Raw genomic sequence first — 57,671 nt, forward strand, 5'->3', positions numbered from 1 at the left:
TCGTCGAGCAGGCGGCGCAGACGCCAGATCTGCACGTCGATGCCGCGATCGCTGATGCCGCTGGCGGTGCCGTACATCAGTTCCACGATGCGCTCGCGCGACAGCACCTCCAGCGGATGCATCAGCAGCAACTTGAGCAGCGCGAACTCGGTATCGCTGATCGCCATCTGCTCGCCGGCGCGCGCCAGCGCGCGCTGGCGAAAGTTGACGCGGAAGGGCCCGAAGGCGATGCCCTCGCGGTCTTCCGGCGCGGCGGCCGGGCGCGCCAGCTTGCGGCGCAGCACGGCATTGATGCGCGCCAGCAGTTCGCGCGGCGAAAACGGCTTGCCGAGATAATCGTCGGCGCCGATCTCCAGCCCGACGATGCGGTCGATCTCGTCGCTGCGCGCGGTCAGCAGGATCACGGGAATATCGTCGTTCTTGGCACGCAGGTTGCGCAGCGCTGTCAGGCCGTCCACCTTCGGCATCATCAGGTCGAGCACGATCAGGGCCGGCCGCTCGCGCTCCAGGCGCGCCTGCAAACCTTCGCCATCGTGCAGCACGGACACGGCGAAACCCTGCTGGCTTAAATACTCGCGCAGCAGGTCGCGGAGTTCGGGATCGTCGTCGACGACCAGGATCTGGGTAGGCTGATTGACTCGCATAGGCAGATGATAGCTAGGCTGGGCGCGGCAATCCGGGCGAATTGTTTCAGGGCATTACACCCGAGCCGCTGGTAATGGTCTGTAAGAATGGATGCCGGCGTTGAAACACGAGGAGCATCAAGGCGCATTATGCTTCGCTTATGTTTGCCGTTGCCGGCGGTCGCCGGACTAAACGGACCCGCCCCGATGCCGCCCGGCCACTACAAGCCGCGTGCTGCCTGCGGCACGTGCCGATGGCATTACGGCATACTGCTGCCTCTCTTACTCCGAATTTGTTCGAACGCGCTCTCTTTTTCGCGTCGCTCCCAGGATCCGGTCATGGCCAAACCCGAAGAACATCAACAGGCTAAGCTGCCACCGCCGCCCAAGGCTGCCTCACGCCGCCGCAAACTGATCGCCGCCGCGCTGATCCTGCTACTGGCCGGCGGCGGCTGGTACTGGTACCAGCACCGTACCCCCGCCGCCAGCGCCCCTGGCGCGCCCGGCGCAGCCGGTGGTCCCGGTGGCCCGGGCGGCCGCGGCGGTCCTGGTGGCCCCGGTGGCCCCGGTGGCCAACGCTCGCCGGTGGTGGTCAGCACCGTGGCCCAACGCAATATGGATGTCATCCTCAACGGCCTGGGCAACGTCACGCCGGTGGCCAATGTGACCGTGCGGGCCCAGGTGTCGGGTCCGCTGCTCAAGGTGCTGTTCAAGGAGGGCCAGATGGTCAAGGCCGGCGATGTGCTTGCGGAGATCGACCCGCGCCCGTTCCAGGCCACGCTGGACCAGGCCGTGGGCACGCTGGCGCGCGACCGCGCCCTGCTGGAAAACGCCCGCCTGGACCAGAAGCGCTACCGCACCCTGCTTGGACAGGACTCGATCTCCAGCCAGCAGGTCGACACCCAGGACGCGCTGGTGCGCCAGTACGAAGGCGTGGTCAAGACCGACCAGGCCAACGTGGACAGCGCCCGCCTGCAACTGGGCTACACCCGCATCGTGGCGCCGGCTTCGGGCCGCATCGGCCTGCGGCAGGTCGATCCGGGCAATATCGTCAGCACCAGCGACACCAACGGCATCGCCCTGATCACCCAGATCCAGCCGATCGCCGTGCTCTACACCATCCCCGAAGACAACCTGCCTTCGGTACTCAAGCGCCTGCATGCCGGCGAGACCATTCCGGTCCAGGCCTGGGACCGCCAGGCGCGCAACCGCCTGGCCGAGGGCACACTGCTGACCACCGACAACCAGATCGACACCACCACCGGCACGGTCAAGCTCAAGGCGATCTTCCAGAATACCGACGGCCTGCTGTTCCCTAACCAGTTCGTCAACATGCGCACGCGCGTGGACACCATCGAGGATGCCACCGTGGTACCGGTGGCGGCCATCCAGCGCGGCCAGCAAGGTACCTTCGTGTATGTGGTGGACGAGAGCAGCAAGGTCAAGGTCCAGGTGGTCACGCTGGGGCCGTCGGACGGCGAGCGTACCGTCGTGACCAAGGGCGTGCAGCCCGGCCAGCGCGTGGTGATCGACGGCGCGGACCGGCTCAAGGAAGGCATGACGGTGGAAACCGTGGACCCGGCAGCGCGCGCTGCCGCGCTGGTGCCGGCCAGCGCGCCGCGCGGGCGCGGACGCCGCCGCGACGGCGGCTCGGGTGGTGCCAGCGGCAGCGGGGCTTCGGGCGCGGCGGGTGCCTCCGGCGCCCATGCCGAAGGACGGCGCCACCGCGACGGCGCAAGCGCCCCGGTTCCCGGCGGYGATGGCGCCCCGGCGGGCGCGGCGCCCCAGCGGCCGCAGTAAGGACTCAGCATGAACCCCTCACGCCTCTTCATCGAGCGGCCGGTCGCCACCGCGTTGCTGATGGTCGCCATCCTGCTGTCCGGTCTGGTGGCCTTCAGGCTGCTGCCGCTGTCGGCGCTGCCGGAGGTCGATTACCCGACCATCCAGGTCACCACGCTCTACCCGGGCGCCAGCCCGGACGTAATGACGTCGTCGATCACGGCCCCGCTGGAGCGCCAGTTCGGCCAGATGCCGGGCCTCAAGCAGATGTCGTCGTCGTCCTCGGGCGGCGCCTCGGTGATCACGCTGCAATTCGACCTGACGCTGTCGCTGGACGTGGCCGAGCAAGAAGTCCAGGCGGCCATCAACGCCGGCGGCAACCTGCTGCCGGCGGACCTGCCGATGCCGCCGGTCTACAGCAAGGTCAACCCGGCCGACGCGCCGATCATGACCCTGGCCATGACCTCGGACACCATGCCGCTGCCCAAGCTGCAGGACATGGTGGATACGCGCGTGGCGCAGAAGATTTCGCAGTTGCAGGGGGTGGGGCTGGTCAGCATCAGCGGCGGGCAGCGCCCGGCGGTGCGTATCCAGGCCAACCCGACCGCGCTGGCCGCGCTCGGCATGTCGATCGATGACCTGCGCACGGCCATCGGCAGCGCCAACGTCAACGGCGCCAAGGGCAGCTTCGACGGCCCCGCGCGCGCCTCCACCATCGACGCCAACGACCAGCTCAAGTCCGCCGACGAGTACCGCCAGATCATCGTGGGCTACCAGAACGGCGCGCCGATCCGCATCACCGACGTGGCCAATATCGTCGACGGCCCCGAGAACAGCCGGCTGGCGGCGTGGGCCAACGACAAGCCGGCCATCGTGCTGAGCATCCAGCGCCAGCCCGGCGCCAACGTGATCGAGGTGGTGGACCGCATCAAGGGGCTGCTGCCGCAATTGCAGAGCTCGCTGCCGGCCTCGGTCAAGGTGCAGCTGCTGACCGACCGCACCACCACCATCCGCGCCTCGGTGCGCGACGTGGAGTTTGAACTGCTGCTGGCGGTCGCGCTGGTGGTGATGGTGATCTTCGTCTTCCTGCGCAACGTGCCGGCCACCATCATCCCTGGCGTGGCGGTGCCGCTGTCGCTGGTGGGCACCTTCGGGGTGATGTACCTGGCGGGCTTCTCGATCAACAACCTGACGCTGATGGCGCTGACCATCGCCACCGGCTTCGTGGTGGACGATGCGATCGTGATGATCGAGAACATCATGCGCTACATCGAGAAGGGCGATTCGCCCATGGAGGCGGCCCTCAAGGGGTCCAGGCAGATTGGCTTCACCATCATCTCGCTGACCTTCTCGCTGGTGGCCGTGCTGATCCCGCTGCTGTTCATGGGCGACGTGGTGGGGCGGCTGTTCCGCGAATTCGCCATCACGCTGGCGGTATCGATCCTGATCTCGGCGGTGGTCTCGCTGACGCTCACGCCGATGATGTGCGCGCGCCTGCTGCACCATGTGCCCGAAGAGAAACTCTCGCGGTTCCACCGGGCCACCGGGCGCTTCTTCGACAACGTGATCGCCAGCTACGGGCGCGCCCTGGACTGGGTGCTGGACCGCCAGCAACTCACGCTGCTGGTCGCCGTCGGCACGCTGGTGCTGACCGTGCTGCTGTACATGCTGGTGCCCAAGGGCTTCTTCCCGGTGCAGGACACCGGCGTGATCCAGGGCATTACCGAGGCTTCCCAGACTACGTCCTTCCCCGCCATGGCGCTGAAACAGCAGGCGGTGGCGAAAGTGGTGCTGGAAGATCCCGCGGTGGAAAGCCTGTCCTCCTTCATCGGCGTGGACGGCACCAACACCACGCTCAACGCCGGGCGCCTCTTGATCAACCTGAAGCCCAAGGACCAGCGCCGCGATTCCATCGAGGACGTGACGCGCCGGCTGCAGGCCGCGGTCGACAAGCTCGGCGGCGTCTCGCTCTACACCCAGCCGGTGCAGGACCTGACCATCGAGGACCGCGTGTCCCGCACCCAGTACCAGTTCACCGTGCAGGATCCGGACCCCGTCACGCTGGCCACCTGGGTGCCCAGGCTGGTGGAGCGCCTGAAACAGGAGCCCGAACTGCGTGACGTGGCCAGCGACCAGCAGAACAACGGCCTGCGCGCCTACGTGGATATCGACCGCGACGCCGCGGCGCGCTTCGGCATCACCACCGCGGTGATCGACAGCGCGCTGTACAGCGCATTCGGCCAGCGGCTGGTGTCGACCATCTTCACCCAGTCGAGCCAGTACCGTGTGGTGCTGGAAGCCATGCCCGAGTTCCGCACCGATCCGCGGTCGCTGGCGGAACTGCGCCTGCCCTCGTCCTCGGGCGGGCAAGTGCCGCTTGGCGCGTTCGCGCGCATCAGCGAGCGCACCGGCCCGCTGGTGATCAACCATCAGGGCCAGTTCCCCTCCGCCACCATTTCGTTCAATCTGTCGCCCGGCGAATCGCTCGGCGCGGCAGTGGACAAGATCACCAAGGTGGAGCACGAAATCGGCCTGCCGATCTCCATGCAGACCGAATTCCAGGGCGCGGCGCTGGCATTCCGTGCCTCGTTGTCCAACACGCTGTGGCTGATCCTGGCGGCGGTGATCACGATGTACATCGTGCTGGGCGTGCTCTACGAGAGCACCATCCATCCGGTGACCATCCTCTCCACCCTGCCCTCGGCCGGCGTGGGCGCGCTGCTGGCGCTGCTGGTCTCGGGCCAGGACCTGGGCATCATCGCGATCATCGGCATCATCCTGCTGATCGGTATCGTCAAGAAGAACGCCATCATGATGATCGACTTCGCGCTGGASGCSGAGCGCGAGGGTGGCATGGCGCCGCGCGAGGCGATCYTCCAGGCCTGCCTGCTGCGTTTCCGCCCGATCCTGATGACCACCATGGCGGCATTGCTGGCCGCGCTGCCGCTGATGCTCGGCACCGGCATCGGGTCCGAGCTGCGCCGCCCGCTGGGCATCACCATGGTGGGCGGCTTGCTGGTCAGCCAGGTGCTGACGCTGTTCACCACGCCGGTGATCTACCTGGCGTTCGACAGCCTGGCAATGCGCCTCAAGGACTGGCGCCGGCGCCGTTATGGCGACACCGGCGATGGCGACCAGACCGGCGGCCCCGCCCCCGAGCCGAGGCCGTGATGAACCTGTCGGCTACCTTTATCCATCGGCCGGTCGCCACCGCGCTGCTGACCATCGGCATCCTGCTGGCGGGGCTGGCGGCGCTGCGGCTGCTGCCGGTGTCGCCGCTGCCGCAGGTGGACTTCCCCACCATCTCGGTGTCCGCCTCGCTGCCCGGCGCCAGCCCCGAGACCATGGCCGCCACCGTGGCCACGCCGCTGGAGCGCGCGCTGGGCGCCATCGCCGGCGTCACCGAGATCACCTCCAGCAGCTCGCTGGGCTCGACCCGCGTCACGCTGCAGTTCGAGCTGTCACGCGATATCGACGGCGCCGCGCGCGACGTGCAGGCTGCCATCAACGCCTCGCGCGCCACGCTGCCCACCAGCCTGCCGAGCAACCCGACCTACCGCAAGGTCAACCCGGCCGACGCGCCGATCATGATCATCGCGCTGACCTCGCCCACCATGACGCGCGGCCAGCTCTACGATGCGGCCTCGACCATCCTGGCGCAGAAGATGTCGCAGATCGAGGGCGTCGGGCAAGTCACCATCGGCGGCTCTTCGCTGCCGGCGGTGCGGGTGGAGCTCAACCCCACCGCGCTCAACAAATACGGCATCTCGCTGGAGGATGTGCGCAACACCATCAGCGCCACCAACGCCAACCGTCCGCTCGGCTCGCTGGAAAACGCCACCACCAACTGGCAGGTCTACGCCAACGACCAGGCCATGAAGGCGGCGGACTATATGCCGCTGATCGTGCGCTACGCCACGCCGGGCACGTTTTCCTCGGCCTCGGCGGGCGCGCTGATCGCCAGCACCGCCAACGCCACCGCGGGCGGCGGCGTCAGCACCAAGACCGTCAACGGCGTCACCACCACCACGCTGACCACCAGCAGCGGCACCACCACCATCAGCACCGGCGCCACCGGCGGCAACGGCAGCAGCAGCGGCCCGAACGCCTTCGCCGTGCCGGTGCGGCTGTCTGACGTGGCCAGGGTGACCGATTCGGTGCAGGACGTGCGCAACGCCGGCTCCGCCAACGGCCAGCCCTCGGTGCTGCTGGTGCTCAACCGTTCCCCCGGCGCCAACATCATCGAGACCGTGGACCGGGTCAACGAGGTGCTGCCGTCGCTGCAGCAGATGATTCCGTCCGCCATCAAGATGGAAGTGATGATGGACCGCACCCCCACCATCCGCGGTTCGCTGCGCGAGGTGGAGCACACGCTGATGATCTCGGTGGCGCTGGTGATCATGGTGGTGTTCCTGTTCTTGCGCAATGCGCGCGCCACGCTGATTCCCAGCGTGGCGGTGCCGGTGTCGCTGATCGGCACCTTCTCGGTGATGTACCTGGCCGGCTTCTCGCTCAACAACCTGTCGCTGATGGCGCTGACCATCGCCACCGGTTTCGTGGTCGATGACGCCATCGTGGTGCTGGAGAATATCTCGCGGCATATCGAGGAGGGCATGAAGCCGCTCGAAGCCGCGCTCAGGGGGTCGCGCGAGGTAGGCTTCACCGTGCTGTCGATGAGCCTGTCGCTGATCGCGGTGTTTATCCCGCTGCTGATGATGGGCGGCATCGTCGGACGCCTGTTCCAGGAGTTCGCCATCACCTTGTCGGTGGCGATCCTGGTATCGCTGGTGGTCTCGCTGACCGCCACGCCGATGATGTGCGCGCGCCTGCTCAAGCCGGTGAAGCCGGAACAGCAGGGCCGCTTCTACCGCGCCAGCGAACGCGTGTTCACCTGGATGCACGACCTGTACGCGCGCACCCTGGCCGTGTCGCTGCGCCACAGCGTGCTGGTGTGGCTGGTGTTGCTGGCCACCATCGGCCTCAATGTCTGGCTCTACACGATCGTGCCCAAGGGCTTCTTCCCGCAGCAGGACACCGGGCGCCTGATCGGCTTTATACGGGCCGACCAGGCCACCTCGTTCCAGGCCATGCGGCCCAAGCTCGATAACTTCATCAAGATCGTGCAGTCCGACCCGGCGGTGGTCAACGTGACGGGCTTCACCGGCGGTTCGCAGCGCAATACCGGCCAGATGTTCGTCACGCTCAAGCCGATTTCGGAGCGCGACTCGGCCGACGCCATCGTGGCCCGGCTGCGCGTCAAGCTGGCCAAGGAGCCCGGTGCCAGCCTGTTCCTGACCTCGGTGCAGGACATCCGCATCGGCGGCCGGCAAAGCAGTTCGGCTTACCAGTTCACGCTGCAGTCGGACGATCTCGACGTGCTGCGCGAGTGGGAGCCCAAGGTGCGCGCGGCCATCTCCAACCTCAAGGGGCTGGAGGATGTCGATACCGACACCAACGACAAGGGCCTGCAGACCTCGGTCATCATCGACCGCGACACCGCTTCGAAGCTCGGCGTCACCGCGCAGCAGATCGATGCCGTGCTCAACGACGCCTTCGGCCAGCGCCTGGTGTCCACCATCTACCACCCGCTCAACCAGTACCGGGTGGTGATGGAACTCAGCCCCGAGTATCTGCAGGGCCCGCATGCGCTCAACGATATCTATGTAGTCACCGGCGGCGGCAAGCAGGTGCCGCTGTCGGCCTTCGCGCGGTTCGCGCCCACCAGCACGCCGCTGGGCGTCAACCACCAGGGCCAGTTCGCCGCCTCCACCATTTCCTTCAACCTTGCCGAGGGCGTCTCGCTGTCGCAGGCCACCGACATGGTCAAGGCGGAGATGGCGCGCATCGGCGTGCCGGAGACGCTGCAGGCCAACTTCCAGGGCAGCGCCAAGGCCTTCCAGGACTCGCTCAAGAGCCAGCCGCTGCTGATCCTGGCCGCGCTGATCACCATCTACATCGTGCTCGGCATGCTGTACGAGAGTTACGTGCATCCGCTCACCATCCTGTCCACCCTGCCATCGGCGGGCGTCGGCGCGCTGCTGGCGCTGCTGGCCTCGGGCACGGACTTCAGCATCATCGCGCTGATCGGCGTGATCCTGCTGATCGGCATCGTCAAGAAGAACGCCATCATGATGATCGACTTCGCCATCGATGCCGAGCGGCGCGAGGGCCTGTCGCCGCGCGATGCCATCTACCGCGCCTGCCTGCTGCGCTTCCGCCCCATCCTGATGACCACGATGGCTGCCTTGCTGGGCGCCATCCCGCTGGCGATCGGCCGCGGCGACGGCGCCGAACTGCGCGCGCCGCTGGGCATCTCCATCGTCGGCGGGCTGGTGGTCAGCCAGTTGCTCACGCTGTACACGACGCCCGTGGTCTACCTGACGCTGGACCGCTGGCGCCTGAAGGTGAAAGCCTGGCGCCAGCGCCGTTCGGCCGTGCCCCCGGCCACGGCCAGCCTCGAACCCTGAATGCGATCCATGAACGCTCTTCTCCGCCTCCCTACCCTTTCCTTCCCGGCGACCGCGATGACGGTGGCGTGCGCCCTGCTGCTGGCCGGCTGCGCCGTGGGGCCCGACTACAAGCGCCCCGATGCGCCGTCCACGCCGACCTTCAAGGAGGCACCGGCCGACGCCTCGCAGTGGGGCGAGTGGAAGCCGGCCGAACCGCAGGACACCAGCGAGCGCAGCAACTGGTGGGCGGTGTTCGCCGATCCGGAGCTCGACAAGCTGATGGCACAGGTGCAGGTCGCCAACCAGAACATCAAGGCATCCGAGGCGCAGTACCGGCAAGCGCTGGCGGCGCTGGAATCGGCGCGCGCGGGCTACTTCCCGACCGTGAACGCATCGGCCGGACTCGACCGCACGCGCGGCAGCAACGGCCAGGTCGCCAACGGGCAGAGGGCCACGCTGTCGGCAAGCTGGGAAATCGATGTGTGGGGCCGTGTGCGCAGGCAGGTGGAAAGCAGCGAAGCCAGCGCGCAGGCCAGCCAGTCCGACCTGGCTTCGACATTGCTGTCGACCCAGTCCACGCTGGCGCAGAGCTATTTCCTGCTGCGCATCGCCGACCAGCAGAAGGCCTTGCTGGACCGCACGGTGACCGACTACGAGAAATCACTGCAGCTGGTACGCAACCAGTACGCAGCCGGCACCGCCCAGCGCTCCGACGTGCTGCAATCCGAGACCCAGCTCAAGAGCGCGCAGGCGCAGCAGATCGATATCCAGATCACGCGCGCGCAGCTGGAGCACGCCATCGCCATCCTGACAGGCAAGCCGCCGGCGGACCTCGCCATCACGCCGCAGGACTACGCCTCCGCCGTGCCGCGCGTGCCCATCGCGGTGCCGTCGGCGCTGCTGGAACGCCGGCCCGATATCGGCGCGGCCGAGCGCCGCATGGCCGCTGCCAATGCGCAGATCGGGGTGGCCCAGGCGGCTTATTACCCGACGCTGACGCTATCCGCCACCGGCGGTCTATCCGCCAGCACGCTGGCGCGCTGGCTGGCGCTGCCGGACCGCGTGTGGTCGATCGGCCCCGCGCTGGCCGGCACGCTGTTCGACGGTGGCCTGCGCAGCGCCGCCAAGGCGCAGGCGGTTGCCGCTTACGACCAGAGCGTGGCCAATTACCGCCAGACGGTGCTCTCCGCCTTCCAGGAGGTCGAGGATGGCCTCGCGGCCGCGCGCCTGCTGGAGCAGGAATCCGTGGTGCAGAACGACGCGCTGCGTTCGGCGCGCGACGCGCTGGCCCTCGTCAACAACCGCTACCGCGCCGGCACCGCGAGCCTGCTGGATGTGCTGACGGCGCAAACCACCGCCTACACCGCGGAGCGCACCGCGCTGACCATCGTAGGCCGCCAGTACACGACCAGCGCGGTGCTGATCAAGGCGCTGGGCGGCGGGTGGCATATCGAGACGGACAATGCGTCGAACGCGGCGCCGGCTATGCCAGGTACCGTGCCAGCCGCACCGGCCCCTGGCGGCATGCCACCGCCCGCCGGAACGCAAGGCGCCGCGCCGGCACCGGCAATCGCACCGGCGCGCTCCGCCGCCAGCGTGGCCGCGCGGCGGTAGCCGTCGCTGGCATCCGGTGGCGTTGCGCCGCCCTATGCCGGCGGAAAACGCACCCGCACCAGCAGGCCATTGCCGCCCTCGCCCTCCAGCAGCGCCAGCGTGGCGCCGTGCGCGGCGGCAATGTCGCGCACGATGGTGAGACCGAGCCCGGAGCCGCCCGGGTTCGCCTCCCCCGCGGCGCTCAAACCGGCGGCCTTGCCGCGATAGAACGGCTCCAGTACCGCCGCGCGTTCCTGCAACGGAATGCCCGGGCCATCGTCTTCCACCTCCAGCACCACCGCTTCGCCAGCGCGATGGACGCGCGCCGTGGCGACGCCGTCCGATGGCGTGTAGCGCAGCGCGTTGTCGACCAGGTTGGTGACCAGTTCGTGCAGCAGGTCGGTGCCAAGCACCGGCAGCGCGCCCTCGCCCTCGAAACCCAGGTCGATGCGCCGCGCGCGGGCGGCGGGCGTGAGTTCGAGGCAGACTTCCCTCACCAGCGCCGCCAGGTCCAGCACGCGCGGTGTCTCCGCGCCGCCGTGCGCGGCGCGCGCCATCGACAGCAGGCGGTCGGCCAGCGCGGCCATGCGCGCGGTGCTGTCGGCCAGGCCCTGCGCGATGCGCCGCTGCTCGGCGGGATCGTGCTCACGCGCCGCCAGTTGCGCCTGCGTGTGCAGCACCGCGAGCGGCGTGCGCAACTGATGTGCCGCGTCGGCGATAAAGCGGCGCTGCGCGGCCAGCACCTGCTCCAGCCGCGCCATATAGCCGTTCATCGCCTCCACCAGCGGCGCCGTTTCGCGCGGCGCGCTATCGAGCGGCAGCGGCGTGGTGGCGCCGGGCTGGCGCTGCGCCACCTCGGCGCGCAGCGCATCGAGCGGCGCCAGCGCGCGCCGCGTGAACAGCCAGATCACGAGCACCACCGCCAGCACCAGCATCAACTGGCCCCACAGCACATCGAACAGGATGTTGCGCGTCAGCGCCTGGCGCGAGTCGAGGGTCTCGCCAACTTCGATCAACGCCATGCCGCCGTGCGTGCCGCTCGCGTCCATCACCGGCTGGCGCAGCGCGGCGATGCGGATCGGCTGGCCGCGGTAAGTGCGGTCGTAGAAACTCACCAGCGCGGGATAGAGCCTGGTGCGGGGCTGGCTGGCATCGAACGGCGGCAGGTCGTCGTAGCCCGAGACGAACTCGCCATGCACCCCGCTCACGCGATAGAACATGGTGGCGTTCATACCCACCTCGAAGGTATCGAGCGAGATATAGGGCACGTCCACGCGCACGCCTTCGGGTGTCAGCGTGATGCGCTCGGAGATATTGCGCGCGGAGGCCAGCAGCGTGCGGTCGTAGGCCAGGTCGGCTGACGCCAGCGCATTCGAATACGCCACCACGCCGTACACCGCCTGCAGCACCAGCATGGGCGGTATCAGCCACCACAGCAGGCGCGCGCGCAGGCTGGCGGGACGCCTGCGCGGCTCAGCCAACGCTGGGCTCCAGCACGTAGCCCAGCCCACGCAAGGTCACGATGGCCGCGCCGGAGCCTTCGAGCTTGCGGCGCAGGCGATGCACATAGACCTCGATCACATCGGGCTGGGTCTCGTCGGCCAGCGTGAAGATGCTGGCGTAGATCCGGTCCTTGCTGACGGTCTTGCCTGGCGGCGTCATCAGGATCTCCAGCACCGCGTGCTCGCGCGGCGTCAGCGCGAGCGGCACGCCGCCCACCTGGAAATGGCGCGACACCGTATCGAAGCCCAGGCCGCCGCAAACCACCAGCGGCGCCTCGGTCTGGCGCGCGCGGCGCAGCAGGGCCTTCACGCGCGCCTCGAACTCGGCGAGATCGAAGGGCTTGGCCATGTAGTCGTCGGCGCCCAGGTCCAGGCCCTTGACCCGGTCGCCCACTTCGCCGCGCGCGGTCAGGATCATCACCGGCACGCGGCAGCCGCGGCCGCGCAGGCGGGCGAGCAGGTCGAGGCCGTCGCGGTCGGGCAGCGTGAGGTCCAGCAGCACCAGCGCGTAGTCGCTGCCGGCACCGGTGCCGCCCGCGTGCGTGCTGAACAGGAGGGATTCGGCGCTGGCCGCGTCGGCGGCGCGCTCCACGGTGAAATGCAGGGCGCGCAGCGCCTGCATCACCCAGGTGGCCAGTTCGTCGTGGTCTTCGACCAGCAGTACTCTCATGGAAGGTTCTTCTCCTGCGCTTCTGGCACTCCGTTATGCCTGATTTTCTCACCGGCAGCCAGCGGATTTGCCCGGGATTTCCCGGTAAGCTGTCTGCCGCGTTGTCGTTCTATCCCGTCGTCCGGCCCCATCCCAGGAGAATCCATGAGCATCGTCCCGGCCGCCCTGCGTCTCGCTTGCGCCGCGCTCGCCCTCGGGGCGGTTTGCGCGCATGCGTCCCCCACGCCGGAGTGCATCGTGCCCGCCAAGCCCGGCGGCGGCTTCGACCTGACCTGCAAGCTGGCGCAGCGAGCGCTGCTGGAAGCCGGACTGACCGAGCAACCGATGCGGCTGGTCTACGTGCCGGGTGGCATCGGCGCCGTGGCCTACAACAGCATCGTGGCGCAGCGCCCCGCCGAGCCCGATACGATCGTCGCCTTCTCCGGCGGCTCGCTGCTGGCGCTGGCCGAGGGCAAGTTCGGCAAGTATGGCGTGGCCGACGTGCGCTGGGTCGGCGCGCTCGGCACCGACTACGGCATGATCGCGGTGCGCGCCGATTCGCCTTACAAGACCTTGAAGGACCTGGTGGCCGCGCTGAAGTCGGACCCCGACCAGGTACTGTTCGGTGCCGGTGGCACCATCGGCAACCAGGACTGGATGAAGGCCGCGCTGGTGGCCAGGCAGGCCGGCGTTGGCTACAAGCGCATGCGCTTCGTGGGCTTCGAAGGTGGCGGCGAGGCCTTCACGGCACTGCTGGGCGGGCACGTGCAAGCGGTGTCGGGCGACGTCTCCGAAGCCGCGATGCAACTCGGCGCAGGCGGGATCCGCATCCTCGCCGTGCTGGCCGAGCGGCGCCTGCCGGGCAGGCTTGCCAGCGTGCCGACGGCGCGCGAGCAAGGCTACGACATCACCTGGCCCATCCTGCGCGGCTTCTACATGGGCCCGAAGGTCGCGCAGGCCGACTACCAGCGCTGGGCTGGCCGCTTCGAGCGCCTGCAGGCAAGCCCGGCATTCGCCCGGCTGCGCGCGGAGCAAGGCTTGTTCCCCGCCGATCTGGGCGGCGCGGCGTCGCTTGACGCCTATGTGAAGGACACCGTGCAACGCTACGGCACGCTGGCGAAGGAGTTCGGCCTGGTCCGCTAGGCGGCGGCGTGCGCGAGCCTCCGGAGTAGCGGCCCTATGCCGGCCGCTTCTCCGGACGCGGCAGCGGCTGCTTGCTCACCCGTTCCTTGAGCCACGTAGCGGCCTTGCCGAGCGGCCGCTGCTTGTGCCACACCAGCTCCATCGCCACCGGCCAGTCCTGGTCGTCGAACTCCAGCACCGGCGACACCAGTTGCGCCGCGGCCGGCGAATTGGCCGCCACGTGCCAGGGCACGAAGGCCCAGCCCAGCCGGCGCTTGACCAGTTCGACGATGACCCACTGGCTCTCCACCCACCAGACTTCGGCGGCCACGCGCAGCCGCATTTTTTCCTCGCTATCGCTGCGGGTCGCCACCATCAGTTGCCGGTAGCGTTTCAGTTCCTCCCAGCCCACGCGCTGGTCCGCGAGCGCGTGGTCGGGCGCGCAGATGATCTGCATCGGCACCCAACCCAGCGCACGGAAGCCCAGCTCCGGCGGCAACACCTCCTGGCGCCACATCAGGCCCAGGTCGGCGGAACCGGCCAGCACCAGCCGGCTGACATCCTCCATCAAGGGAAACAGCAGCTCCAGTTCCACCGCCGGGAAGCGCGCCGAGAACTCTTCGAGCAGCACGCCCAGGGTTTCCTCCGGATACAGCTCATCCACCGCCAGCACCAGGCGGCTCTCGACGCCTTCGCCCAGGCTCTTGGCCACACCGCGGAAATGCTCGCAACGCTCCAGGATCACCCGTGCTTCGGCCAGCAGGCGTTCGCCCGCGGCGGTCAGGGTCGGATAGCGGCCGGCACGGTCGAACAGTTGATTGCCGAGATCGATTTCCAGGTTGGCCACGGCCGCGCTGACCACCGACTGCGCCTTGCCCAGGCGGCGCGCGGCGGCGGAAAAAGAACCGCACTCGGCGGCGGCCGCGAAGGCCTGCAATTGTTCCAGGGAAAGGCTCATGGGATTCCTGATGGCGCGATGCCGTCACAACCATCGTTTTTAGCGATGGATACCAACTTGGCTATGCCACGATTATAGATAGAATGGCCTGCATTGACGCCAGACAGGAAGTATCATGCGCAGCACCAAGGACAGAATCCGCCACACCATCGGCTTTGAACTGATCGGCCTGCTGATCTTCGCGCCGGTGGGCAGCTGGCTATTTGGCTTCGCCCTGCACCAGATGGGCATCATTGCGGTGGTGGCATCGGTGATCGCCGCCGGCTGGAATTATCTTTACAACCTGCTGTTCGACAAGGCCATGCTCCGGTTCACCGGACAATTGCGCAAGCCGGTGGCCGTGCGCGTGCTGCATGCCATCCTGTTCGAACTGGGCCTGCTGGTGGTGTTCCTGCCGATGGTGGCCTGGTACCTGGACATGAGCTTGCTCGATGCCTTCATCATGGATATCGCGGTGGCGGCGTTCTACGTGGTTTATGCCTTCATCTACAACTGGGCGTACGACGCCGTGTTCCCCGTTGGCGCTGGCGCCCGGACCAGCACGAAAACAAAGGCTGTCGGGGAATCCGCCTGAGCGGCGCCCCTCCGAAAGCAAAAAGCGGATGCCACCGGCATCCGCTTTTTGCTTTGTAACGGCCTGGAACGTATGCCGGCCGGCAGCTTGTCCTGCTCACTTCCGGTCGGGGGTCGCCACATTACCGACCACGCCACCCAGGGCCGCGCCACCGATGGTGGCCGCCGGCCCGCCGATCAGGGCCGCACCGGCGACGCCGCCGACGCCTGCGCCAATGGCCGTATTGCGCTGCTTGGGAGTCATGTCGGCACAGCCCGCCACGCTAAGCAGGGTGGCAAGCAGGAGAGACAGGGTCACGGTACGCATGATGGGGCTCCTTGATGGATTGGCTTTGCGCCTGGCAATGCACCCATGCATTGCGGCAGTTGCTTTCAGTATGGATGCCGGGTAAGTCACGCGCGACCGGCAAGGGGCCTAACCTCTTGTCAGAGGAATCCCACAAGCTTCCACACAGGCTTGCCCCGGCATGCCCGGTATTGCGGGTTTCTCCCCACGTTTCAGAGCTTGATGCGATCATCCATTTAGTTATACTACATAACAATATTGCTGCTTGCCGCCGACCCTGCATGAGGGACCCACGCGGCGCGGGCAATCCATAACAAGCTGTGGAGACAACATCATGAAGATCGCGATAGCCGGCGGCGGCATCGGCGGCCTGACGCTGGCACTGCTTTGCCACCGGCACGGCATCGAGGCCGAGGTCTGGGAAGCCAGCGAAACGCTGCGCCCGCTCGGCGTGGGCATCAACCTGCTGCCGCACGCCGTGCGCGAGCTGGCGGAACTGGGGCTGCTCGATGCGCTGGCCGAACTGGCGGTGCAGACCTCATCACTGTCTTACTACAACAAGCTGGGCCAGCGCATCTGGCACGAGCCGCGCGGGCGCGCGGCGGGCTACGACCTGCCCCAGTTTTCCGTTCATCGCGGCGAATTCCAGATGCTGCTCTACCGCACGGCGGTGGAACGCCTGGGCGCCGATCGCGTGCACACCGGGCATACTTTCGAATCGGTGGTGAGCACCGGTGCGCGCGCCGGCGAGCCGGTGGCGTTCACGCTGTGCCGTCGCAGCGACAACGCCGAAGTCACGGCCCGGGCCGATGTGCTGGTGGGCGCCGACGGCATCCACTCCGCGGTGCGCCGCCACTTCTATCCGCAGGGCGACGCGCCGCGCTTCTCGCGCCGCACGCTGTGGCGTGCCGTCACCGAAGCGCCGCCGTACCTGGACGGCAGCTCGATGTTCATGGCGGGCCACCAGGACCAGAAGTTCGTGGCCTACCCGATCTCCGAACCGCTGCGCCGCCAGGGGCGCTCGCTGGTCAACTGGATCGCCGAGCTGCGCGTGCCCGACCACGTCTCGGACACACCACCGCGCAGCGACTGGAACAAGCAGGTCGACAAGTCCGTGTTCAGCGCGGCCTTTGCGAACTGGCGCTGGAACTGGATCGATATTCCCGCGCTGATCGACGGCGCCGAAGCCATCTACGAATTCCCCATGGTCGACAAGGACCCGCTGCCGCGCTGGACCTTCGACCGGGTGACGCTGCTGGGCGACGCCGCCCACCCGATGTACCCGATCGGCTCCAACGGCAGCGCCCAGGCCATCCTGGATGCGCGCTACCTGATGGACAGCCTGCTGGCCAACGGCGCGCCGCGCGATGCGTCCGGCGCCGGCTACGCACTGCGCGAGTACGAGGCGGAGCGGCTGCCGCGCACCGCCGCCATCGTCCTGCGCAACCGCCTGAACGGGCCCGAGCAGGTCATGCAGCTGGCCGAGCAGCGCGCGCCGCAAGGCTTCAGCGATATCGACGCCGTGATACCGCGCGCGGAGCTCGAAGCCATCGCATTGCGCTACAAGCAGCTCGCCGGCTTCGACCGGCAGTCGCTGCAGGCACCTGCGCGCTAGCCCACTGCTTCGCCCCTCGCATTACGCCCAACGACCGGCCCCGAGAAGCCGGCGTTATCACAAGGAAAAAAGGAGACATCGTGCCGCGCCCCAGCCCTATCCGCCCCGCTACCGCTGCCCGCCTCGCGCTGGCCGTGGCCGTAACCCTTGCCGCCGCGCCCGCGCTGGCCGACGTGACTGTCGGTGTCAGCATCTCGTCGACAGGCCCCTCGGCTTCGCTCGGCATCCCGCAGAAGAACAGCATGCCGCTGCTGCCGGAGACCATCGGCGGCGAGAAGATCCGCTACGTGGTGCTGGACGACGGCTCCGACCCCACCCAGGCCACCAAGGTGGCGCGGCGCTTTGTCAGCGAAGACAAGGTCGACATCATCCTCGGTTCGTCGGCGGTGGCGCCGTCGATCGCGATCGCCGAAGTCGCCGACGAGAGCCAGACCGTGCAGCTGGCATTCTCGCCCATCGAACTCAAGCCCGGCCGTGGCGAATGGACCTATCGGCTGGCGCAGCCGGTCAGGCTGATGGCCGAAGCCGTGGCGGAAGCGGCGCACGCCAGGGGCGTCAAGACCATCGCCTTCATCGGCTTTGCCGACGCCTACGGCGAGACCTGGCTCAAGGAGTTCACCGCCGCCGCCACCGCGCGCGGCATCCGCCTCGTCGCCACCGAACGCTATGCGCGCTCGGATGCCAGCGTGACCGCGCAAACGCTCAAGCTGATCGCCGCCCATCCCGACGCGGTGCTGATCGCGGGCGCCGGCACCGGCGCCGCCCTGCCGCACACCACGTTGCGCGAGCGCGGCTACGCGGGCCCGGTCTACCACACGCACGGCGCCGCCACCAAGGACCTGATCCGCATCGGCGGCAAAGCCGTGAACGGCTCCATCCTCCCGGCCGGGCCGGTGATCGTGGCCGAACAACTGGCGGACAACRCCGCGGTGAAAAAGCCAGGGCTGGACTATGTGGGCCGCTATGAAAAGCAGTACGGTCCCGAGAGCCGCACCCAGTTCGGCGCGCACCCCTACGATGCCGGCCTGGTGCTGCAGCGCATCGTGCCGGTGGCGCTCAAGCAGGCGAAGTCGGGCACGCCGGAATTCCGCAAGGCACTCAAGACGGCGCTGGAGACCGAGCGCAATATCGTGGTCTCGCACGGGGTGCTGAACTACACGGCGCAGGACCATTTCGGCTTCGACACGCGTGGCCGCGTGCTGCTGACCATCGACAACGGCAACTGGAAGCTGCTGAAATGACCACGCCCCTGGTTAGCGACGCGCTGCCCGCCCCCACGCTGGAACATGTGGCCGACTTCAGCTTCCGGCTGGCGCCGGCCACCGAGGTGGGCGCGAGCGCGCTGGGCAACCGCCGGGTGATCCCCATCCTGGACGGCGCGGTCAGCGGGCCGCGCCTGCAAGGGCGCATCCTGCCCGGCGGCGCTGACTTCCAGCTGGTACGGCATGACACGGGCAACGGCATCGCCGTGGCCGATATCGAAGCGCGCTACGTGCTGGAGACCACCGACGGCGCGCGCATCTACATCGTCAACGCCGGCTTGCGCAGCGGCCCCGGCGAGCTGATCGCGCGGCTCGGCGCCGGCGAGCTCATCGATCCGCGCCTGATTTACTTCCGCACGGCGCCGCGCTTCGAAACGGCATCGCCCGGTTACGACTGGCTCATGCAGCACCTGTTCGTCGCCACCGGCGCCCGCTATCCCGACCGGGTGGAAATGCGGTATTTTCGCGTCATCTGATCCCGTTTCATTCGACCGACGCCAAGGCATCATGACCACAGCAAAGGCGCGCCCGCGCCGCAGCCGCGACGCCCCCGATCCCGCCGGCGCCAGCCAGGCGGYCGACACCATCGGCGGCTTCGACCCACATATCCCCAACATCGACTACGGCGTGCTGGACAGCCTGGTCGGCTACGCCATCCGCCGCGCGCAGATCCGCATCTACGAGGACTTCGTCCAGTCGCTGGCGCAGTGGCACATCACGCCGCCGCGTTTCTCCGCGCTGGTGATCATCTCGCGCAACCCGCATCTCAAGCTGACCGAACTGGCCAGCATCCTGGGCATCGCGCGCTCCGGTGCGGTGCTGCTGGTCGATGCGCTGGAAGACATGAAGCTGGTTGCACGCCGTCCCGCGCCGCACGACCGCCGGGCCTACAGCCTGGTCCTGACGCCAGCGGGCCGCCGCACGCTGGAGGCCGCCACCACTGCGGTGTGCGCGCATGATGCGCGCGTCGCGGCCGCGTTATCGGCGCAGGAGCAGGATACGCTGCGCGCGCTGCTCGGCAAGCTGGCGCCGCCCTGTCCCGCCTGCATGGCCCAGCCGGCACCACCCGCGAGCCTCACGGAAATCTGAACTTCGCGTCATCCGCGCTCATGCCCATGCGTTAACATGGGCACCATGCCGAAACGCCCTTCCCCATTCCTTCACCGCCTGTTGCCGCTTTGCGCCGCCGGGCTGCTATGCATCGGCGGCCTGCCCGCCGCCACAGCCAAGGCCACCGTCCACAAGGCCAAAGCCTCCCACGCCGCTAACACGCCGACAGAACAGGCGGAGCCGCGATCGGGCCTGCCGGCCAGCGTGACGGGCGCGCTCAAGCGCGCACACGTGCCAGCCTCGGCCGCCAGCTTTTATGTGATCAAGGTCGGCGCGCAGGCGCCCCGCGCAAGCTGGAACGCACAGACGCCAATGAACCCGGCCTCGACCATGAAACTGGTCACCACCTTTGCCGGCCTGCAGTTGCTCGGCCCCGGCTATCGGTGGCAAACCTCGCTCTACGCCGACGGCCAGCCAGGCGCCGACGGCACCATCAACGGCAACGTCTACCTGCGCGGCCAGGGCGATCCCAAGCTGGTGCCGGAAGAAATGGCCAAGCTGGTCGCCAAGGCCCGCGCCGCGGGCGCCACCACCATCAATGGCGACCTGGTGCTGGACCGCAGCTACTTCGACTCCGCCATCGACAACGGCGCCACCATCGACGGCGAGACCCAGCGCGCCTACAACGTCAGCCCCGACGCGCTGCTGTATGCCTTCAAGACGCTGTCGTTCACCATCACGCCCGACCCGGCCAGCCAGTCGGTAGCGGTATCGGTCACGCCCGCGCTGGCGCAGCTCAAGCTGGACAACCGCCTGGCGCTGTCCAACGGAAAATGCGGTGACTGGTCGGCACGCGCCCGGCCCTCCGTCACGCAACAGCCCGACGGCACCGTGCTGGCTTCCTTCGACGGCAGCTACGCCGCCGACTGTGGCGAACACGTCGTTAATATCGCCACCCTCTCGCACAACGAATTCACCTGGGGCGGCTTCGTCGCCGAATGGCAATTCGCCGGCGGCCGCTTCACCCACCAGCCGGCGCTGCGCATGGGCCGCCCCCCGCGCGGCGCCTTCCTGCTCGCACGCCACTACGGCCAGCCGCTCTCCGATATCGTGCGCGACATCAACAAGTTCTCGAACAACGTGATGGCCCGCCAGCTCTATCTGACCATCGGCGCCGAGATGGATCGCAGCGGGCCTGCCAGCACCGCGCGCTCGGAGAAAGTGGTGCAACGCTGGCTGGCACGCCAGGGGCTGACCATGCCGGACCTGGTACTGGACAACGGTTCAGGGCTTTCGCGCGAAGAACGGATCAGCGCGTACGATATGTCGCGGTTGTTGCAGCAGGCGCTTGCCAGCGAGGTTGGGCCGGTGTTGATCGATTCGCTGCCCATACTTGGGGTGGACGGCACGTTGCGTAACCGGCTGACTAAGGCCGGCGCGGCCGGCAATGCGTATATGAAGACGGGGACGTTGAATGATGTGCGGGCGCTGGCGGGGTATGTGGATGCCCTGAACGGGGATCGGTATGTGGTGGTGAGTTATATCAACCATGCGAATGCAGCGCAGGCGCGGGATGCGCATGATGCGTTGTTGCAGTGGGTTTATCAGGGGGCGCCTTAAATTAAGGTTTTTTAGGGCGGGTGGCTTTGGCGGTGGGTGGTGTGAGCTGCAAAACCGTTGGTTTTTGATTGCTGGGTTGGGGGTGGTTTTGGCGGTGTTGGTTGTTGCACCCAACAGCGTACGACATCCCCCTGCGGGGGACGCCGGTCACTCTTGGGTCACGCAGCAGCAGCCCGCTGCAACCGATCCCTAACCCCATCCCACTCACACCCATCCGGCAAGACCTCAAACACCAGTCTCGAATACCCCTCCCGATCCAACCTCCGCAACAACCGATAAAGCTCTCGAGCATAAGCCTCGGCGTCGGCAGGCGCCTGCACCCAAACGCACCGCGGATCGGCAACCGCCTCGCCCCCCACCCATGCCACTTTGGCATCAGCAGGCAAATCCGCCAACTGGGCCGGCAAATCCGCAGCGGAAGACAACGCCAGCGAAGTATGCGGCGCATAGTGCGCCTTAAGCGTCCCCGAAGCCCGCGGCGCAGTGGCATCCGGCGGCAAGGGCGTCACGCCCAGGACCTGCGCCATCATCGCCGCCGTAATCGCGCCAGGTCGCAGCAATACGGGGCCAATGCCCTGCTCCAGCCGCGATAGATCCACGATGGTCGATTCGATGCCAACCTCCACCCCATCGCCTTCGAGCACAAAGACGGCGTCGCCAAACTCATCCCGCACATGCTGCGCGGTGGTCGGGCTGACCTGGCCGAACTTGTTTGCCGACGGCGCGGCAATGCCTCCTCGCCCGCGCTTGAAGCGTGCCAGCAGCGCCTGCGCGACGGGATGCGAGGGGCAACGCAGGCCGATGCTGTCCTGCCCGCCGGCCACCGCTGCCGGTATATGACTGGCGCGCTTGAGGATCAGCGTGAGCGGGCCAGGCCAGAAGGCGTCGATCAGTTGCTGCGCGGCCGGCGGCACGTCGTCGACCCAGTAGCTGATATCGCCGCCGTCCACCACGTGCACGATGATCGGATGGTTGGACGGCCGGCCCTTGGCCGCGTAGATGCGGGYGATGGCCTGGGGGTTTTCCGCGTCGGCGCCGAGGCCGTAGACCGTCTCGGTGGGAAAGGCGACCAGCTCGCCGGCTTCCAGCAGTTGGACCGCTTGGTCAAGTTCGGCGGACGTGGGCATGCGCGACATCGGGGATCTCTGGGGTGGGCGTTACTACGAAACTACAAAACTACGAAGCTACAAGACTACGAAAGCGGGAGAACCCGCCGGGCACGCCGACAGCGCACCCGACCGGGCAAGCCTTCACGACTCGATGTGCAGCGCCTTCAAGGCAGCGTCGAACGCGCGGCCCGCATCGGTGGCTTCGCCGCCCACGCAGTTCACATGGCCCATCTTGCGCGAGGGGCGCGCATCGTTCTTGCCGTACAGGTGCAGCTTGGCACCGGACTGCGCCACGACTTCGTCCCAGGCCGGCGTGCGCTCCAGACCGAACTCGAACCACACATCGCCCAGCAGGTTGAGCATCTTGCCCGCCGAATGCTGGCGCGTGCTGCCCAGCGGCAGGCGGGCCATGGCGCGCACCTGCTGCTCGAACTGGCTGGTTTCGCAGGCGTCCATGGTGATATGGCCCGAGTTGTGCGGGCGCGGCGCCATTTCGTTGGCAACCAGCGAGCCGTCCGTCAGCACGAAGAACTCGATGCACAGCACGCCCACATAGCCCATCTCGGTGGCGATGGTGGCGGCGGCTGCGCGGGCCCGCGCGGCGATCTCGTCGGAAACGCTCGTGGCGGGCATCACGGTGGAGAACAGGATGCCGTCGCGGTGCACGTTTTCGGCCAGCGGCCAGGTGGCGGTGCTGCCGTCGGCGGCACGCGCGGCCAGCACCGAGACCTCGTAGGCCAGCGGCAGCATCTTCTCCAGCACGCAGGGCACATGCTGCATGGCGCGCCAGGCAGCACGCACGTCCTCGCGGCTCTTGACGCGGGCCTGGCCCTTGCCGTCGTAGCCCATGCGCGCGGTCTTCAGGATGCCCGGCAGCAGGTCTTCGGGCAACTGGTCGACGTCGGCGTCGTGCTGGATCACCCAGTGCGGCGCGGTGGGCACGCCAGTGCGCTCGGCGCAGGAGGCGAAGAACTTCTTCTCGCCGATGCGGTTCTGCGCGATCGACACGCAGTAGCCGCGCGGCGCCACGAAGGCGCCCAGTTGTTCGAGCCGGTCCAGCGAGAGCGACGGCACGTTCTCGAATTCGGTGCTCACCGCCGGGCACAGTCTGGCCATCTCGGCCAGCGCGGCTTCGTCGGTGTAGGCCGCGCAGATATGCTTCTCGGCGATGGTGCCGGCCGGGCTGTCCTGGTCCGGATCGAGCACGCAGACCTTGTAGCCCATCGCCTGGGCGGCATGGGTGAACATGCGGCCGAGCTGGCCGCCGCCCAGCATGCCGAGCCAGGCGCCGGGCAGCACCGGCGCGCTGGGGTTGTCGATGCCGAACTCGGCACGCGACTCCGGCGTGTGGGCTTCGACCAGGTGGGGATGGATATCGGTGGGCATTGCGCGTCTTTCCGGATTCGGGGCTTAAGTTAGTCGGCTGGTCTGGTGTTGCTTGCGTGTTATACCGGCAGCGTCATCGCGCGCGCAGCTTCGGTCTGCCTGGCACGGAATGCTTCCAGCGCCGCGGCCAGCGCGTCGTCGGTGGTGGCCAGCRTGGCGATGGCGTGCAGCGCGGCGTTGGCGGCGCCAGCCTCGCCGATGGCGAAGGTGGCGACGGGCACGCCCTTGGGCATCTGCACGATCGACAGCAACGAGTCCTCGCCGCGCAGGTAGCGCGACGGCACGGGCACGCCGAATACCGGCACGATGGTCTTGGCGGCGATCATGCCGGGCAGGTGCGCGGCACCGCCGGCACCGGCGATGATGGCGCGCAGGCCACGTTCACGCGCCGTGGCGGCGTACTCGAACATATCGTCGGCCATGCGGTGGGCGGATACCACGCGCGCTTCGAAGGCCACGCCGAAATCCTTCAGCATGGCGACCGCGTTCTGCATCACGTCCCAGTCGGAACTGCTGCCCATCACAACGCCGACCAGCGGCTTGGCTGTATTGCTCACGTTAAATCCTTAAACATCGTCTGGCGCCTGGTGGCGCCAGTCCTCGCCATCCGGCAATGATTACTGCAGTTCCTCGCCGGTCAGGCGCGTCAGCGCCTCGCGGTACTTGGCGGCGGTCTTCTCGATCACGTCGGCCGGCAGCGCCGGTGCCGGCGCGGTCTTGGGCCACGGCTTGCCGTCGATACGCACCGATTCCAGCCAGTCGCGCACGAACTGCTTGTCGAAGGACGGCGGGTTGGTGCCGACCTGGTAGGAATCCGCCGGCCAGAAGCGGGAGGAATCCGCGGTCAGCACTTCGTCCATCAGCGTCAGCGTGCCGTTCTCGTCCAGGCCGAACTCGAACTTGGTGTCGGCAATGATAATGCCGCGCGTGGCGGCATAGTCGGCCGCTTCCTTGTACAGGCGGATCGAGATGTCACGCATCTGGCGGGCCAGGTCGGCGCCGATGCGGGCTTCGGTTTCGGCGAAGGAGATGTTCTCGTCGTGCTCGCCCATCTCGGCCTTGGCGGCCGGGGTGAAGATCGGCTCGGGCAGCTTCTGCGCGTTCTGCAGGCCGGCGGGCAGTTCGATGCCGCAGACGCTGCCGGTAGCCTGGTAATCCTTCCATCCGCTGCCGGCCAGGTAGCCGCGCACCACCGCTTCCACCAGGATCGGCTTGAGGCGCTTGACCACCACGGCGCGGCCTTGCACCTGCTCGACCTCGGCCGGGCTCACGACGCTCTCGGCGGAGACATCGGTCTCGTGGTTCGGCACGATGTGGGCCAGCTTCTTGAACCAGAAGTTGGCCATCTGGTTGAGCACGCGGCCCTTGGCCGGGATCGGCTCGCCCAGGATGACGTCGAAGGCCGACAGGCGGTCGGTGGTGACGATCAGCAGCTTGTCGTCGCCGACGGCGTAGTTGTCGCGGACCTTGCCGTGACCGAGCAGCGGCAGCGAAGTGATGGAGGACTGATAGAGAGCGTTCGACATGGTGGTTCCGATAGGAGGCACTAACAGAATGATCCAGCATGATCCCGAGTGATCCTGCGCATCATTTTGTTAGCGCCTCTCGGGCCCCGGCAACATGCGCCGGGGCCTGAAAAGCGTCGTCCCCGCGCCTCTCCTTGTTACGGGATCAGGGCGGGGACGGCACGGGGTTCAGCTTACTGCACGACCTGGGCGAGTTCGCCCGACTTGTACTTCTGCGCGACGGCGTCCAGCGAGACCGGCTTGATCTTGGATGCCTGGCCTTCGCAGCCGAAGGCGATGTAGCGTGCCTTGCAAACCAGCTTGGCGGCTTCGCGGGCCGGCTTCAGGTACTCGCGCGGATCGAACTTGCTGGGGTTCTCGGCAAAGAAGCGGCGGATCGCGCCGGTCATGGCAAGGCGGATATCGGTGTCGATATTGATCTTGCGCACGCCGAACTTGATGGCTTCCTGGATTTCCTCGACCGGCACGCCGTAGGTTTCCTTCATGTCGCCGCCGAACTGGCGGATTTCGGCCAGCAGTTCCTGGGGCACCGAGGACGAGCCGTGCATCACCAGGTGGGTGTTGGGGATGCGGGCGTGGATTTCCTTGATGCGGTTGATCGCCAGGATGTCGCCGGTGGGCTTGCGGGTGAACTTGTAGGCGCCGTGCGAGGTGCCGATGGCGATGGCCAGGGCGTCGAGCTGGGTGGCCTTGACGAAGTCGGCGGCCTGTTCCGGGTCGGTCAGCAGCATGGAGTGATCCAGCTTGCCTTCGGCGCCGATGCCGTCTTCCTCGCCGGCTTCGCCGGTTTCGAGCGAGCCCAGGCAGCCAAGTTCGCCTTCGACGGTCACGCCGATGGCGTGCGACATCTGCACCACCTTGCGGGTTACGTCGACGTTGTATTCGTAGTCGGCCGGGGTCTTGCCGTCTTCACGCAGCGAGCCGTCCATCATCACGGAGGAGAAACCCAGGTCGATCGCGGCCTGGCAGATCACCGGCGACTGGCCGTGATCCTGGTGCATCACCACCGGGATATGCGGGTAGGCTTCCACGGCGGCTTCGATCAGATGGCGCAGGAAGTGCTCGCCGGCATACTTGCGCGCGCCGGCGGAGGCTTGCATGATCACCGGCGCATTGACCTCGTCGGCGGCCTGCATGATGGCCTGAACCTGTTCCAGGTTGTTCACGTTGAAAGCGGGCAGACCGTAGCCGTTTTCGGCGGCGTGGTCGAGCAGCTGGCGCATCGATACGAGTGGCATGTCAAAACTCCTAAAGAAAGAATGGGGTGTCTCGGTATTCGTTTATTCGTCTTCGCATATTGGCTATGCGTGTGCGGCTGATCCTACGTGCACGGCGGCCGGCGTTCTGTCCGGCGCGGCACACTCAGGCGCCGACGCGGACAATCTTCAGCGTATTGGTGCCGCCCGGCTGGCCCATCGGCTCGCCAATGGTCAGCACGATAAAATCGCCGCGCTGCACAACGCCGCGCGACAGCAAGAGTTCCTCGGCCTGCTCCAGCGCGGTATCGCGGTCGGCGCTGGCTTCCAGCGGCAGCGGCACCACATTGCGGTAGAGCTGCATCTTGCGCTGCGAGGCCACGTTGGGCGTCATCGCGTAGATCGGCACATGGATGCGGTGCCGGCTCATCCACAGCGCGGTGGCGCCGGAATCGGTCAGCGCGGCGATGGCCTTCACCTGCAAATGATAGGCGGTGAACAGCGCGCCCATGGCGATCGACTGGTCGATGCGGCCAAAGGTCTGGTTGAGGAAATCGGTGTCGAGCTGGACCACCTCGGATTTCTCCGCCTCGACGCAGACCGCGGCCATGGCTTCCACGGTTTCCACCGGATAGCGGCCGGCGGCGGTCTCGGCCGACAGCATCACGGCGTCGGTGCCGTCCAGCACGGCGTTGGCCACGTCCGACACCTCGGCGCGCGTCGGCACCGGGTTGACGATCATGCTCTCCATCATCTGGGTAGCGGTGATGGTCAGCTTGTTGGCCTCGCGCGCCAGCCGGATCATGCGCTTTTGCAGCGCCGGCACGGCCGCGTTGYCCACTTCCACGGCCAGGTCGCCGCGGGCCACCATGATGCCGTCGGAGGCCTGCAGGATCTCTTCCAGCACGCCCGGGCGGATCGCCTCGGCGCGCTCGATCTTGGCGATCATGCGAGCCTTGTGCTGGTGCGGCTGGCCGGCCACGGCGGCGAGCTGGCGGGCCATTTCCATATCGGTGGCGTTCTTGGGAAAGCTCACCGCGACATAGTCCGCGCCCAGCGCCATGGCAGTCTTGATGTCGTCCATGTCCTTGGCGGTCAGCGCCGGCGCCGACAGGCCGCCGCCCTGGCGGTTGATGCCCTTGTTGTTGGACAGCTCGCCGCCGATCCGGACCGTGGTGAAGATCTCGTGGCCGAGCACGCGGTCCACCACCAGCACGATCAGGCCGTCGTTGAGCAGCAGCAGGTCGCCCGGGCCCACGTCGCGCGGCAGGTCTTCATAATCCAGGCCCGCCCGCTCCTGGTTGCCCAGGGTGCAGGTGGAATCAAGGATGAAAGCGTCGCCCGGCTGCAGCGTGATCTTGCCGTTCTCGAACTTGCCGACGCGGATCTTCGGCCCTTGCAGGTCGGCCATGATGGCGACTTCCCGGCCGCAGGCCCGGGCCGCCTCGCGCACCAGGCGGGCGCGCTCGATATGGTCCGCGGCTACGCCGTGGGAGAAGTTCAGGCGCACCACGTCGACCCCTGCCGCGATCATGCGCGTGAGCATTTCCAGCGTGCTGGAGGCGGGACCGATGGTGGCGACAATCTTGGTCGAGCGGGTCATTGGCAAATCTTCCTTATCGAGGGCCAGCGCCGTCCGGCGGCGCCGGCACGGCTTGCTTCCTGCGCGCCACGCGGCGCCGGCGCCAGGCCAGCGCCAGCCACAGCAGCGGCACGCCAACCAGCAGCCAGGGCAGCGCGCCGGCGGCCACGCGGATCAGCACGGCCAGGCTGCCGAGGAACAACTCGGCGATATCGTTAAAAGCGTCGCGCAGCGGCGATACCTTTCGTTGGCTGACAAAGCTCTCGCGCGCAATAAAGTCGATACGGACTTCGTTGCGGTCGGTTTGCGCCGCCAGCATCTTGCGCAGGCCGTGGATGGTATCCAGTTCGCCCTGCACGCGCGCCAGTTCGCGCTCCAGCTCGATCACGTCGCGCAGCGGACCGCGCGCGTTCTGCAGCATGGCACGCAGGCGGTCGCGCAGCTCGGTGGTGTTCTTGATGCGGGCCTCGGCATCGATCACCTGGTCGGTCTTGTCTTCGCTCGACACGGCGTTGGATACCACCGTGCCGCCTTGCTCCGCCGCTTTCAGCAGGTCCGGCAAGGATTTCGGCGCGATGCGCGCGCGCAGCTCGCCACGCGGCGATGCGCCATCGCGGCTGCGCGTGAAACCCGCCTCCAGCAACTCGCAGCCCAGCGCCTGGCAACGTTGCACCACGCTCTTCCAGCCGGCCTCCAGGGCATCGGCGGTATTCTCCACCGTCAATGCGTACTTGAGCGCGAGGTAGCGGCGCTCCGCTTCCTGCTGCTCTCCCTGTCCACCCTGCCCGCGCGCCATTTCCGCCGCCGCCATGCCCGCGGCCGGCGCGGCAGCCAGGGTGCGCCCGTCGGGCGCGCCGCCCGGGCGGCCGCAGGCGGCCAGGGCCAGCAGCATCGCGGCCAGCAGCAACGCTGCCAGGCCGCGCCTGCCGCCCATGTCCCCGCCAATCCCCCGCAGAGCCGCCACCCTCAGCCCGCGGCGCGCTGTTCCAGCACCTCGAAAGCGGGCAGCTTCTTGCCCTCCAGGAACTCCAGGAAGGCGCCACCGCCGGTGGAGATATAGCCCACGCGGTCAGCGATGCCATATTTGGCGATGGCCGCCAGCGTGTCGCCGCCACCGGCGATCGAGAAGGCCCTGGACTCGGCAATGGCATGCGCCAGCACCTGCGTGCCGTTGCTGAACTGGTCGAATTCGAACACGCCGACCGGGCCGTTCCACACGATGGTGCCGGCGGCCTTGAGCTGCTCGGCCAGCATCTGCGCGGTCTTGGGGCCAATGTCGAGGATCATGTCGTCGTCGGCCACTTCCTTCGCGTCCTTGACGGTAGCCGTGGCGGTGGCGCTGAATTCCTTGGCGCACACCACGTCCACGGGAATCGGCACCGAAGCGCCGCGCGCGGCCATCAGGTCGATGATGGTGCGGGCGTCGGCCACCAGGTCCGGCTCGGCCAGCGACTTGCCGATCTTGAGGCCGGCCGCCAGCATGAAGGTATTGGCGATGCCGCCGCCAACGATCAGGTTGTCGACCTTGCTGGCCAGCGTCTTGAGGATGGTCAGCTTGGTGGACACCTTGGAACCGGCCACGATCGCCACCAGCGGGCGCGCAGGCTGGCCCAGGGCCTTGCCCAGCGCATCGATCTCGGCAGCCAGCAGCGGGCCGGCGCAGGCGATGGGGGCGTACCTGGCGATACCGTGGGTGGTGGCCTCCGCGCGGTGCGCGGTGCCGAAGGCGTCGTTCACATAGACGTCGCACAGCCTGGCCATCTTCTGCGCCAGTTCGTCGCTGTTCTTCTTCTCGCCCTTGTTGATGCGGCAGTTTTCCAGCAGCACTACTTCACCGGGCTTGACCTGGCTGACTTCGCCGGTGCCGTCGACCCAGTTCTGCACGAGCTTGACGGGCTTGCCGAGCAGTTCGCCCAGGCGCGCGGCTACGGGGGCAAGCGAATCCTCGGGCTTGAACTCGCCCTCGGTGGGGCGGCCCAGGTGCGACGTCACCATGATGGCAGCGCCGGCCTTGAGGCAAGCCTCGATGGCGGGCACCGAGGCGCGGATACGGGTGTCTTCGGTGATATTGCCGGCGTCATCCTGCGGCACGTTCAGGTCGGCGCGGATAAAAACACGCTTGCCGGCAATTTTGCCTTCGGAGATGAGATCGGAAAGACGCAGGACAGAGGTCATGGCGGTGGCTGGGGAGCGAAAATCGGGGAAAATCGGCATTTTACCTGATCGCAAGAGCCATTTTGCGCGATTGGAACCACGATGCACCCTGCCGTGAGTGCTGCAATCGCCGCATGCGGCGAACGACGTGCCGCGTCCTTGCAACGCACCCCCTGAAAGGAGGGTGCGACAATCGGCCTGCGTCTCGTACGCTCATGTCGAAGCGCGCGATGTATGCACAAAATATGCACGCAAAAACATAGCCGGAGGCCCGCTACAGACGGGACCCAAGGCACGGAGCCGGGCACGCCCGAATGAGCGGCGTCGGCGCCACACGGCTGATGCCGTTGTCGCGAAGGCAGGGGGGTAATCATGAACGAAGACATGCACGGGGCAATCCGTGGCTTGTACGAAGGGATTCTTGACGCGCAGGCGTGGCAGCAAAGCTTGTACACCATGAGCGGCATCGTTGGCAGCGCGCATGCATCGATGATCGTGCGCGACACGGATCGCGACCTGATGACGGTCAATGAAATGGTGCGCCCGGTACAGGAGTTGTTCAGCGCCTACGAAAAGGAGTTCCACGAAATCGACCCGGGCAAGCTGTTCGCCCACAACCTGAGCCCCGGCGAGTGGTACATCGACGTGCGCGATTTCGGCGAGGGCGCGATGCAGCGCAGCCCGTTCTACCGCGACTTCTTCCACCGCTTCGGCCTGTGCTCCTATGCGGCCTGCCTGGTGGAGCGAAAGCCGCACTACGAAGTGTATTTCTCCCTGCAGCGCGCCTTCTCGCAGGGCATGTTCACGGCAGCGGACGTCAGCGCGCTGGACTGGGCGCTGCCCCATATGCGCAGCGCCATAGCCATGCGCGATCGTACCGTCGAGCTGTCCACGCTGGCGCAGCTATCGGCGCAAATCCTGGAACGGCTGTCGTTTGGCGTGATCGCCTTCTCGCCCGAGCGCCGCGTCTTGCTGAGCAACAGCATCGGTGAGCGCTGGGTGCGGCGGCTCGACCCCGCCGGCAAGACCAGCGAGTGGCAGCTGTCGCGCTCGCTGCCGGACATGATAGCCGCGGCCTGCTCGCTCCAAAGCACGGTGCCGGCACAGGCCGCGATGGCACGCCATGCCGATGGCGGCAGCGCGCAGCTGATCGTGATGCCGCTGCCGCCGTCCCATATCTTCGCGCTGCCCTGGCAAAAGCCCAGTGCGCTGGTGGTGATCCATGAAGACGCGCATGCGCCGGTGCAACTCCCGCACCTGCTGCGCGAAATCTACGGCCTGACCCCGGCCGAGATCCGCCTGGCCACCCTGCTGGCCACCGGCATCGGCCTGCCCGAAGCCAGCGAGCGCCTGCGTGTGCGGCATGAGACCGCGCGCAGCCAGCTCAAGGCGGTATTCCTCAAGACCGGCGCCACCACGCAGGCCCGCCTGACACGGATGCTGACCCAGCTGAGTACCGCGCTCGGGCCCGGCACGGGAACCCCTGCTCCGGAATCCGCGCCCGACGCTCAACCGAGCAATCGAAGCGCTGTATAGACCGCCATGCCTGCCGCGATCATGCCAACCATGCGCCGCGTCAGCAGGTAGAACACCAGGGCGACCGCCCCGGCCACCAGCTTGTAGTTGCCCGGCGCAATGGTGAAATGCCCCTGCCACGTCATCAGGTCGGGCAGGATGATGGCCGCCAGCGCCGCCGCCGGCGCGTAGCGCAGCGCGCGCTGGATGCGGTCGGGCACCGTCACGCGCTCGCCCGCCATCAGGAACAGCGCGCGGGTGACGATGGTCACCACCGCCATGCCCACCAGCGCGACCCAGATCTCGAGATGGCTCATGAACGGTCCTCGGCCGACTGGGGAGGCACCTGCGCCGCCGCATGCTCCAGCTTGCGGCGGCGGATACCGCGCAAGGTCGCCCGGGCCGCCAGTTCGTCGCTGGCCATGCCGGCCGCGATCGCGCCCACCACTGCCGCCACCAGGCCCAGCCGGTAAGGCAAGTGAAAGCACAGCAGCGCCAGGGTCGAAGCCACCGCCACCGCCAGCATCGTGGAACGCGAGTTGATGGTGGAGACCATGACCGGGATCAGCGCGAGGGTACCGGCCAGCCCAAGGCCCCAGCTATCCGGGAACGCGCTGGCCAGCACGATGCCGATGATGGACGAGACCTGCCACATGGCGAAGTTGGTCAGCGCCATGCCCCAGAAGTAGCCCTCCTTGCCCGGCTCGTGGCCCGGCGTGGCATAGCGCTGCATGAAGTAGACGAAATGCAGGTCGCCGTTGAAGGACCCCAGCAGGGTGCGGCGCCACAGCGGCAGGTAACTGAAATGCGGCTGCAGTCCCGCACTGAAGATGACAAATCGCAGGTTGACGATGGCGGCGGTCAGCCAGACCGTCCACAACGGCAAACCCGCCGCGAACAGCGGCAGCACCGACAACTGGGCCGAGCCCGCGTAGACCAGCAGCGACATGCCGATCGCCTCGGGCACGTTCATCACCGATTTGCTCATGGCCACGCCGGTCACCAGCCCCCAGGAGAACACCGCGGGCAGGGACGGGGCGAAATAGCGCGCGCCCTCGATAAAGCCGGCCCGCTCGGCCGGGGCAATACGATGCCAGGGACGCAGCAGGGCCTGGGGCGGTCGGAATGTCATGTTCTAAGGTCTTGGGGGGAAGCGGCGCCGGCTCCGCCACAGTGGAAAGCCTGGGGCACGTGAGTTGCCCGACGGGCGGGGCCCGCGGGCAAGGCCCCATTATAGGGCCAGCCCCGGCCACTCGTAAGCAACCGCTTAACAGATTCGCCGTTGCCCTTGGCTGGGCTGCCTGCAAATAAAAAGCCCCCGCATGCGGGGGCCCTGCAGGTGGGGACGGCCGTGCGGGATTCAGTCGATCGAGGCGCCCACGCTCTTCACCACGCCGGCCCACTTCTGGCGATCCGCCTTCACGGTGGCCCGGAACTGTTCGACCGTCTCGATCCGCGGCGAATTGCCGGCATCGATCAGTTTCTGCCGGATCGCCGGCGTTTCCAGCGCGACCTGGACCGCGTCATTGATCTTCTTGCTGATCCTGGCGTCCAGTCCCTTGGGTCCGAAGAAACCAAACCAGATGGTGCTGTTAAACCCGGCCAGGCCACTCTCGGCAATCGTCGGCACCTCCGGGATCACCGCCACTCGGTTCCTGGTGGTCACGCCCAGCAGCCGGACCTTCCCCGCCCTGTATTGCGGCAACACGCTCTGCACCTGATTAAAAATGCAGCAAACCTCGCCCTTTAGCACGGCCTGCAACGCATCCGGGCCGCCCTTGTACGGCACGTGGACCATGTCCAGGCCGGCGCGCGCGTTGAACTCGGCGAAGGCCAGGTGGGTGCCGGTACCGTTGCCGGTGGACGCGTAGTTGTACTTGCCCGGATTGGCCTTGACCTTCTCGATGAATTCCTTCACCGACTTCACGTCGATCACGGACGGGTTGACCGTCAGCACATTGGACACTTCCACCAACGGTGCCACGGGCGTGAAATCGGCCTCGGCGTCGAACGGCAGGCTCTTGTACAGGGCCGGGTTGATGCCGTGGGTGGCGGCGGTGCCGAGCAGCAGGGTGTATCCGTCTGGCTTGGCGTGCGCGACCACTTCGGAGGCCACGTTGCCGCCCGCGCCGGGGCGGTAGTCATAAATGATGGTGGTCTTGAGCGACTTCTGCAGCGATTCCTGCAGGGTGCGGCCGACCATGTCCACGCCCGAACCGGCGGTAAAGCCCATCAGGATGGTAATCGGCTGGGCGGGCCATGCCGGGTCCTGGGCACGGGCCGGCGCGGCCAGCGTGCAAAGCGCGGCCAGGGCGCCCAGACCGGCTGCCAGGCGAGAAACCGGGCGGGAAACAAGGGAAATGCGGCGGGATGCAATGCGGAGCATGGGGGTACCGTCGGAAAAATGAATGCGGGTCGGGGCTGCCGGCCGGGGTCTGGCGCCCCGGGCCAAAACAGCAAGATACCAACGATCCGCCGCATTACCAACGATGGAGTTCGCTTGAAGGTATGCCATGTTGGTATAAGCAGACATGGAGCGGAATCGCGATGGGCAACGACGCCCCTAGTTGCGCAGCAGACCCACCAGTTCGTCGATGTCTGGCAGCGCGGCCGCCGTGCCGGTCAAGCCGTCCCCGCCCTCCCCGATCTCCAGGATGCCGTCGGCCAGCGCCCGCTTGCCGTGGTGCAGCGCAAGGATGCGCTCCTCGATGGTGCCCGCGCTGATCAGCCGGTACACCGTCACCGGCCGCTGCTGCCCGATGCGGTGGGCGCGGCCCATGGCCTGGTCCTCGGCGGCCGGGTTCCACCACGGGTCGGCGATGATCACGTAGTCCGCCGCGGTCAGGTTGAGGCCGAAACCACCGGCCTTCAGGCTGATCAGGAAGACATCGCCCTGCCCCGCCTGGAAAGCCGCCACGCGCCGGGTGCGCTCGGCTGCCGGCGTGGCGCCGTCCAGGTACTGCCACGCCAGCCCGGCCTCGTCCAGTCCCCGGCGCAGCAACTGCAGGAAGTCGACAAACTGGCTGAACACCAGCGTCTTGTGGCCGTTGGCGGCCAGTTCGCCGGCCAGTTGCACGAACGCGCGCACCTTGGCGCCCTCCTGCCCCAGATCCAGCTCGGGCGTGACCAGGCGCGCGTCGCAGGCGGCACGGCGCAGCCGCATCAGTTGCGCCAGCACATGGATGCGTGCCTCGGCGCCGGGCTGGCCGGAGGCGGTCCGGCGCGCCTTCGGGCCGCTGACCGCTGCCTCGGCTTCGGCCAGCGCCTGGCGGCGCAGCGCTTCATAGTGAGCCGCCTCGACCGGCTCCGGCTCGATGCGCAAGACCAGTTCGGTGCGTGGCGGCAGTTCGTCCAGCACCTGGGCCTTGGTCCGGCGCAGCACGAACGGCGCGATCATGCGGCGCAGCCGCTGGGCCGCCTCGCGCACGCCGTTGCGCTCGATCGGCACGGCGAAGTATTCGTTGAAGCGGACCAGCGAGCCAAGCAGGCCCGGGTTGCAGAAGCGCATGATCGACCACAACTCGGCCAGGCGGTTTTCCACCGGCGTGCCCGACAGCGCCATGCGGAAGCCGGAGCACAGCTCGAACATCGCCTGCGAGCGCTTGGTGGCGGCGTTCTTGAAGGCCTGCGCCTCGTCGGCCACCACCGTGTGCCATTCCCGCTTGCAGAACGCTTCCCGGGCCTGGAGCAACAAGGTGTACGAGACGATCACCATGTCATGCGGGCCGGCGTGTTCCAGCAAGGCCGCGCGCTCGCCCTCGGCATAGATGTGCACGCGCAGCGTCGGCGCGAAGCGCCGCGCCTCCTCGGCCCAGTTGCCGCAGACCGAGGTCGGCGCGATGACCAGCGCGGCGCCGCCGTCCGCCCGCGCCAGCATCACCGCCAGCGCCTGCAGGGTCTTGCCCAGTCCCATGTCGTCGGCCAGGCAGGCGCCGAAACCGGCTTCGGCCAGCGACATGGCCCAGCGGAAGCCGTCCTCCTGGTAAGGCCGCAACTCGGCGGCAAGGTTGGCAGGCAGCCGGGCATCGCCGTCGCGCGCCCGGCGCAGGCGCGCCACGCGCTGGCGGAAATGCGCGTCGGGATCGATGCCCGCGCCGGCCAGCACATCGTCCAGCCAGGGCGCCGCCATCAGCGGCACCTTGATGCCGCCGGGCACGCTGTGCGCCACGCTCGCGAGGTCGCGCAGCCGCGCGCGCAGGCTGCGCGTGAGCGCCACGTAGACGCCCTGGCCCATCGGCATGAAGCGCCCCGCATGGCTGCCGGCCCACGCCAGCAACTGGCCGAGCTGCAGCACCAGCCCCTCGGCCACGCTCAACTCGCCGACCAGCTTGAACCATTCGCTCTCGGTTTCGATATGCACCGCCAGTTGCGGGATGTCGGCGCCCACCACCCGTATTTCCTTGCCCCTGGGCCACTCCACCGCCAGCACGCCAGGCAGCCCGGGCAGCTGCTCGACCACCGACAGCGCTTCCTCCGGGTCGGCCAGGGTCCAGTCGTATTCGCCGCTCTCGGGCGAGCGCGGCACCAGGAAAGGCAGCGCGTCAAAGACTTCGGCCACGTGGGTCAGCTCGGACTTGAGATCGCGCACCGTGGCGAGGCTCTCCCCCTTGACCGCCGCCATCAGCCGTTCGCGCCCGCTGCCCGGCGCCAGCCGTKGCCCGAGCGGACCGAGCGGCGTCACCACCAGGCGCAGGGCCAGGCCCTCGCCCAGCGGCGACAGCTCGGCCCGCAGACGGCTCTCGGTCTCGAGTTCGCGGGCGCTGCCGTCGTGGTCAGAGTGCACCTGGAAATGGCCGGACAGCGCGCGCAGCGTGGCGTCGAGCTGGGCATGCGCTTCGGCTGGCACCGCCAGCCCGTCGGCGATCAGTTGCGCCGCGCCTTGCTGCGCGGGCGTCAGCCGGATCACGCGCAGGCGCTGCGAGCCTTCGCGCAGCACGGTGATCTGGCGCAAGGCCTCGGCATCCGCGCGGCTGCCGGCGGGCAGGAAGCTGTCCAGCGCCGGCGCCTCCCGCACCGGCGGCGAGACCCGCAGCGTATAGCGCCCGCCCTGGCGCACGACTTCCAGCGTGGGCGCCCCTTCCACCACTTCCAGCGTCTGCTCGGGCGCTTGCGCCAGCACGACGCCAGGATGCCCGACCAGGGCGAGCATGGCCGCGGCGCGATCGAGTACGTAGCGCCGGTGATAGGACTGGTCACGGCGGACCGCGCGGGCTACGCGGGCATCCCAGGGCTCCAGGCGGTCGTCCTCGGCGAGCCGGGCCAGCGGCAGCGGCCGCGGCTTGTTCCAGCCGCGCGGACCGCGCAGCTGCTCCAGCGGCTCGATGGTGCCGAGCGCGCCGTCGGCGTCCAGGCTGAGCGCCCACAAGATGCGGCTGGCACTGGCGCCGTCGGGCGCGCGCGCCTCGCCCGCAAGGGCCTGCAGCGCTTCGAGCGCCAGCCGCCAGCTCTCCTGGCGCTGGCCGGCGAAGAAGACGTCCGGCACCGGCTCGCCGGCCTCCAGCATCCGGGCCGCATTGAGTTGCTGCCCGAACCAGCGCAGGCCACAGGCTTGCAGACGGACATGCAGGCCGTCGATGGCTTCGGCGCGGGCCGCCGCTGGCTGGCGGCGTCCGCTGGCTTGCGCCACATCGCCCAGCCAGGCGCGCAGCATCACGCGCCAGAATTGCGCGAGCGGCGGCACTTCGGGACGCAACTCAAATGCGGCTTCGTCCAGGCGAGCGTCGCCGCGATGCACCGCGAGCGCATGACACCACAGCCCCCAGCGCCCGGTAGGCGCAGGGGTGCGCGAGCCGGCTTCCGCCTGGCAGAACTTGCGTGCCTGATCGAGGTGCGCGGGCGTGCGCTGGGCGAGCAAGGACAGCGGGTAGTATGGCGCCAGCGCGGGCGACAGCAAGCCGGTGCGCTGGCCGCGCTCGGTTCGCAGGCTCTTGAGCGCGGCTTCGAAACCGGCCTGGGCCCCCGCCCAGTCGCCATCCCCGGCATGCGTAAAGGCATGCAGCGCCAGCGCCTGGCCGCTGCCGGGCACCGTGGCCAGCACCGCCAGCGCACGCTGGCGCTCGCCGCCATACAGCAAGCCCTCGGCCAGCACCCCGCGTAACCGCCCCGGCACCGTGGCGAATTCGCCGTCGCCGCGTGCCTGCGCATCGGCCAGGTAGTCCAGATAGGGCCGCAGGGCCGGGTCCCAGTCCGCATACAGCGCATCCAGCACCGCGTGCAGCATGCGCCAGCGCCACGGCGATACCACCCGCGCCAGCGCCGCCGGCCCGCCGCTGCCCAGCGCCGCGGATACCAGCAGCCGGGGCAGGCCGGAACCCGTCTCCCATGGCGCCAGCAATTCGTCGATCTCCGCCTCCGGCGCCCCGGCGAACAGCATCCCGCGCAGCCGTTCGGCGCGCACACCGGCAAGCGGATCGGAATCAGAGGCGGCGGGTCGTGATGATGGCGAAAGGGGCACGGGTGGCGGTGGCGGCATACACAATGTGACGATTTTAGACCCCCGCGAGCCCGCGCCCGCGTTGGCACAAGGGGTCCCGGGGTTTACAATGCCTCCTTTGCATTGCTGACGGCCTCACGGAGAAGAACCATGTCGATGGCGGATCGCGACGGAAAAATCTGGATGGACGGCAAGCTGATCGAGTGGCGCGACGCCAAGATCCACGTGCTGACCCATACCCTGCACTACGGCATGGGCGTGTTCGAGGGCGTACGCGCCTACAAGACGCCGGCCGGGACCGCGATCTTCCGCCTCAAGGAGCACACTCGCCGCCTGTTCAACTCGGCCAAGATCTTCCAGATGCAGATGCCGTTCGACGAGGCCACGCTGGCGGCGGCGCAACGCGAGGTGGTGAAAGCCAACCAGCTCGAATCCTGCTACATCCGCCCGCTGGTCTGGATCGGCTCTGAAAAGCTCGGCGTCTCGGCCAGGGGCAACACCATCCACGTGGCGATCGCCGCATGGCCCTGGGGCGCCTACCTGGGCGAAGAAGGCATGGAGCGCGGCATCCGCGTCAAGACCTCCTCCTTCACCCGCCATCACGTCAATGTCTCGCTGGTGCGGGCCAAGGCCAGCGGCTATTACATCAACTCGATCCTGGCCAACCAGGAAGCCACCAGCCTCGGCTACGACGAGGCCCTGCTGCTGGATACCGAAGGCTATGTGAGCGAAGGCTCGGGCGAGAACGTGTTCGTGGTGCGCAACGGCGTGATCTATACGCCTGACCTGGCCTCGTGCCTGGACGGCATCACCCGCGACGCGATCCTCACCATCGCCCACGATCTCGGCATCGAGGTGCGCGAGAAGCGCATCACGCGCGACGAAGTGTACTGCTCGGACGAAGCGTTCTTCACCGGCACCGCCGCCGAAGTCACGCCGATCCGCGAACTCGACGACCGCGTCATCGGCGAAGGCCGGCGCGGCCCGGTGACCAAGCGCATCCAGGATGCCTTCTTCGCCGCCGTCGGTGGCACCAGCGAACAATACAAGCACTGGCTGACCCTGGTCTGAACACCGGCCAGCCACTTACCTAGTCCTGACAAAAGACCAAGTCCATCCCCGCAACACCATGACGCAAACCGCATCCGTAATCGAAATCGGCGCAGAAGATCTTCCCCTGCACTGCCCCACCGGCAATACGCCCGCCTGGAATTACCATCCGCGCGTCTTCCTCGACGTGACCGACACCGGCGAGGTGAAATGCCCATACTGCGGTACCGTCTACAAGCTCAAGCCAGGCACCGTCATCAAGGGTCACCACTGACACGGCTCGCGTTTCACCGCACCACCCCGATGCTCCGGCCCGCCAAGCGGCGCGCCGGAGCGTTGGCGTGCGTGGCGCGCGCAGACCGCGCCACGCCCATTCTTCCGGCAGCGCCCCATTCATGAAAAAAGCCCTCGTCATCGCCCCCAACTGGATCGGCGACGCCCTGATGGCGCAGCCGCTCTTCGCGCTGATGAAAGCGCGCCATCCGCGCCTGCAGATCGACGCACTCGCCCCCAAATGGGTGGCGCCGGTGCTGGCACGCATGCCCGAGATCCACCAGGTATTCCCCAGCGAACTGGCGCACGGCAAGCTGCAACTCTCCGCACGGCTGATGTTCGCCCAGCAGCTCAAGAACGAAGGCTACGACGCGGCCTACGTGCTGCCCAATTCGCTCAAGTCGGCCCTGATTCCCTGGCTGGCCGGCATCCCGCTGCGCGTGGGCTATCGCGGCGAAGCGCGCTTCGGCCTGCTCAATATCCGCCACGGCAACCCGCCGCGCGACCACCGCCCGCCCATGGTCGAGCACTACGCGCGGCTGGCGCTCAAGCCAGGCGCGCGCCTGCCCGAAGACCTGCCCGAGCCGCGCCTGCGCATCGACCCGGTGCGCATGGCCAAGACCGCGGAGCGCTTCGGCATTGCGCCGCAGACCCGCCTGATCGCCTTCTGCCCGGGTGCGGAATTCGGCCCGGCCAAGCGCTGGCCGGCGGCGCACTTCGCGGAACTGGCGCAGATGCTCAAGCGCTCGTTCCCGTATGCGCAGATCATCACGCTTGGCTCGCCCAAGGATGCCGCGATCGCCGACGAGATCGTCAAAGGCGCGCCGTTCGTGCGCAATCTCTGCGGCCAGACCTCGCTCGACGACGCCGTCGACCTGCTGGCGATGGCCGAAGGCGCCGTATGCAACGACTCCGGCCTGATGCACGTCACCGCGGCGCTGAACCGGCCGCAGGTGGCGGTGTTCGGCTCCAGTGACCCACGCCACACTCCCCCGCTGTCGCAGGCTGCGAGTATCATGTGGCTGCAGCTCGAATGCAGTCCGTGCTTCAAGCGTGAGTGCCCCCTCGGACACTTGCGGTGCCTGAAGGACATCGAGCCCGAAATGGTGTTTGTGGAGCTGCGCAAGCTCCTGCACCGGGCCTGAAGCGCTGACCCGCCGTTCGTAATCATCCGGCCAACGAATCCCTGAGCCCAGTCCACCATGCCTCGTTTTGCCCGCCTGTTCGATTCCGCCGAAGACATCGTAGAAGCCTTTCGCGAGGCCATGAAGCTGCGCGATGCGGACGGCGCCCTGCGCCTGTGGCTGGATGAGGATTCGGTAACGTGCGTGATGCCCGACGGCCAGCGCCTGATCGGCCACGAGCACCTGCGCCAGGCCTTCGCGCAGTTGCTGGCCTTGCAGCCGGTGCTGATCGACGTGATCGAGACCAGCAGCCACACCTCGATGGGGGTCGCCATCTTCGACGTGACCGAAGCCCTGCGCTTCGGCGACGACCGCATCGAAGCCGACCTCTACGTGCACACCACCTATGTGCTGATGCAGAACCACGAGGGCTGGCGACTGGCGCATATCCATTGCAGCCCGGCCAACGCCAGCCAGGTCGCCACCGTCAGCACGGCGCCGGGCCAGGCGCTTCACTAGCGGGATCCGGCGCGGCGCCACGGCCCGGCAGCCCGCCAGCTCCAAGCATCCAGGCATGAGCCAGCTTCCGCCATCGCACCACAGCCCCCCAGGGGCGGTGTCACCCGTTCCGGGCGCCTCCTCGTTCGGCGGCGGCCGCCGCATGCCGTGGTGGCTCTCCGGCGGCCACGCCCAGACCATCATCCCGGCGCGCTTCACGCAGCGCCCTGCGCGCGTGGCCTTCAAGCGCGAGCGCTGGACCGCGCCCGACGACGACTTCGTCGACCTCGACTGGACCACGCACCCGGTGGCGCCCGATACCCCGCTGCTGGTGATGTTCCACGGCCTGGAAGGCGACTCTGGCAGCCACTACGCGCAGGCCATGATGCATGCGCTGGCCGCGCGCGGATGGCAGGGCGTGGTCCCGCACTTTCGCGGCTGCTCGGGAGAGCTGAACCTGGCGCCGCGTTTCTATCACTCCGGCGACTCGGAGGAGGTCCACTGGATCCTGGAACGGCTGCACAGGCAGTATTGCGCGCATGGGCGCAAGCTGCTGGTGGTCGGCATCTCGCTGGGCGGCAATGCCCTGCTGCGCCTGCTCGGCGAACAGGGCAGCGGCGCGGCCTTCATCGGCGCCGCGGCGTCGGTGTCGGCGCCGCTGGACCTGGCCGGCGGTGGCGCGGCGCTGTCGCAGGGCTTCAACATGCTGTACACGCGCATGTTCCTGCAAACCCTCAAGCGCAAGTCCCTGGCCAAGCTAAAGCAGTATCCCGGCCTGTTCGACCGGGAAGCCATGCTCGCCAGCCGCGACCTGTACGCCTTCGACAATATCGTCACGGCGCCGCTGCATGGCTTTCGCGACACCGACGATTACTGGGCGCGCGCCTCCAGCAAGCCCGTGCTCGACCGCATCGCCGTGCCCACGCTGGTGCTCAACGCGCGCAACGACCCCTTCCTGCCGGCGCGCCACCTGCCGGGCCCGGCCGACGTCAGCCCGCAGGTCTGGCTGGAGCAGCCAGAGCACGGTGGTCACGTCGGTTTCATGACGCCGCGCGAAGATAAGCTGCGCGTGTTGCCGGTACTGCCCTATGCGGGGCATATCGAGTGGCTGCCGGCGCGCATCCTGCGGTTTTTCGACGCCGTGGCTTAGCGCGCCGGCGCAGCCCCGCACACCCGTTGCGAACGGATGGCAAACCCGGGCGGCCACCTGAATGAATGCGAGCGGGATGCCCTTCATGGACGGCATGAACGGCCCCGCAAGGAGACAGCGACGATGGATGACACAGTCAAGCAAGCAATGGCCCGCTGGCCCAACGTCCCCAACTGCTACGGCTGGCTGGCGCTGGACCGGCGCGGGCAATGGCGCATGCGCAACGAGTACGCCCAGCAGCACGGCCTGTCCGGCGACCCGATCCGGCACGAAGCGCTGATCGCGTTTATCGAGCGCAACTACCAGCACGACGAGCGCGGTGCCTGGTACTTCCAGAACGGCCCGCAGCGCGTGTTCGTGTCGCTGGCCTACGCGCCGTGGATCGCGCGGCTGCATCAGGGCCAGCTGCGGACCACATCGCAGCACGCCTTCGCGCTGCGCGCCTGCCATGCGGACGAGCATGGCAATGTGCTGCTGGTCGGCGAGGTGGAAGGAGAGAGCGGGAATGCGGGCAAGCCGCAGGTCGCGCTGCTGCACGACCATGACCTCGATGCCTTCAGCAGCGCCTGCACCTGGCACGGCGAGGCGTGCGGCGGCAATCTCGGCGTGTTTCATTTCAACGGTACCGACGTGGCGATCGAACCGATTGTCGAAGACGAGGTGCCGACGCGCTACGGCTTCGTGCGCCAGCCGCTGCCGCCCGCGGGCGAGCAGGCCGCCTGAGCGGCGGCGGCGGGAACAGCGGTAGCGGGCGTGGCCGTCAGTTAGGCATGCCCTTGCTGTCCTGCTTCTCTTCGCGGAACTGGCGCTCCAGCTGGTGCAGGCGCGCATCGACCTCCGACAGCGTGTAGAAATCGCCATCGCCCGCCTTGCGCGCGATCTGCAACTGCTCGATGGCGGCCTGGTAGGCGCCATCGACCGCATACTTCTCCGCCAGCGCCTGGTGCTGCTGTACACGCCGGCCCTGCGCGGCATAGGCCCGCGCCAGCATGTCCCACCACTCGGAACGCGCGACCTCTTCGCGCGTGCGTTCGCGCAGGAAGGTCACCGCCTGGTCCGTCCGGCCGGCACCGAGCAAGGTCGCCGCGTAGCTCAGCGCCACCGCGTGCGACAGCGGAAACGCCTTCATCGATACCATGGCCTGATTCAGCGCATCCTGCTGCCGGCCCTGCGCGCGCGCCAGCTCGATCGCCATCACATCGAGCATGGCGCTGCCGGAAGTGGCGCCGGGAATATTGCCGTACAGCCGGCGGGCTTCGGCCAGGGACTGCTCCGCGGCAGCGTTGCGGCCCAGCCGCTGCTCGGCGAAAGCCATCCCGTAATACAGCGCCGGCAAGCGCACCGGTGAAGCTGCCGCCAGTTGCGTCTGCAGCGCGGCACGCACGTTCTGCAGGTCGCTAGGCGTGGTTTCCTGGATGATGCGCGCACGCATGCGAGCGAACTCGTATTCCGGGGTATTTGGCACCTTGCGCACCGCCACATGGCTTACGCGGTCCTGCATGTCGGCGATCCGCTCCGAGGTGAGCGGGTGGGTGCGCACGTAGGCCGGCACCGAATTCTCCGAGATGCCCATCACCCGCTGCAGCCGCTTGAAGAAGTCAGGCATGCCCTGCGGATCGAAGCCGGCGGCGGTCATGATCTGGAACCCGACCCGGTCGGCCTCCCGTTCCGCCCCGCGCGAGAACGACAACTGGTTGGAGATGGCGGCCGCCTGCCCGCCCATGGCCAGCGCCGCGGCCGCATCGCCGCTCTTGGTGGCCGCCAGTCCCGCGAGCACCATCGATGCCAGCGCGATCCACATCGACTGGTCCTGCGTGGTGATGCCGCGCGCGATATGCCGCTGCATCACGTGGCCGATTTCGTGGCCGAGCACCGAAGCCAGCTCGGACTCGGTATCCGACTGCACCAGCAGGCCGGTGTGCACGCCGATGTACCCGCCCGGCAGCGCAAAGGCATTGATGGTACGGTCGCGCACCGCGAACAGCTCGAAGCCGGTCGCAAAGGTGCCGGCACCGTTGGAGCCGGAGATGTTCTGCCGGCGCGCCGCCTGCACCAGGCGATAACCAAGCATGTTCAGGTAATCGGCCAGCAGCGGATCCGACACATAGTCCGGATCGCGCCGGATATCGCGCATGATGCGATCGCCCAGGCGCTTTTCCATATCGGGCGTCAGCGACGCCGTGGACGGGTCTCCCAGGTCGGGCAACTGCGCGCCGTTGGTCTCTACCACCGTGTTGTTGCTGCGCAGCCCGAATTCGGACTTCTGCCCCGCCTTGACGCTGCGGTTCAGGTTGTCGTAGACCTGGTCGCTGCCACCGCCATCCGTCCCCGTGGTGGCGGCTGCGGCGGTGCGCGCGGGATCGTTCAGCAACACGCGCTGCTGGGGCCAGGCGGGTAACGCCATCGTCAGCGCCAACAGTGCCGCCAGCGAACGGCGCGCAAAGCGCCCCGGTTTCGCGGACGCGCGCAGGGGTACGGCCGCGGGAACGGCATCGGCATGGCGCACGGGGCCCATGCGAGATTTGAGGCGCGCCTGTCGGGCGGGCGAGGAGAGCGCTCCGGCGAGCGTTTGGTTCTTGCGCATATTGCTATGATAGCGGCCTCCGGAGGCCATTCCCACCGGGCATCGCCCGGTCTTGCCACGCCCTGCCCCGGCTAGCGCGGCAAATGCGGCGGACGCCTCCGCCACGCTTTCCTCTCGACTCCGCAGGTCCATGCCATGAGCCAGCTCACCCATTTCGATTCAGCCGGACAAGCCCATATGGTAGACGTCGGCGCCAAGGCCCATAGCCACCGCGTGGCCGTGGCCACCGGCACCATCACCATGCTGCCCGCCACATTCGCGCTCGTGCGGGACGGCACCGCCAAGAAAGGCGATGTGCTCGGCATTGCCCGCGTGGCCGCCATCATGGCCACCAAGCGCACCTCCGACCTGATCCCGCTATGCCACCCGATCTCGCTCACCAAGGTAGCGGTGGACTATGCGCTGGACGAAGCCAGCGGCACCATCCGCTGCACCGTGCGCACCGAGACGCACGGCCAGACCGGCGTGGAGATGGAAGCGCTGACCGGCGTGCAGGTGGCCCTGCTGACCATCTATGACATGTGCAAGGCGGTGGACCGGGGGATGGTGATGGGGGATGTGAAGTTGCTGGAGAAGCATGGGGGGAAGTCGGGGGACTGGGTGGCCGGCGACAGTTAAGCGATTGTTTTATAAGCCTTAGCCTGACGCACGTCATCACCCGCCCTGCTGACCAATTGCCTCATTGCCTTGACGGCAACGGATGCCATGGAGTGACGCAGAATCGATTTTGACCAAATTTTCTCCAAATGGTCACGGGAGATGGAATCGATGCGGCATTGGGAACAAGCGGCAGGCACGGGTTTCGCGCAACGGATTTCCACCGGAAGCAACGACTTCGATCGCGCCCAATTCGTTGAAATTCCCGCTGTCCCCAAGTAATGGTCTCCATAAGTGCTATTTGCCATCGTGCTGGTAAGCAAATCACGGCAACCTATACTCCAGACGGATGAATGGGCAATCGATCCTGTCCCGGGGATGTTGCCGCCCCGTTGCATCGGCAATCCTGTTCGGAGATGACATGATGCCGAATGTAAAGCGGACGAATTTCATTTTACGCTGGGTTGTCCTGGCGGCACATGGAATTGCATTCTCGATTTTTCTCCCCACCGTGGGTCACGCACAATCGGTGGACAACGTCAGATACGCCATGGTGCTGTTGAAGATGAAAGTGCTCAATTTGGGCGCACCGGCGATCAAAGGAGAAGAAGCCGTTGCCGGAAAACCCGCACCGGCCTTGTATTTTGGCGCTAACAAGATGAACAATAACTTTGCCGTGGTTGACGATGTGAAAAACACGGTGGGCGGTACCGCAACGCTATTCGTGAAGAGCGGTGAGGAATTCATCCGTGTGGCAACGAATGTGCAGAAAGACGATGGGTCGCGCGCCATTGGCACCGTACTCGATCCCAACGGCAAGGCTATCGCGGCAATTCGCGGCGGTGGCGCGTACTATGGCGATGCCGACATTCTCGGAAAGTCCTATATCACAGGCTATGAACCGATACAGGATCCCCTTGGCAGAGTCATCGGCATCTACTACGTAGGTTATCTCAAGGCGCAGTGAGTCTGCGTAGGCTCTACTTTATACCCCGCGTCGCCACCCCGGCGACGCGGGGCCCCGAAAGCCCGCTCACAGTAGGCGACACTACCGGCAATGGTCTGAACACTACTCCGAAAAAGCGCTATCCACGATAGCTTTCGGCCAAATTCCCAGGCATTCCGAATAGCACACTAAGCCTTGCTTCTACTTAAGGCACTTCCACCACACTTTCCCCTGACCAGCAATCTATTTCCAGATTTTGTCGGGATGCGCGCGACGCCATTATGGTCCGACGAAATTCCCTTATCAAATCCAAGAACCATCTCCTTGGACGGATCCGATCGAACAATGATTTTCCTGGTATCCAGTTCGATGCCATCAAAATTACCAACAACATCGGTTATCCCCAAGACACAAACGATTGACGCACCGCAGGAGCCCGTTACGTTCTTGGTTTCGACTTCATCCAGGGATTTCTCCCCTCTGCGCTTGCAGGGCGGGCGGTGGCCCACAGCAATCAAAGATGGATCCCGCCGGATCTCTGGCGCGCGCCTGCAAGTATCCGATCCGCATCACAGCCCCCCGCCTCTCTTATCCGCCATGACACACGCTTACGCCGTGGCCCCTTCCGCTGTAACAAGCGTAACGCCGCATTTCGCCAGCAGGGGGCACCGCGCCACATGCGTCAAATTGGTATTCAATGCAGTTAAGGGGGTGCAGGTGCAGCCCCGCGGGACATCGTTCCGCGTCGATCCAGGGTGAGCAACATGAACGGGCGTAGGGTTGGCCAGCTTTTGCTGGTGTTGGCGGCGCTGAGTGCGGGCGGGACGGCCCTGGCAGGCGGCGGCCACGGTGGAGGCGGCGGCGGCGGACATGGCGGGGGAGGCTGGCACGGGGGCGGCGGCTGGCACGGGGGCGGCGGCTGGCACGGCGGCGGTGGCTGGCATGGCGGCTGGCACGGGAGCGTGGGGATCTATGTCGGGCCCGGCTTTGGGTATGGATACGGTTGGGGCTACCCCTACTCCCCCTACTACTACCCTCCTGGCTACTACTATCCGCCCGCGGCAGTGGGAGTGCCGAGTTCTCCACCGCAATACATAGAGCAGGGCCAGGACGGATCGTGGGAAATGAACAGCGGCGCTGTCGCGGCACCGGCGCCCCGGCAGGAGGCGTACTGGTATCACTGCGCCAGGCCGGATGGCTACTATCCGTATATCAAGGCGTGCCCCGGCGGCTGGCAGAAGGTTCCAGCGCAGCCACCCGCCTAGCGCCTGGAGCGCGCGTTTCCAACCTGCGGCGCGCAGCACCGCTGTGTGCGATGTTTCGATGACCGAGGTACCGAGGTGCCGAGATGAAAGCCTTTGACCGTCCCAGCTTGCCTGGACTCCCGATCTTGCTGAGCCTGCCGCTGGCAGCGCTTGTTCTGGCCGGCTGTGCCGTGATGCCCAGCGGTCCCAGTGTGATGGTGCTGCCAGGCACCGGCAAGAACTTCGACCAGTTCCGGGCCGACGACTATGCCTGCCGCCAGTTCGCCTTCGGCCAGGTGGGCGGCGTGACCGCAAACCAGGCGGCAACCAACAGCGCGGTCGGCAGCGCCGCGGTCGGCACCGCGCTGGGAGCGGCAGCGGGTGCGGCGTTCAATGGCGGCTCCGGCGCGGCAGTGGGTGCGGGCATCGGCCTGCTCACCGGCGCGGCGATCGGCTCGAGTAATGCCCAATACGCCGGCTACGGCAGCCAGCGCCAGTACGACGCTGCTTATGTGCAGTGCATGTACGCCAGCGGTCATCGGGTGCCGGTCTACGGCAATATGGCGGCGGCCCCGCGGCCTGCCGCCCCGACTTACTACTATCCGCCGCCCCCTCCGGGCTACTACCCGCCGCAGTAACCCTGCGAGCCCCGGCCCGGGGTGCCGCAGCCGCGTACGGGCAGACTCCGCGCGCCGCGATCCGCCCGCCGTGGAGCGCTTATTCCGGCTTGCCCTTGTTGCGCGCCTTCACCCAGTCGCAGAAATCGCGCGGCCGCGCCGCCGCGTCGACTTCGGCGCAGAAGCGGGCCAGTTCGGCGAACTGGTTTGCCTCGTCGCCAGCAAAGTAGAAATGCAGGCGCTCCAGCCATGCGCGGCCCTGAACGGGATCGCCGCTCAAGGCCAGCAGCCAGGCGGTGCGGGCAATCAGCGTAGGCGTGGGCAGCAGGTGGACGGCGGCGATATGGGGCGCCAGCAGCTGCGCTGCATTCTCCGGCGTGATCCTGGCATCCTCGGTCGCATCCGCCGCGGCGGCCTGGCGAAACCAGAAATGCGGCATCGGCAGCGCTTTCCGGTGTTCGTCACGCGCATATTCGCGTGCCTCGGCACGCCGGTAGTCCTGCCACATGGTGGCAAGGATGACGGTCGTAGCGCCGATGAACGCCCCAACGGCCAGCACGGCAAGCCAGCGCGGCGTGCGCACGCGGCCGAACCCCGAGGGCTCCAGCCAGCCCAGCATGAAGCAGAACGGCAGCATGAAATACAGGTAGTGCAGCGGGTACTCCAGCATCGAATGTGCGCATAGCATCGCCAGCCACGTGAGCACCACCACCGTCTGCGCCCGGTCCGGCCCGTCTCCAAGCCACAGCCGCCGGTGCGCTACACGCCATAGCCACGCCAGCAATGAGAGCACGACACCGGCGGTGCCGACCAGGCCCGTTTTCGCCAGCAGGTCCAGCAGCGCGTTGTGCGCATGCAGGGACATTTCCACCGTCACGCCGACTTGCGCCAGCTGCTGGAACTGCGCCCAGCCGAACTCGCCCCAGCTCACCCCCAGCCAGGGATGCGCGCGGAACATTGCCCAGGCGTGGGACCACAGCGCCCCGCGCGCCGACACCTGGTCGGCTTGCCCCAACTGCGCCAGCGTATCGAACAGGCGCCAGTCGAAGACGTGCCCGGCGCTCTTCATCAGCGGCTGCAGGATCACCAGCACCACCACCATCGCCACCGCGGCGAAGGCAAGCCCGGCTGGCCGGCTCATGGGGTTGTGACCGGCATGGCCCGGACGTTGCATCGCACCCGGCCCGTCCCGCCCTGCCCCGCGCGCCATCCATGCGGCGAGCAATGCGTAGGCCGAGGCCAGCCCGACATGGAGGACACCGGTGCGCGATCCGGACAACACGATACCGCTCTCCAGCAACAGCACCGCCGCCAGCCAGGCTGGTGGTCGCAGCCAGCCGCGCGCGGCCAGCCACACGGCTGCCGCAAGCGCCAGGCCCTCAACCGTGGCCTGGTGATTGGGCTGGTTGAGGTTGCCCCACAGGCGTCGGTTGTCGTCGTAGAAGTAGGTGGAGACCATCCCGAACGTGTCGGACTCCAGGCCGAAGACCTGGACCCACTGCGCCAGCGTGCCGAGCAATCCGGCCACCAGCCAGGCAATCGCGAGCGCATCGGTCATCGCCTGGCGCTCGAGCGGAGACGCTGTCCGGCCTTGCCGCCAGGCTGCCCATATCACTGCGGCGGCAAGCGCGAGCACGAGTTCGGTGATCAGCCGGCTGCCCGACAGGTCCCTCATGCCGGTTAGCCCTTGCGTGACGCCGGTGGCGATCAGCCAGAGGGCAAATACGACGATCCACGGGAACTGAGCGGGAACGTCCCGATAAGCGAGCCCCGAGGCTTGCGGGTTTGCCACGGCAGCAAGCGCGATGACGGCCAGCGCGAACAGCAATGCCGAGGCCCATTCGCCATAGAAAGTGGCAATGGGGAGCGTGTGACGGGAGACCAGTAGCGGCGCAATCAGTGCGACGGCGAGGAAGCTGAGAGGTATGGCTGACCGGGAGGGCAGCATGCGGGGCGCCTTGTTATGCCTTGTTGGCAAAAGGCGGATGATAGCTCGGGGAGCAGGCAAAGAAAAAGCGCCCGAAGGCGCTTTTTCTTTCCGGACGGGCCGCACGCTGCCGTGCGGCCCGTCCATCGACAGACCGTCTGCCGACGGACTATTGTCCGTCAGGCCGGTTGTACCGACCGTTTCTGCAGCAGCTTGCCCACCACCACCACCAGCGCCGCGCCGATTGCGCCAAACACCAGGTGCGCATGCGGCACATGCATCTCGAACCACGCGGCGTCCACCGGATCGCTCACCAGCATCTCGCCTGCCAGGTAGCCCAGCAGCGCCGCGCCCAGCACGATGATGATGGGGAAGCGGTCCATGACCTTGAGCAGGATGGTGCTGCCGAACACGATCAKGGGAATCGACAGGCCCAGGCCAACGATCAGCAGCATCAGCTGGCTGCCTTCCGGCCCCTTCTGCGCCGCGGCGGCCACGGCCACCACGTTGTCGAGCGACATCACCAGGTCGGCGATCAGGATGGTGCGGATCGCGGACCAGATATTGTCCTTGGCGTCGTGGCCGTCCTCGTCGTCTTCGCCGGTCAGCAGCTGCACGCCGATGTAGACCAGCAGCAAGGCGCCGACGATCTTCAGGTAAGGCAGGCTCAGCAGCTTGACCGCGGCCACCGTCAGCACCACACGCATGATGATGGCGGCGGCACTGCCCCAGAAGATGGCTTTCTTCTGCTGGGCGGGCGGCAGGTTGCGGGAGGCCAGTGCGATCACCACGGCGTTGTCGCCGGAGAGCACGATGTTGGTCAGGATGATGGATCCCAACGCGATCCAGAACGCAGTGGAGGACAGCAGTTCCACGGTAAAGCTCCTCGAGTTTCTAAATTATGATTCGAACGCCACATATGTACCGATTATCACCGGTGCTTACGGAATTTCGGATGTCTGAGTCTTCAGACATGAAGATTTACCGTATCAAGCTTTCGATTCGGTTTCAATCGGCATGTCGCGCGCCTCCGGAGATACCCTAGGTGACTGGCGCTCCAGAATGAGATGCCCCCGCACGGAGGCGGGGGCATCGAGGTCCGATGTGCGGTTGCAGTCATGCAGCCGCACCGGCTCCGGCAATCTCTCCCGCCCGCGGGCGGAAAAGCTGCTGTTCGGTATTACAGGATCGACTTGAGCAGGCGAGCCATTTCCGACGGATTCTTGGTGACCTTGATACCGCAGGCTTCCATGATTTCCAGCTTGGCTTGCGCCGTGTCGGCACCGCCCGAGATCAGCGCGCCGGCGTGGCCCATGCGCTTGCCCGGAGGCGCGGTCACGCCAGCGATAAAGCCAACCACCGGCTTCTTCATGTTTTCCTTGATCCAGTAAGCCGCGTTGGCTTCGTCCGGGCCACCGATTTCGCCGATCATGACCACGGCGTCCGTTTCGGGATCGTCGTTGAACATCTTCATGATGTCGATGTGCTTCAGGCCGTTGATGGGGTCGCCACCAATGCCCACTGCCGACGACTGGCCCATGCCCAGCGCGGTCAGCTGACCCACCGCTTCATAGGTCAGCGTGCCCGAGCGCGACACCACGCCGATGCGGCCCTTGCGGTGGATGTGGCCCGGCATGATGCCGATCTTGATTTCATCAGGCGTGATCAGGCCCGGGCAGTTGGGTCCGAGCAGCAAGGTCTTCTTGTTGCCCTTCACCATCTTGTCCTTGAGCTCCATCATGTCGCGCACGGGGATGCCTTCGGTGATGCAGACCACCAGGTCCAGGTCAGCGTCAACGGCTTCCCAGATCGCGGCAGCGGCGCCGGCGGGCGGCACGTAGATCACGGAAACGGTGGCGCCCGTCGATGCCTTGGCATCCTTGACGCTGGCGTAGATGGGAATGCCTTCGAAGTCTTCGCCGGCTTTCTTCGGGTTCACGCCGGCAACGAAGCAGTTCTTGCCGTTGGCGTAGTCGCGGCAGCCACGGGTGTGGAACTGGCCGGTCTTACCGGTGATGCCCTGGGTGATGACCTTGGTGTCTTTATTGATCAGAATCGACATGCTGTAATCCTTTGCTTGGCTCAAAGCAGCGCGCGAAGGCCTGGCCCCGGCGCGCTGCTGGCGTTCGTGTTCGCGTCTGGCTTACTTGCCCGCGGCAGCGGCCACGACCTTCTGGGCGGCTTCTTCCATGGTGTCGGCCGCGATGATGGGCAGGCCCGAGTCGGCCAGCATCTTCTTGCCGATCTCTTCGTTGGTACCCTTCATGCGCACGACCAGCGGCACGGACAGCGACACGGCCTTGGATGCAGCGATCACGCCTTCGGCGATCACGTCGCAACGCATGATGCCGCCGAAGATGTTGACCAGGATGGCCTTCAGGTTCGGGTTCTTGAGCATCAGCTTGAAGGCTTCGGTCACCTTCTCGGTGGTGGCACCGCCGCCCACGTCGAGGAAGTTGGCCGGCTCGCCGCCGAACAACTTGATGGTGTCCATGGTGGCCATGGCCAGGCCGGCGCCGTTCACCAGGCAGCCGATATTGCCGTCCAGCGAGATGTAGGCCAGGTCGAACTTCGAAGCTTCGATTTCAGCCGGATCTTCTTCGTCCAGGTCGCGGTAAGCGACGATTTCCGGGTGACGGAACAGGGCGTTGGAGTCGAAGTTGAACTTGGCGTCGAGCGCGATCACCTTGCCGTCGCCGGTCAGGATCAGCGGGTTGATTTCAGCCAGCGAGGCGTCCGTGTCCCAGAATGCCTTGTACAGGCCTTGCAGGGCCTGGCGGGCTTGCGCCACGCTTGCGTCGGGCACGCCGATCTTGCGGGCGATGTCGTCAGCGTCCGCGTCGAGCAGGCCGGCCGACGGATCGATGATCAGCGTGTGGATCTTTTCCGGGCTGTGGGCAGCGACTTCTTCGATGTCCATGCCGCCTTCGCTGGAGGCCATCAGGGCCACCTTTTGCGAAACGCGATCGACGACCAGGCTGACGTACAGTTCCTTCTTGATGTCCGCGCCTTCTTCGATCAGCAGGCGGTTGACCTTCTTGCCTTCCGGGCCGGTCTGGTGCGTGACCAGCGTCATGCCCAGGATGTTGCTGGCGTAGGTCTTGACCTCGTCGATGCTCTTGGCCACCTTCACGCCGCCACCCTTGCCGCGGCCGCCCGCGTGGATCTGCGCTTTGACGACCCATACCGGGCCGCCCAGTTGTTCAGCAGCCTTCAGGGCCTCATCGACCGAGAACGCGGGGATGCCGCGCKGAACCGGCACATTGTATTTGCGCAGGATTTCCTTGCCTTGGTACTCATGGATAYTCATGCGTGTTTCCTTTCGGGTAGGCGTAAAAAGTGGAGATGGAATCTCGGCGGATAGCAGGCCGGCCTGGCTTAGCCAGAGGTGCCGGTAGGCCTGCGGGACGTGGCGCCGCCATCGGTGGCGGCGAGCGCCTCCGAAGGTTGCGCCGCCGGGATCGGCGACCCTTCGGTCTTGATCCTCGGCTTTGGCTGGTGACCATACCAGCGCGGGTAAAACTGGCGCACCACCTCACCTTCGAAATGCAGGGCATGGCAGCCGTGCAACTGGTAAGGCGGTTCGGGATTGGTGTCTTCGGTGCCGGCGTCACGGATATTGAACACGTCGCCGGCAAAGGCCTGGATCGCGGTGGTCGGCAGCACGCCGGCCAGCTCGGTCAGGTGGGTGCAGCCCGACACGCCGGACAGGCGCTCTTTCACCGCCTTGCGGAAACCCTTCATCAGGTTCAGGCCGATCAGCTTGCGATAGGCCGGGCCGATGGTGTCGCACTGGCCGGGATACGGTACCCAGTCGGAACAGGCGTCGGCGTCCACGACGTTCATGCGCAGGTCAATGGTGATGCGCAGCCACAAATCATGCAGCGGCTCGCCCAACGGGCGCACGCCACCACCGGCAAGCGGGATCTCGCGGGGCTTGGTGTCGGTCAGGCGCGCTTCGATATCCCATAGGCCATCGTCCCTAAGATAGGCCTCGGCCGTGATGGCACGGCGGTGGCGCAGGGCGCGATTGACGGGCGGGGAAAGCGGCATAACACCAGGCAGGAGCGGGAGAAAAGGACGGCTGGGCCGGAAAACCGCAGGATTTTAACATGCCGGACAACTTTGGCCGGGAACAAACTGCACCCAGGGCTGTTGCCGGGAATTGTCGTGTGACGGGCAAGCGCTGTGGAGCGTCAAAATGCGCGGATGCGCGGGACTGAACCGGTGCCCGGATCACATGCGGTCAGCGCGGAATACGCCTACTGACAAAACAGGTATGCGCACCGCGCCGGTGCAAGACGCCATCGCGGCATCACTTCGGACCGCGATCCGGCAGGTCCGCCCACGGCATCAATCGCTGCCGTCCAGCCACTCATCCGCCCCCTTGATCACCTGGCTCACCACCGAGCGGGAAAAACCGCGCGCCACCAGAAAGCGGATCTGCCTGGCCTTTTCCTCGGGCGTGGCGGGTGGCGTGCCGAAACGCTTCTGCCAGACCGCGCGGCCACGCTCCAGTTCGGAGCCGCACAGGCGCTCCTGCAGGTCGGCGAGCTGTTCGCCGCCGAGCTGGTGGGTGCGGGCTTCCTGCATGACGCGGGCGGCGCCATAGCGGCTGGCGCGCCGGTGCACCAGGCTATCGACGAAGCGCTCGTTGGACAGCCAGTTCTCGCGCTCCAGCGCATCCAGCAATTGCTCAAGGGCTTCGGGCGATTCGGCGTGCGGGGCCAGCTTGCGTGCCAGCTCCGCCCGGCTGTGCTCGCGCCGCGACAGGTAGCCTACGGCGCGGGCCTTCAGGGAAAGAGGGGGACGGGTGGCCATGAGGATGGAGCTCGGCAGTGTGAGCTCGACATCGAGCTGTGAAAATGCGCTTCAAAAACGCAAACCGGGGCGGCGCGCGTCGCTGCGCGTGCCGCCCCGGGCGGGGTTCGCGGCCGGGAGCGCCCCGGCCGGCGAAGCTCAGTCTTCGGCGGTGGCCACAGCGGCGGCCGGCGTGCCATTCATCAGCACCACGCCCAGCGATTCGCGCACCTTGTTTTCGATCTCGTCGGCGATATCGGGATTTTCGCGCAGGTATTCACGCGCGTTGTCCTTGCCCTGGCCGATCTTCTCGCCCTTGTAGCTGTACCAGGCGCCGGACTTCTCGACGATCTTGGCGTCCACGCCCAGGTCGATGATTTCGCCCTGGCGCGAGATGCCCTGGCCATACAGGATGTCGAAGAAGGCTTCGCGGAACGGCGGCGAGACCTTGTTCTTGACCACCTTGACCTTGGTTTCGTTGCCGATCACCTCGTCGCCCTTCTTGATCGAGCCGATGCGGCGGATATCCAGGCGCACCGAGGCGTAGAACTTCAGCGCATTGCCGCCGGTGGTGGTTTCGGGCGAACCGAACATCACGCCGATCTTCATGCGGATCTGGTTGATGAAGATCACCAGGCAGTTGGTGCGCTTGATGGTGCCGGTCAGCTTGCGCAACGCCTGGCTCATCAGGCGGGCCTGCAGGCCAGGCAGCGAATCGCCCATCTCGCCTTCGATTTCGGCCTTGGGCACCAGGGCCGCCACCGAGTCGATCACGATCAGGTCGACCGAGCCCGAGCGCACCAGCGCATCGGTGATTTCCAGGGCCTGCTCGCCGGTGTCCGGCTGGGAGATCAGCAGATCGCCAACCGCCACGCCCAGCTTGCTGGCGTAGTTGACGTCGAGCGCATGCTCGGCGTCGATAAAGGCGCAGGTGCCGCCCAGCTTCTGCATCTCGGCCACGACCTGCAGCGTCAGGGTGGTCTTGCCCGAGGATTCCGGACCGTAGATTTCCACCACGCGGCCGCGCGGCAGGCCGCCAACGCCCAGCGCGATGTCCAGGCCCAGCGAGCCGGTGGACACGACCTGGATATCCTGCTCGACTTCGGCATCGCCCATTTTCATGATCGAGCCCTTGCCGAACTGCTTCTCGATCTGGGCCAGCGCGGCCGCCAGCGCCTTCTGCTTTTCGGCGCTTACGCCAGCACTCGCCTTCTTGCCGTCATCCATGGTCGTCCTTCCGTCAATGGTGTATAAATAGGCCGCATGTGGCGCGCCACCCGCTTTTTTCGGGCAACCGCCCAGCCCGCGCCGCGCCGCGAACTCCTGATGACGATGAACCTGGCAGCAGGGGCAAACATTGGGGCGAACGTTCGGTAAAAAACCAGTACAAATTCGGTAAAGCCCGGTTTGCATCGAAGACAAATCGAATGCGACCGGCATAAGCGGGTACTGTATAAAAAAACAGTATGCTTGGCAAGTCCCGCCCGCGTCATTTGATGGAAAGGGGCGACACAGCCGGGCCAGGGTGGAGACAACCATGCGTATTCTGATCGCCGAAGATGACGATGTGCTGGCAGATGGCCTGACGCGCTCGCTACGTCACTCGGGCTATGCCGTCGACCATGTGGCCAGCGGGGTCGAAGCCGATTCCGCGCTGTCGACCCAGACCTTCGACCTGCTGATCCTCGATCTCGGCCTGCCGCGCATGCCGGGGCTGGAAGTGCTCAAGCGGCTGCGCACGCGCGGCGCCATGCTGCCGGTGCTGATCCTGACCGCGGCCGATGGCGTTGACGAACGTGTCAAGGGCCTGGACCTGGGCGCCGACGACTACATGGCCAAGCCCTTCGCGCTCTCGGAGCTGGAAGCGCGGGTGCGCGCGCTGGTGCGGCGCGGCACGGGCGGCGGCGCCACGCTGACCCACCACGGCCCGCTCGCCTTCGACCAGGTCGGCCGCATCGCCTACCTGAACGATCAGATGCTGGATCTCTCGGCGCGCGAAGTGGGATTGCTGGAGATCCTGCTCACCCGCACCGGGCGGCTGGTGTCGAAGGAGCAGCTGGTCGACCACCTGTGCGAATGGGGCGAGGAAGTCAGCAACAACGCCATCGAAGTCTACGTGCACCGGCTGCGCAAGAAGATCGAGGTGGGTGGCATCCGCATTGCCACGGTACGCGGGCTGGGCTACTGCCTGGAGAAATTCCAGGCCGCCGTGGCGCACGACTAGGAGTCGCCATTAGAATCGGAATCAGCAACAGAACCCGCGCCATCCTTGCTTCATTGCCTGCCGGCCACGCCGCCAGGCCCTGCCACACCTTTTCCCAATGAGCCTGCTGCGACTGCCCCGGCGGCGCCAGCGGCCCGCGCGCGCCGCCCCTCCTCCCTCCGCGCCTGACGAGATCGTCAGCGACGAAGCGCTGGCCGGGRCCCTGCCACACCTTGAAGACAGCGCCGGCCACCCGTCGCCGCGCTCGCTGTTCGGCGAGATCCTGGACTGGATGCTGGCGCCGCTGCTCCTGCTGTGGCCGATGAGCATTGCGGTGACTTACCTGGTGGCAAAATCGATCGCCAACGGCCCTTTCGACCGCTCGCTGGAAGCCAGCGCCATTGTGCTCTCGCAGCAGGTGCGCGAGGTCAACGGGCGCGTCACGCTGCAACTGCCGCTGTCCGCGCGCGAGATCCTGCGCGCCGATGAAACCGACAATATCTACTACCAGGTGGTGGGCACGCATGGCGAATTCGTCGCCGGCGACAACGACATGCCGCTGCCAGGCGAAGACGACCGCGGCCATGCCGGGCTGGTCTCGCTGCGCGACGACCGCATCGCGGGCAACGACGTGCGCGTGGCCTACACCTATGTCGATCTCGAGCAGGGCGGCGAC

49 protein-coding genes (2 of these 49 only partly in view) are annotated in these 57,671 nt (G+C 67.0%); 24 read left to right on the forward strand and 25 right to left on the reverse strand.

The window, feature by feature from the left end:
• Window positions 1-644 carry the 5' portion of a response regulator gene (locus AC1DN0_RS19165; RefSeq protein WP_441635283.1) on the reverse strand. The gene continues 88 nt to the left of window position 1, outside the view, so 644 of the gene's 732 nt are visible here — the first part of the coding sequence; the start codon lies at window positions 642-644; its stop codon lies beyond the left edge, outside the window.
• A 318-nt stretch (window positions 645-962) separates the two neighbouring features.
• On the opposite strand from AC1DN0_RS19165, the gene AC1DN0_RS19170 reads away from it, so the two are divergent.
• From AC1DN0_RS19170 to AC1DN0_RS19185, 4 genes are read left to right on the forward strand one after another with little or no spacing between them, the layout of a single operon-like run.
• The gene (locus tag AC1DN0_RS19170; protein WP_477111690.1) at window positions 963-2,423 is read left to right on the forward strand and encodes an MdtA/MuxA family multidrug efflux RND transporter periplasmic adaptor subunit; all 1,461 of its coding nucleotides are present in this window, start codon (window positions 963-965) and stop codon (window positions 2,421-2,423) included.
• Between the two features lie 9 nt (window positions 2,424-2,432).
• The gene (locus tag AC1DN0_RS19175; protein ID WP_477145908.1) at window positions 2,433-5,573 is read left to right on the forward strand and encodes an MdtB/MuxB family multidrug efflux RND transporter permease subunit; all 3,141 of its coding nucleotides are present in this window, start codon (window positions 2,433-2,435) and stop codon (window positions 5,571-5,573) included.
• Window positions 5,573-8,869, forward strand: a complete 3,297-nt coding sequence (locus tag AC1DN0_RS19180; protein WP_441637166.1) for an efflux RND transporter permease subunit — start codon at window positions 5,573-5,575, stop codon at window positions 8,867-8,869. Before AC1DN0_RS19175 ends, AC1DN0_RS19180 begins: the two co-directional genes overlap by 1 nt.
• The gene (locus AC1DN0_RS19185) at window positions 8,870-10,465 is read left to right on the forward strand and encodes an efflux transporter outer membrane subunit (RefSeq protein ID WP_441637168.1); all 1,596 of its coding nucleotides are present in this window, start codon (window positions 8,870-8,872) and stop codon (window positions 10,463-10,465) included.
• Window positions 10,466-10,497: 32 nt separating this feature from the next.
• Here the strand turns inward: AC1DN0_RS19185 and AC1DN0_RS19190 are convergent, their stop codons facing one another.
• Both AC1DN0_RS19190 and AC1DN0_RS19195 read right to left on the reverse strand, forming a co-directional pair.
• Window positions 10,498-11,925: a sensor histidine kinase gene (locus AC1DN0_RS19190; protein WP_477111691.1), complete on the reverse strand. Its 1,428-nt coding sequence runs from the start codon at window positions 11,923-11,925 to the stop codon at window positions 10,498-10,500.
• On the reverse strand, window positions 11,918-12,616 hold the full coding sequence (locus tag AC1DN0_RS19195; RefSeq protein ID WP_045237222.1) for a response regulator: 699 nt from the start codon (window positions 12,614-12,616) through the stop codon (window positions 11,918-11,920). Before AC1DN0_RS19195 ends, AC1DN0_RS19190 begins: the two co-directional genes overlap by 8 nt.
• Before the next feature lie 144 nt (window positions 12,617-12,760).
• Here AC1DN0_RS19195 and AC1DN0_RS19200 point away from each other — a divergent pair, with 144 nt between their 5' ends.
• A complete protein-coding gene (locus AC1DN0_RS19200) occupies window positions 12,761-13,738 on the forward strand; it encodes a tripartite tricarboxylate transporter substrate binding protein (protein WP_441635967.1) in 978 nt (325 codons plus the stop codon).
• A gap of 34 nt (window positions 13,739-13,772) precedes the next feature.
• Here the strand turns inward: AC1DN0_RS19200 and AC1DN0_RS19205 are convergent, their stop codons facing one another.
• Window positions 13,773-14,675, reverse strand: coding sequence for a LysR family transcriptional regulator (locus AC1DN0_RS19205; protein WP_045237224.1), 903 nt, complete (start codon window positions 14,673-14,675; stop codon window positions 13,773-13,775).
• Between the two features lie 115 nt (window positions 14,676-14,790).
• On the opposite strand from AC1DN0_RS19205, the gene AC1DN0_RS19210 reads away from it, so the two are divergent.
• Window positions 14,791-15,249, forward strand: coding sequence for a PACE efflux transporter (locus tag AC1DN0_RS19210; RefSeq protein WP_441635969.1), 459 nt, complete (start codon window positions 14,791-14,793; stop codon window positions 15,247-15,249).
• A 96-nt stretch (window positions 15,250-15,345) separates the two neighbouring features.
• Here the strand turns inward: AC1DN0_RS19210 and AC1DN0_RS19215 are convergent, their stop codons facing one another.
• A complete protein-coding gene (locus tag AC1DN0_RS19215; protein WP_045237226.1) occupies window positions 15,346-15,555 on the reverse strand; it encodes a hypothetical protein in 210 nt (69 codons plus the stop codon).
• Window positions 15,556-15,868: 313 nt separating this feature from the next.
• On the opposite strand from AC1DN0_RS19215, the gene AC1DN0_RS19220 reads away from it, so the two are divergent.
• The 5 genes from AC1DN0_RS19220 to dacB all read left to right on the forward strand — a co-directional run bounded on the left by AC1DN0_RS19220 (window position 15,869) and on the right by dacB (window position 21,081).
• Window positions 15,869-17,149 (forward strand): flavin-dependent oxidoreductase, encoded by a 1,281-nt coding sequence (locus AC1DN0_RS19220; protein ID WP_441635971.1) that lies wholly within the window; start codon window positions 15,869-15,871, stop codon window positions 17,147-17,149.
• Window positions 17,150-17,277: 128 nt separating this feature from the next.
• On the forward strand, window positions 17,278-18,390 hold the full coding sequence (locus AC1DN0_RS19225; RefSeq protein ID WP_477145918.1) for an ABC transporter substrate-binding protein: 1,113 nt from the start codon (window positions 17,278-17,280) through the stop codon (window positions 18,388-18,390).
• Window positions 18,387-18,887 carry a DUF3237 domain-containing protein gene (locus AC1DN0_RS19230; protein ID WP_441635973.1) on the forward strand — a complete coding sequence of 167 codons (501 nt, stop codon included), beginning with the start codon at window positions 18,387-18,389 and terminating at the stop codon, window positions 18,885-18,887. The genes AC1DN0_RS19225 and AC1DN0_RS19230 overlap by 4 nt, the downstream gene beginning before the upstream one ends.
• Before the next feature lie 31 nt (window positions 18,888-18,918).
• A complete protein-coding gene (locus AC1DN0_RS19235; RefSeq protein ID WP_477145909.1) occupies window positions 18,919-19,500 on the forward strand; it encodes a MarR family winged helix-turn-helix transcriptional regulator in 582 nt (193 codons plus the stop codon).
• A gap of 36 nt (window positions 19,501-19,536) precedes the next feature.
• Complete coding sequence (gene dacB, locus AC1DN0_RS19240; protein WP_441635977.1) at window positions 19,537-21,081, forward strand: D-alanyl-D-alanine carboxypeptidase/D-alanyl-D-alanine endopeptidase; 1,545 nt, start codon at window positions 19,537-19,539, stop codon at window positions 21,079-21,081.
• A gap of 158 nt (window positions 21,082-21,239) precedes the next feature.
• On the opposite strand, the gene AC1DN0_RS19245 is transcribed toward dacB, so the two are convergent.
• From AC1DN0_RS19245 to AC1DN0_RS19280, 8 genes are all read right to left on the reverse strand, one after another.
• Entirely contained in the window at window positions 21,240-22,217 is a 978-nt protein-coding gene (locus AC1DN0_RS19245; protein WP_477145910.1) for an L-threonylcarbamoyladenylate synthase, read from the reverse strand.
• A gap of 114 nt (window positions 22,218-22,331) precedes the next feature.
• On the reverse strand, window positions 22,332-23,576 hold the full coding sequence (locus tag AC1DN0_RS19250; RefSeq protein WP_441635981.1) for a 5-(carboxyamino)imidazole ribonucleotide synthase: 1,245 nt from the start codon (window positions 23,574-23,576) through the stop codon (window positions 22,332-22,334).
• Window positions 23,577-23,635: 59 nt separating this feature from the next.
• On the reverse strand, window positions 23,636-24,133 hold the full coding sequence (purE, locus tag AC1DN0_RS19255) for a 5-(carboxyamino)imidazole ribonucleotide mutase (protein WP_477145911.1): 498 nt from the start codon (window positions 24,131-24,133) through the stop codon (window positions 23,636-23,638).
• Between the two features lie 60 nt (window positions 24,134-24,193).
• A complete protein-coding gene (locus tag AC1DN0_RS19260; RefSeq protein ID WP_441635984.1) occupies window positions 24,194-25,102 on the reverse strand; it encodes a phosphoribosylaminoimidazolesuccinocarboxamide synthase in 909 nt (302 codons plus the stop codon).
• 173 nt (window positions 25,103-25,275) lie between these two features.
• Window positions 25,276-26,340, reverse strand: coding sequence for a class II fructose-bisphosphate aldolase (gene fba, locus AC1DN0_RS19265; RefSeq protein WP_045237234.1), 1,065 nt, complete (start codon window positions 26,338-26,340; stop codon window positions 25,276-25,278).
• A 124-nt stretch (window positions 26,341-26,464) separates the two neighbouring features.
• On the reverse strand, window positions 26,465-27,901 hold the full coding sequence (pyk, locus tag AC1DN0_RS19270) for a pyruvate kinase (RefSeq protein ID WP_477145912.1): 1,437 nt from the start codon (window positions 27,899-27,901) through the stop codon (window positions 26,465-26,467).
• 13 nt (window positions 27,902-27,914) lie between these two features.
• Window positions 27,915-28,814, reverse strand: a complete 900-nt coding sequence (locus tag AC1DN0_RS19275; protein ID WP_477103312.1) for a DUF4349 domain-containing protein — start codon at window positions 28,812-28,814, stop codon at window positions 27,915-27,917.
• 32 nt (window positions 28,815-28,846) lie between these two features.
• Window positions 28,847-30,055 carry a phosphoglycerate kinase gene (locus AC1DN0_RS19280; RefSeq protein ID WP_441629322.1) on the reverse strand — a complete coding sequence of 403 codons (1,209 nt, stop codon included), beginning with the start codon at window positions 30,053-30,055 and terminating at the stop codon, window positions 28,847-28,849.
• A gap of 351 nt (window positions 30,056-30,406) precedes the next feature.
• On the opposite strand from AC1DN0_RS19280, the gene AC1DN0_RS19285 reads away from it, so the two are divergent.
• A complete protein-coding gene (locus AC1DN0_RS19285; protein WP_441629320.1) occupies window positions 30,407-31,570 on the forward strand; it encodes a helix-turn-helix transcriptional regulator in 1,164 nt (387 codons plus the stop codon).
• On the opposite strand, the gene AC1DN0_RS19290 is transcribed toward AC1DN0_RS19285, so the two are convergent.
• The 4 genes from AC1DN0_RS19290 to AC1DN0_RS19305 all read right to left on the reverse strand — a co-directional run bounded on the left by AC1DN0_RS19290 (window position 31,543) and on the right by AC1DN0_RS19305 (window position 37,052).
• Window positions 31,543-31,866 (reverse strand): AzlD domain-containing protein, encoded by a 324-nt coding sequence (locus AC1DN0_RS19290; RefSeq protein WP_035869280.1) that lies wholly within the window; start codon window positions 31,864-31,866, stop codon window positions 31,543-31,545. The two genes, AC1DN0_RS19285 and AC1DN0_RS19290, sit on opposite strands and share 28 nt — an antisense overlap.
• Window positions 31,863-32,681: an AzlC family ABC transporter permease gene (locus tag AC1DN0_RS19295; RefSeq protein WP_441629317.1), complete on the reverse strand. Its 819-nt coding sequence runs from the start codon at window positions 32,679-32,681 to the stop codon at window positions 31,863-31,865. The genes AC1DN0_RS19290 and AC1DN0_RS19295 overlap by 4 nt, the downstream gene beginning before the upstream one ends.
• A gap of 228 nt (window positions 32,682-32,909) precedes the next feature.
• Window positions 32,910-33,935, reverse strand: a complete 1,026-nt coding sequence (locus tag AC1DN0_RS19300; RefSeq protein ID WP_441629315.1) for a Bug family tripartite tricarboxylate transporter substrate binding protein — start codon at window positions 33,933-33,935, stop codon at window positions 32,910-32,912.
• A gap of 177 nt (window positions 33,936-34,112) precedes the next feature.
• Entirely contained in the window at window positions 34,113-37,052 is a 2,940-nt protein-coding gene (locus AC1DN0_RS19305; RefSeq protein ID WP_477145919.1) for a DEAD/DEAH box helicase, read from the reverse strand.
• Window positions 37,053-38,132: 1,080 nt separating this feature from the next.
• Here AC1DN0_RS19305 and AC1DN0_RS19310 point away from each other — a divergent pair.
• The 6 genes from AC1DN0_RS19310 (at window position 38,133) to AC1DN0_RS19335 (ending at window position 42,800) form a co-directional block, all read left to right on the forward strand.
• A complete protein-coding gene (locus AC1DN0_RS19310; RefSeq protein ID WP_441629313.1) occupies window positions 38,133-39,053 on the forward strand; it encodes a branched-chain amino acid transaminase in 921 nt (306 codons plus the stop codon).
• A 58-nt stretch (window positions 39,054-39,111) separates the two neighbouring features.
• Complete coding sequence (locus tag AC1DN0_RS19315) at window positions 39,112-39,306, forward strand: zinc-finger domain-containing protein (RefSeq protein ID WP_035869287.1); 195 nt, start codon at window positions 39,112-39,114, stop codon at window positions 39,304-39,306.
• A 121-nt stretch (window positions 39,307-39,427) separates the two neighbouring features.
• Window positions 39,428-40,450 carry a lipopolysaccharide heptosyltransferase II gene (gene waaF, locus AC1DN0_RS19320; RefSeq protein WP_441629311.1) on the forward strand — a complete coding sequence of 341 codons (1,023 nt, stop codon included), beginning with the start codon at window positions 39,428-39,430 and terminating at the stop codon, window positions 40,448-40,450.
• A 57-nt stretch (window positions 40,451-40,507) separates the two neighbouring features.
• The gene (locus AC1DN0_RS19325; RefSeq protein WP_035869293.1) at window positions 40,508-40,948 is read left to right on the forward strand and encodes a YybH family protein; all 441 of its coding nucleotides are present in this window, start codon (window positions 40,508-40,510) and stop codon (window positions 40,946-40,948) included.
• A gap of 55 nt (window positions 40,949-41,003) precedes the next feature.
• Entirely contained in the window at window positions 41,004-42,077 is a 1,074-nt protein-coding gene (locus AC1DN0_RS19330) for a YheT family hydrolase (protein ID WP_441629309.1), read from the forward strand.
• Between the two features lie 123 nt (window positions 42,078-42,200).
• The gene (locus tag AC1DN0_RS19335) at window positions 42,201-42,800 is read left to right on the forward strand and encodes a DUF2946 family protein (protein WP_441629307.1); all 600 of its coding nucleotides are present in this window, start codon (window positions 42,201-42,203) and stop codon (window positions 42,798-42,800) included.
• A 37-nt stretch (window positions 42,801-42,837) separates the two neighbouring features.
• On the opposite strand, the gene AC1DN0_RS19340 is transcribed toward AC1DN0_RS19335, so the two are convergent.
• Complete coding sequence (locus AC1DN0_RS19340) at window positions 42,838-44,592, reverse strand: M48 family metallopeptidase (RefSeq protein ID WP_441629330.1); 1,755 nt, start codon at window positions 44,590-44,592, stop codon at window positions 42,838-42,840.
• A 204-nt stretch (window positions 44,593-44,796) separates the two neighbouring features.
• Here AC1DN0_RS19340 and moaC point away from each other — a divergent pair, with 204 nt between their 5' ends.
• The 4 genes from moaC (at window position 44,797) to AC1DN0_RS19360 (ending at window position 48,086) form a co-directional block, all read left to right on the forward strand.
• Window positions 44,797-45,279, forward strand: coding sequence for a cyclic pyranopterin monophosphate synthase MoaC (moaC, locus tag AC1DN0_RS19345; RefSeq protein WP_441629305.1), 483 nt, complete (start codon window positions 44,797-44,799; stop codon window positions 45,277-45,279).
• Window positions 45,280-45,679: 400 nt separating this feature from the next.
• Entirely contained in the window at window positions 45,680-46,225 is a 546-nt protein-coding gene (locus AC1DN0_RS19350) for a Cache 3/Cache 2 fusion domain-containing protein (RefSeq protein WP_441629303.1), read from the forward strand.
• Window positions 46,226-46,968: 743 nt separating this feature from the next.
• Window positions 46,969-47,469: a hypothetical protein gene (locus AC1DN0_RS19355; protein ID WP_477111783.1), complete on the forward strand. Its 501-nt coding sequence runs from the start codon at window positions 46,969-46,971 to the stop codon at window positions 47,467-47,469.
• A gap of 83 nt (window positions 47,470-47,552) precedes the next feature.
• Entirely contained in the window at window positions 47,553-48,086 is a 534-nt protein-coding gene (locus AC1DN0_RS19360; RefSeq protein ID WP_441629299.1) for a YMGG-like glycine zipper-containing protein, read from the forward strand.
• 79 nt (window positions 48,087-48,165) lie between these two features.
• Here the strand turns inward: AC1DN0_RS19360 and AC1DN0_RS19365 are convergent, their stop codons facing one another.
• From AC1DN0_RS19365 to recA, 7 genes are all read right to left on the reverse strand, one after another.
• A complete protein-coding gene (locus tag AC1DN0_RS19365; protein WP_441629297.1) occupies window positions 48,166-50,013 on the reverse strand; it encodes a PglL family O-oligosaccharyltransferase in 1,848 nt (615 codons plus the stop codon).
• A gap of 158 nt (window positions 50,014-50,171) precedes the next feature.
• Window positions 50,172-50,867 (reverse strand): TerC family protein, encoded by a 696-nt coding sequence (locus AC1DN0_RS19370; RefSeq protein ID WP_477145913.1) that lies wholly within the window; start codon window positions 50,865-50,867, stop codon window positions 50,172-50,174.
• A 305-nt stretch (window positions 50,868-51,172) separates the two neighbouring features.
• Window positions 51,173-52,054 carry a succinate--CoA ligase subunit alpha gene (sucD, locus tag AC1DN0_RS19375; protein ID WP_035869320.1) on the reverse strand — a complete coding sequence of 294 codons (882 nt, stop codon included), beginning with the start codon at window positions 52,052-52,054 and terminating at the stop codon, window positions 51,173-51,175.
• Window positions 52,055-52,135: 81 nt separating this feature from the next.
• The gene (sucC, locus tag AC1DN0_RS19380) at window positions 52,136-53,302 is read right to left on the reverse strand and encodes an ADP-forming succinate--CoA ligase subunit beta (RefSeq protein WP_477145914.1); all 1,167 of its coding nucleotides are present in this window, start codon (window positions 53,300-53,302) and stop codon (window positions 52,136-52,138) included.
• A 68-nt stretch (window positions 53,303-53,370) separates the two neighbouring features.
• The gene (locus AC1DN0_RS19385; protein WP_441629292.1) at window positions 53,371-54,045 is read right to left on the reverse strand and encodes a DUF2889 domain-containing protein; all 675 of its coding nucleotides are present in this window, start codon (window positions 54,043-54,045) and stop codon (window positions 53,371-53,373) included.
• Between the two features lie 300 nt (window positions 54,046-54,345).
• Window positions 54,346-54,813 (reverse strand): recombination regulator RecX, encoded by a 468-nt coding sequence (recX, locus tag AC1DN0_RS19390; protein ID WP_441629290.1) that lies wholly within the window; start codon window positions 54,811-54,813, stop codon window positions 54,346-54,348.
• A gap of 138 nt (window positions 54,814-54,951) precedes the next feature.
• Window positions 54,952-56,019: a recombinase RecA gene (recA, locus tag AC1DN0_RS19395; protein ID WP_045237253.1), complete on the reverse strand. Its 1,068-nt coding sequence runs from the start codon at window positions 56,017-56,019 to the stop codon at window positions 54,952-54,954.
• A 310-nt stretch (window positions 56,020-56,329) separates the two neighbouring features.
• On the opposite strand from recA, the gene AC1DN0_RS19400 reads away from it, so the two are divergent.
• Window positions 56,330-57,016: a response regulator gene (locus tag AC1DN0_RS19400; protein ID WP_035869333.1), complete on the forward strand. Its 687-nt coding sequence runs from the start codon at window positions 56,330-56,332 to the stop codon at window positions 57,014-57,016.
• 97 nt (window positions 57,017-57,113) lie between these two features.
• On the forward strand, window positions 57,114-57,671 hold the 5' end (the start) of the coding sequence (locus tag AC1DN0_RS19405) for a sensor histidine kinase N-terminal domain-containing protein (RefSeq protein ID WP_477145915.1). It continues 999 nt past the right edge of the window; only the first 558 of its 1,557 coding nucleotides appear in the window; it begins with the start codon at window positions 57,114-57,116; the stop codon falls past the right edge of the window.

This window comes from Cupriavidus sp. 05N39 (assembly GCF_056397325.1).

Excerpts from the sequence above, each read along its gene's own strand:
- AC1DN0_RS19290 (WP_035869280.1), bottom strand. The coding sequence starts at position 31,866 with ATGAGCCATCTCGAGATCTGGGTCGCGCTGGTGGGCATGGCGGTGGTG.
- recA (WP_045237253.1), bottom strand. The coding sequence starts at position 56,019 with ATGGATGACGGCAAGAAGGCGAGTGCTGGCGTAAGCGCCGAAAAGCAG.
- AC1DN0_RS19230 (WP_441635973.1), top strand. The coding sequence starts at position 18,387 with ATGACCACGCCCCTGGTTAGCGACGCGCTGCCCGCCCCCACGCTGGAA.
- recX (WP_441629290.1), bottom strand. The coding sequence starts at position 54,813 with ATGGCCACCCGTCCCCCTCTTTCCCTGAAGGCCCGCGCCGTAGGCTAC.
- AC1DN0_RS19220 (WP_441635971.1), top strand. The coding sequence starts at position 15,869 with ATGAAGATCGCGATAGCCGGCGGCGGCATCGGCGGCCTGACGCTGGCA.
- AC1DN0_RS19280 (WP_441629322.1), bottom strand. The coding sequence starts at position 30,055 with ATGACCTCTGTCCTGCGTCTTTCCGATCTCATCTCCGAAGGCAAAATT.
- AC1DN0_RS19260 (WP_441635984.1), bottom strand. The coding sequence starts at position 25,102 with ATGTCGAACGCTCTCTATCAGTCCTCCATCACTTCGCTGCCGCTGCTC.
- waaF (WP_441629311.1), top strand. The coding sequence starts at position 39,428 with ATGAAAAAAGCCCTCGTCATCGCCCCCAACTGGATCGGCGACGCCCTG.
- AC1DN0_RS19330 (WP_441629309.1), top strand. The coding sequence starts at position 41,004 with ATGAGCCAGCTTCCGCCATCGCACCACAGCCCCCCAGGGGCGGTGTCA.
- AC1DN0_RS19285 (WP_441629320.1), top strand. The coding sequence starts at position 30,407 with ATGAACGAAGACATGCACGGGGCAATCCGTGGCTTGTACGAAGGGATT.
- AC1DN0_RS19195 (WP_045237222.1), bottom strand. The coding sequence starts at position 12,616 with ATGAGAGTACTGCTGGTCGAAGACCACGACGAACTGGCCACCTGGGTG.
- AC1DN0_RS19360 (WP_441629299.1), top strand. The coding sequence starts at position 47,553 with ATGAAAGCCTTTGACCGTCCCAGCTTGCCTGGACTCCCGATCTTGCTG.
- AC1DN0_RS19310 (WP_441629313.1), top strand. The coding sequence starts at position 38,133 with ATGTCGATGGCGGATCGCGACGGAAAAATCTGGATGGACGGCAAGCTG.
- dacB (WP_441635977.1), top strand. The coding sequence starts at position 19,537 with ATGGGCACCATGCCGAAACGCCCTTCCCCATTCCTTCACCGCCTGTTG.
- AC1DN0_RS19185 (WP_441637168.1), top strand. The coding sequence starts at position 8,870 with ATGCGATCCATGAACGCTCTTCTCCGCCTCCCTACCCTTTCCTTCCCG.
- AC1DN0_RS19300 (WP_441629315.1), bottom strand. The coding sequence starts at position 33,935 with ATGCTCCGCATTGCATCCCGCCGCATTTCCCTTGTTTCCCGCCCGGTT.
- AC1DN0_RS19325 (WP_035869293.1), top strand. The coding sequence starts at position 40,508 with ATGCCTCGTTTTGCCCGCCTGTTCGATTCCGCCGAAGACATCGTAGAA.
- AC1DN0_RS19250 (WP_441635981.1), bottom strand. The coding sequence starts at position 23,576 with ATGCCCACCGATATCCATCCCCACCTGGTCGAAGCCCACACGCCGGAG.
- AC1DN0_RS19275 (WP_477103312.1), bottom strand. The coding sequence starts at position 28,814 with ATGGGCGGCAGGCGCGGCCTGGCAGCGTTGCTGCTGGCCGCGATGCTG.
- AC1DN0_RS19315 (WP_035869287.1), top strand. The coding sequence starts at position 39,112 with ATGACGCAAACCGCATCCGTAATCGAAATCGGCGCAGAAGATCTTCCC.
- AC1DN0_RS19210 (WP_441635969.1), top strand. The coding sequence starts at position 14,791 with ATGCGCAGCACCAAGGACAGAATCCGCCACACCATCGGCTTTGAACTG.
- AC1DN0_RS19335 (WP_441629307.1), top strand. The coding sequence starts at position 42,201 with ATGGATGACACAGTCAAGCAAGCAATGGCCCGCTGGCCCAACGTCCCC.
- moaC (WP_441629305.1), top strand. The coding sequence starts at position 44,797 with ATGAGCCAGCTCACCCATTTCGATTCAGCCGGACAAGCCCATATGGTA.
- AC1DN0_RS19340 (WP_441629330.1), bottom strand. The coding sequence starts at position 44,592 with ATGGGCCCCGTGCGCCATGCCGATGCCGTTCCCGCGGCCGTACCCCTG.
- AC1DN0_RS19205 (WP_045237224.1), bottom strand. The coding sequence starts at position 14,675 with ATGAGCCTTTCCCTGGAACAATTGCAGGCCTTCGCGGCCGCCGCCGAG.
- AC1DN0_RS19295 (WP_441629317.1), bottom strand. The coding sequence starts at position 32,681 with ATGACATTCCGACCGCCCCAGGCCCTGCTGCGTCCCTGGCATCGTATT.
- AC1DN0_RS19385 (WP_441629292.1), bottom strand. The coding sequence starts at position 54,045 with ATGCCGCTTTCCCCGCCCGTCAATCGCGCCCTGCGCCACCGCCGTGCC.
- fba (WP_045237234.1), bottom strand. The coding sequence starts at position 26,340 with ATGCCACTCGTATCGATGCGCCAGCTGCTCGACCACGCCGCCGAAAAC.
- AC1DN0_RS19200 (WP_441635967.1), top strand. The coding sequence starts at position 12,761 with ATGAGCATCGTCCCGGCCGCCCTGCGTCTCGCTTGCGCCGCGCTCGCC.
- AC1DN0_RS19365 (WP_441629297.1), bottom strand. The coding sequence starts at position 50,013 with ATGCTGCCCTCCCGGTCAGCCATACCTCTCAGCTTCCTCGCCGTCGCA.
- AC1DN0_RS19400 (WP_035869333.1), top strand. The coding sequence starts at position 56,330 with ATGCGTATTCTGATCGCCGAAGATGACGATGTGCTGGCAGATGGCCTG.
- AC1DN0_RS19215 (WP_045237226.1), bottom strand. The coding sequence starts at position 15,555 with ATGCGTACCGTGACCCTGTCTCTCCTGCTTGCCACCCTGCTTAGCGTG.
- AC1DN0_RS19355 (WP_477111783.1), top strand. The coding sequence starts at position 46,969 with ATGAACGGGCGTAGGGTTGGCCAGCTTTTGCTGGTGTTGGCGGCGCTG.
- AC1DN0_RS19180 (WP_441637166.1), top strand. The coding sequence starts at position 5,573 with ATGAACCTGTCGGCTACCTTTATCCATCGGCCGGTCGCCACCGCGCTG.
- sucD (WP_035869320.1), bottom strand. The coding sequence starts at position 52,054 with ATGTCGATTCTGATCAATAAAGACACCAAGGTCATCACCCAGGGCATC.
- AC1DN0_RS19350 (WP_441629303.1), top strand. The coding sequence starts at position 45,680 with ATGATGCCGAATGTAAAGCGGACGAATTTCATTTTACGCTGGGTTGTC.